Raw genomic sequence first — 52,337 nt, 5'->3', positions numbered from 1 at the left:
CTGCGCGCGGAGGAGCGCACCGCCGGTCCGTGAACGCAGCCGCGCCGCCGGGCCCCACAACCCGGCGACGCGGAGGCCTCAACCCGCCCGCCGGTGGACCGCGCTCGGCGCGGACGGGGCCTGGCGGAGGGTGAGGACGGCGAGCACCCGGCGGTCGAGGTACGGCGACGGGACCAGCCCGAGCGTGTCGAAGATCCGTCGGCAGGTCTCCTCCGTCGCGCGGAGGGACAGCCCGACCTGGCGGCCGATGGCCGCGTCGGACTGCCCGTGCGCGATCAGCCTGGAGCACCCGGCGCTCCTCGGTGCCCGAGCCGGTCCAGCCGGCTGGTGGCGGCGATGTAGGTGAGCTCGAGCATCGTCGTACCTCTCCGTCCGGACGGGCTCAGACGGGGAGGACGGGCCCGCGGTGGAACCGACGGGACCGCGTCGAGGAGGGCAGGGGACGCGGTCCCGTCAGCGTCAGGAGGCTCCACGGCGGAGACGTCCGCACGCTGGAGGATCGCCAGGATCGCCGCCTGGGTACGGCGCAGCCGGCCGTAAGCTGTCGTCGAACTGTTCCTCGCGGCCGTGCACGTCGAGCCTGCGCCTCGCACATGTGGTGCCAGCGCGACCGGAGCGCGGCGACGAGCCCGGCGGGGCCGTTGAAGAAGGCGTTCCACTCCTCCCGCCACGGGAGGGCCCCGGTCAGGTCGGCGGCCGCGGCCGCCTCGACCTCGCGGATGATGCGGATGCGCTCGTGGGTCTCGTTCCAGGTCATGACGTGTTCCTTCCGGGAGCCGGCGGTGGGGAGCTCACTGCCGTGTGACGCAAGGAGGAGTGACCGCGGGGGCGTCGTGATACATCCGGATCGGCAGATTTCGGGGTGTGGGGCGCCGGGGCCGGGGCACGATGACGCCATGACCGACGCCGGCCGCCCGCCCTATCCCGCACCGCTGCCGAACGACCCCGGTCCGCCGGCGGCCCACGGCCCCGGGTTCGCCGCTCCGCCGCGCCGTCGTCCGATGCTGTGGCGCCACCTCCTCGGCCCGCTGGTCGCGCTGACCGCGACCCCGCTGGGGCTCGTCCTCGTCGACTACGGCGCGGGGCAGTACCTCCTCGACGTCTACCGCGCCCTCGAACCCGGGTGGTCGGCCGACCTGCTCTGGCTCGTCGCGGGCGGGCTCGTCCTCACCGTCGCCGCCCTGTCGGCGCGCATCTCGGGCCTGGGCCCGGTCCTCGCCGCCCTCGTGTGGGGCGTCGTGCCGTTCGTCTGGTACGTGTCCGAGCCGGGCGCCTTCTACCGCTTCGCCCGCGACCTGCCCTCGACCCACCCCTGGTTCTCCTCCGCGCCGGTCGAGCTCCCGCTGCTCGGCGCGCTGCTGCTCGGCGCGGGGATCGCGGGGCGCTGGCGCGGGCGGGAGGTGCCGTCCTGAGGAGGGTCCGCGGATCCGGCGTATCAGGAGCACTGGCTCGGTGATCCGAAGTGCGGGACGATGCAAAGGTGCCGGAACCCCTGTCCATGCTCGTCCCCGCGGCGCGGGAAGGGGACCAGCATGCGTGGGACGCCATCGTGGACCGGTTCTTGCCGCTGGTCGGCGCGATCGTCCGCGGCCACCGGCTGTCCGCGGCCGACGGCGACGACGTCAGCCAGACCGTGTGGCTGCGCCTGGTGGAGCACCTCGGCGCGCTGCGTGAGCCCGACGCGCTGCCGGGCTGGATCCGAACGACGACGCGCAACGAGTGCCTGCGCCTGCTGGCCGCGCGCGGGCGGGTGCGGCCGGTGGATCCCCAGGAGGAGGCCGCCGCGGGCGGGTTGGACGCCGTGGCCGACGACGTCGCCGACGACGCCCTGCTGGCGGCCGAGCGGCACCGGCTGCTGCGGGAGGCCCTCGGCGAGCTTCCCGCGGCGCGGCGGGAGCCTGCTCCTGCTGCTGCTCACCGACCCTCCGCTGGCGTACGAGGAGATCAGCCGCCGGCTGGGCATCCCGGTGGGCAGCATCGGACCGACCCGGGCGCGGGCGCTGGACCAGCCTGCGCCGTACCCGTGCGCTGCGGGGACTGGGACCTGACCTCGTGGGAGGCGAGCGATCGTGACTGAGTGGGACGCCCTGGACGACGACGAGTCGATGGCGCTGCTGGGGCAGGCCGTCGCCGACGGCGAGGCGGTGCCCGAGCACCGGCGGGAGGCGGCCCGCGCCGCCTTCACCTGGCGCTCGGTCGCCGAGGAGCCTCGCCGAGTCTGCTGCACGACTCCGCGCTGGACGCGGGTGCCGCGGTGCGTGCCGCGAGCGAGGGCCCGCGCTCGTTGGCGTTCGGCCGCAGCGGGCTGACCCTGGAGGTGGAGGTCGCGGGGGACCGGCTGCTGGCGGAGGTGCTCGCCGAGGGCGCGGTGGCCGGCGGCGAGGCCACCGTCACCCTGCAGCGTCCCGGGGCCGAGGACGTCACCGCCACCGCGGACGCCGCGGGCTTCGTCCGGTTCGGCGGCGTGGGGCCGGGCGCGGTGCGCTTCGTCGTCGCGCGCGGCGGGTGGTCGCTGACCACCCCCTGGGTGACCCTCTGAGGCTCAGGTGAGCGGCCCGACCGTCGGGCTCGACCCCGCCTTGGCGTCGGTCGGCGCGGCGCCCGCGGCGACCACGGCGGTGCAGGCCTGCCGCACGTCCTCGCCCGTTGCGCTCATCCGGGCCGCGACCAGCCCGGTGACGACCGGGGTGGAGAAGGACGTGCCGCTCCACTGGGCGAGGCCGTCGAAGGTCCGCACCTGGCCGACGTTCGGCGGCTCGTAGCAGGTGTAGGTCCCGGTCGGGAACGCGTTGACGAGGTTGCGCCCGCGGGCGTAGACGTCCACCCACGGTCCGTGGTTGGAGTAAGCTCGACACCGATCCGTCCGCGTCCACGGAGCCCACCGCGACCACCCAGGGGAAGGCCGCGGGCCAGAACGGCTCCGTGCTCCCGTCGTTGCCCGCCGCCGCGATGATCAGCGTCTTCTCGCCGTCGTCGAGGCCGTGGGCCGAGGCGAGCATCTCGAAGGCCAGCATGGCGAAGCCGTTGCGGGTGTGGCTGCCCGCCGAGATGCTGATCAGCCTGCGGGTGGTCCTCCTCCCGCAGCGCCTGGTCGAGCCTGCGCGACGATCTCGGACTCGAAGACCGCGCCGCCGTGCGTGAGCACGCCCTCGACCTCCACCCGGGCGCCCGGCGCGAGGCACCGGACCACGCCGGCGACGAACGTGCCGTGGCCGCCGTACGGGTGGATGGCGAGCGGGTCGATGACCTCCACGTCCTCGGGGTCGGCGAGGACGCCCTGCATCCACGGGGTCGTCTTGCTCGTGACGGCCTTGTCCCACAGGCCGGTGTCGACGACCGAGACCCGGACGCCCGCGCCGGCCGAGGCGTCGGGCTGGACGGCGGGGAAGGGCCGGGCGGCCCGGCCCGGTGGGCGCTCCGGCTCGGTGGCCGGGCACATGAAGCCCTTCGTGGCGACGTACACGACGTGGTCGGGCGTGGCGATGCCCTCGCCGAGTTCGCGGTCGATCTCCGCGAGCGTCGCCAGCACGTCCTCCTTGCGGTCGGTGCGGGCCGGGAGGCGGAGCAGCGTGAGGCTCTCGGTCGGGCTCGCGACGCGCTCCGGGCGGCCCCGGAAGCGGTCCCCGCGCTCGGCGAAGAAGGCGTCCGGGCGCTCGACGTCCTGCTCCCGGGCGAGGGCGTGGCGGGCACGGTAGAGGTAGGTGACGTCCGCGTCGTCGCGCGGCGGGCGGGTGCCGCGTGCGCCGGCGCCGACGACGCCGTCCAGGGCCTGCCGGATGACGGCGACCTGGGCCCGCAGCCGGGCGGCGTCGACGGCCGCGAGCTTCGGGTCCTCGGCGGGGCGGCCGGGGCGCCACGGGAACCGCAGCCGCTCCAGGATCGTGCGCAGGAGTCCGGGCTGCACCGGATCGGTCATGACCACACCCCCGTGGCTGAGAGCGGGCGCGTGGACCCGCCGGTGGCGCTAACGTAGACCTCCGCGACGACCGTCGTAAAGCATCGCTTCGTGGGTAGCGAGGGCCGCCGATGCAGGAACTGCTGGACCTCGCGCTCGAGGATCCCGCGACCGGCCGGGACCGGGCGGAGGAGCCTGCTCGCGAGCACCCGCGACCCGCTGACGCTGTCCTACGCGCACCAGTGCCTCGGCATCGTCGCGCGCGATGCCGGCGACGCAGGCTCCGCCGAGGCCCACCTGCGCGCCGCGCTCCGGGCCGCGCGGGCCGCGGGGAGCGAGGGACGCGAGGCCGACGTCCGGGCGACGTACGGCGCCGCGCTGGTCTACGCCGGCGAGACGCGCCGTGGTCTGGACCAGGCTCGACCGTGCCCTGGCGGGCGCGGAGGGCGAGCTCGCCGCGAAGGTCGCGATGCGCAAGGCGGCGGTGCTGGCGATCCTCGGTCGCTTCGCCGAGGCCGCCGCCCTGCTGGAGCAGGTCGTCGCCGCGCTCGACGGCAACCCCGTGTGGCAGGCCCGTGCACGGATCTGGCGCGCCCATGCCTGCCGCAACCTCGGGCACCTCGACGAGGCGGAGCGGGAGGTGCGCGCGGCCGACGAGTCTGTTCGCCGCGACCGGCTCGTCGTGGGAGCGGGTCTCGGTGCTGGAGAACCTGGCCGACCTCGCGGCCGCGCGTGGTGACCTGGCCCGCAGCCTCGCACTGGGCGCGGAGGCGCTGGACGTCTGCGCCGCGTCGGGACTGGCGCCGCGATCCGAGGCGATCGCGCAGAACGCCCGTGCCCAGGCTGGCCGCCGGCCTGGCCGAGGACGCCGCCCGCGCCCTGCGGGTCCGCCTGCGCGAGCTCGCGCTGACCGCTGTCGACGCGGCCGAGCTGTCGCTCCTGGAGGCCACCGCCCTGCACGCGGCGGGCCGGCCGGAGGAGGCCGCCGAGGCAGCGCGGGCCGCGCTCCGCGGCTTCCGGGCGGCGGGGCGGACCTGGTTCACCTGGCGTGCCCGGCTGGTCCTGCTGCGTGCGGTGCGCGGCACCCGCGCCGAGGCCCTCGCCGTCGCCACCGCGCTCGACGAGGAGGGCGCCGACGAGGCTGCCCACGCGCTCACCCTCGCGGGCTCGGTGGCCGGACCGCCCGAGTCCGCGGGGCTGTGGGAGCGCGCGGCGTCGTACCGCCGCCACCCGAACGCGCTGGTCCGCGCCGCCGCCTGGCAGGCCCGCGCGCTGGCCCGCGAGGACGAGGGCGACCGCGGCGGGGTCCTCCGCGCCGCGGCCGCGGGCCTGGACGCGATCGACGAGCACCGGCGGCTGATCGGCTCCTCGGAGCCTGCGGGCGCTCGCGACCACGCACGGCCGGGAGCCTGACGACCATCGCGCTGCGGCACGCGGCGGACGACCCGCGCACCCTGCTGCGGTGGAGCGAGCGGACCCGGGCGACGGCCCTCGCGCAGCCACCGGCGACCTCGGCCGTGACGCGGATCCCGGCCAGCCTGGCGGCCCTGCGCGACAACGGTCGCCGGCTGGCCCAGGCGCGGCAGGCGGGCGAGCCGACCGACGCGCTGGTGCGGGAGCGCCTGCGCCTGGAGCGGACCGTGCGCGCCGAGAGCCACACGCTGTCGGCGACGAGTGTCGCGCGGCAGCGCCCGCCCGCCGTCGAGGAGGTCGTCGCCGCGGTGGACGAGGGCTGCCTGGTCGAGTCTGGTCGAGGTCGACGGCGTGGTCCACGTGCTCGTCGTCTCCCACGGCACGGTACGACGCCGGGTGGCCGCGCCGGCGAGCGAGGTCACCGCGCTGCTCGCACCCGTGGAGATGCTGCTGCGCCGGGCGTCCCGCGGCCGGCCCGCGGACCTGACCGGGCTGGGCGCGCGGCTGCAGGAGGCGGTCCTCGGGGAGGCCGCACGGCTGCTCCCCGACGGGCCGGTCGTGCTCGCCCCGACGGCCCGCCTGCACGGGCTGGCCTGGTCGCTGCTGCCGGTGCTGGGGGAGCGGCCCTTCGCCGTCGTGCCCTCGGCGGGGGCGTGGCTCCGGGCCCGGGCCGCCCCTCGTCCCCGCGACCGGCGCACCCTGCTGGTGGGAGGGCCGGGCCTGGCGACCGGAGGTGCCGAGGTGCCGCTGCTCGCGGCCCGCCATCCCTCCGCCACCCTCCTCACCGGGTCAGGGGCCGGCCTCGACGCCGTGCTGCACGCGCTCGACGGGGCCGACCTGGTGCACCTCGCCGCCCACGGTGCCTTCCGCACCGACAGCCCGCTGTTCTCGGCGCTGGAGGCTGGCGGACGGGCCGTTGACGGTGCACGACCTGGAGCGGGTCCGGCGTGCGCCGTACCGGGTGGTGCTGTCGGCGTGCGAGTCCGGCGTGCTGGCGCCGGTGGGCGCGGAGGAGGCTGCTGGGCCCGGCCGCCGCCCTCTTCTCGCTCGGCACGGCGGGTCTGGTCAGCAGCGTCGCGGAGGTCAACGACGCCGCCACCGCGGAGCTCATGGTGGACCTGCACGCCGCGCTGGCCGCGGGTCGTGACCCCGCCACGGCGCTGCACGGGGTGCGCGAGCACGCGCGCGGCGACGCGGTCGCGGCAGGCACCGCGGCGGCGTTCCTCGCGCTCGGGGTGTGACGGCGACTAGCCTGCCGGTGTGGCAGAGCAGCCTGTCGAGGAGTCCGCCGTCCGGGGTGGTCTGGTCGGCCTCCTCCCGGCCCTCGCGCTGGACGCCCTGCTCGTGGGCGGCGTCGCCGCCGCCGGCGGGGTGCACATGGCCCGCCACCCCGACCGGTACGGCGCACTGGCGACCCTCCCGAACCTCACCGCCGGAGCGATCATGCTGGCGCTCGCGGTGCTGCTGGTGCAGGTGGCCCACGTGCGCTGGTCGCCGGCCGTCGACTGGCGCACGGTGCTGCTGGCCTTCGCCGTCGCGGTGCTGCCGGCCTGGTCGCTCGTGCTGGCGCTGTCGGGGCGGCTGGCGGGCGTCGTCGCCTGAGACCCCCGCGGCGTCGTACCCGCCCCCCGCATAGGCTTCCGCCATGCCAGACGAGGCTCAGCGCCAGCCTCACTGCCCGGGAAGCCATCGCGGCCGTCCAGGGGCACGAGGCCTGGGCGATCATCCGGCGCTCCACCCGCGCGGGCGACCGCGACACGGTCGGCGTCCTCGGCGGCACGCGCTCGGAGGTCGAGTCGATCACCGACATCCCCCTGGAGACGGGGGTTCCCGAGCCCGGGCACATCTGCGACCGTCTCGTCGCCGTCCCCTTCCGGCAGGTGCGCGAGCGCGGTTTCGCGGCGCACGACGACGGCACCCCGCTCGTCGTGGTCGACGTGCAGAGCGAGCACGAGTTCTCCGTCACCGACGTCGTCGCGGCGATCGACGAGGTGCCGGTGGAGTTCACCGACCGCGGCGGCTTCGAGACCGACGACGAGCAGTACGGCAAGGCTCGTCGCGCAGATCATCGGCGAGGAGATCGGGCAGGGCGAGGGCGCCAACCTGGTCATCGGCCGCAACTACCGCGCCGTCGTCGCGGACTTCGGTCCCGAGGTCGCGCTCACGGTCTTCCGCCGCCTGCTGGAGCGCGAGCGCGGCGCCTACTGGACCTTCGTCTTCTTCACCGGCGACCGCTTCCTGATCGGCGCGAGCCCCGAGCGGCACGTGTCGGTGCACGGCGGCGACGTCCGGATGAACCCCATCTCCGGCACCTTCCACCTGCGTCCGCCCGCTGGTGACACCCGCAGCACCGAGGCTCGGATGCGGGAGTTCCTGCGCGACGAGAAGGAGATCTACGAGCTCTTCATGGTCGTCGACGAGGAGCTCAAGATGATGTGCGACATCTGCACGGAGGGCGGCCAGGTGCTCGGGCCGTTCCTCAAGCCGATGACGCACCTGATCCACACCGAGTACCTCCTCGCCGGGCGTACCACGCGCGACGTGCGGGAGGTTCTGCGCGACACCATGTACGCAGCCACGGTCACCGGCTCGCCGGTCGAGAACGCGTGCCGGCTGATCGAGCAGTACGAGCCCGAGGGGCGCGGCTACTACGCCTCCGCGCTGGCGCTCCTCGGTCGCGACGAGGCCGGGGAGGCCGTGCTCGACAGCCCGATCATCCTGCGCACCGCGGACGTCTCGCCCACCGGTGAGCCTGAAGGTGACCGCGGGCGCGACGCTCGTGCGCGACTCGGTGCCGGCGTACGAGGTGGCGGAGACGCACGCCAAGGCCGGCGGCATCCTCTCCGCCTTCGGTCTCGTCCCGCCTGCTCCCGTGCCCACCACCGACATCGCCACCCTGGTCGCCGACGAGGAGGTGCTGATCGCGCTCAACAGCCGCAACCGCCGGCTCTCCGGGTTCTGGCTCGCCGACCAGGCCGGCACCCCCGCCGACCCGCGGCTGGCCGGCAAGAGCGCGGTGATCCTCGACGGCGAGGACGACTTCGTGAACATGCTGCGCCACCTCCTGGCGCGGATGGGGATGAGCAGCGAGGTCGTCCGGCACGAGGAGTACGCCGACGGCGTGCTCGACGGCTACGACCTGGTCATCGTCGGCCCCGGTCCCGGCGACCCGCGCGACGACACCGATCCCAAGATGGGCCACCTGCGCGCCGCGGTCGCCTGGCTGCTCGAGCACGAGAAGCCGTTCCTGGCCGTCTGCCTGGGCCACCAGGCGCTCTGCCACACCCTCGGCATCCCGCTGGCCTACAAGGACATCGTCTTCCAGGGCACCCAGGCGACCGTGCTGCTCGACGGGCGCCCCGAGCGGGTCGGCTTCTACAACACCTTCGTGGGCCGGGTCGCCGAGGGGACGCCGCTGCCGGAGGGCGTCGCCGTCGACGCCGACCCGGAGACGGGCGACGTGAACGCGTTGACCGGGCCGCACTTCCGGGGCGTGCAGTTCCACGCCGAGTCGATCCTGACCGAGCACGGCTTCGACATCGTGCACGAACTGGTGTGCGGCATCCTGCTGTGAGTCTCGCGGTGGTGGGCGGTCATCGAGGTGATCGGCCGCCTCCGACGGAGGTGGTGGTCGTCGACCACCACGACTCCTACACGTGGAACCTGGTGCACCTGGTCGCCGGCGTGACCGGGGCGCTGCCGACGGTGGTGCAGTGGGACGAGCCGGTCGACCTGGCGGCGTACACCCACGTCGTGCTCTCGCCCGGCCCGGGCCACCCGGGCGAGTACCGCTGGAGCCTCCGGCCGGACCAGCCCGTGCTCGGCGTCTGCCTCGGGCTGCAGGGCATGGTGCTCGCGCTCGGTGGTGAGATCGGCCGGGTCGAGCCGGCGCACGGCACGGTGGAGGCGGTGCGCCACGACGGACGCGGGATCTTCGAGGGACTGCCGTCGCCGCTGGACGCGGTGCGCTACCACTCCCTCGCCACCACCCGCCTGCCCGACGGCCTGGAGGCGACGGCGTGGGCGGCGGACGGCACGATCATGGGCGTGCGGCACACGAGGCGGCCGTGGGAGGGCGTGCAGTTCCATCCCGAGTCCATCCTGTCGGCGTACGGCGCCCGGATGGTCGGGCGCTTCCTCGGCCGGTAGCAGCCGTCCGGCGCCCCGCGGCGCACTGACCGCGGATCCCGAGCCGCGGAGGGCGGGGGCGTGGGAGGCTGGGCACCGTGGTGACGTCATGGTGACCCAGGGCGACCCGGTCGAGGCGTTCGCCCGTCTCCAGGCGCGGCACGACCGCTGCGTGTGGCTCGACGGCGGCGGCGCCCGCGACTGGTCGCGCCGGCGCTCCATCCTGGGCTGGCTCGAGGAGGACGACGTCTCGCTCTCCTACGACGCCGCGGCGCGCGAGGTCACCCGCCACGCCGGCGGCCGCTCGGTGGTGGTCGGGGACGACCCGTTCACCGTGCTGGAGGCCGAGACTCGCCGCCGGCCGGACCACCGACCAGTGGTTCGGCTACTTCGGGTACGCCGCCCGCCCGGACCTGCCCGCGGCACCGGACCCGGACCTCCCGGACGCGGTGTGGCTGCGGCCCTCGCACCTGCGCGAGTACGACCACCCGGTGCTCGCCCCCACGGCGACCGGGGATCGCCCGGCCGCGCCCTTCGACGGGATGCCGGCCGAGTACGCCGCGGCCTTCGACACCGTCCAGGAGCACCTGCGTGCCGGGAACTCCTACGAGGTCAACCTGACCTACCGCACCCGCTCGGCGAGCACGCTGAGCCCGGCCGCGGTGTACCTGCGGCTGCGCTCGGGCAACCCCGCTCCGTACGCGGGCTACCTGCAGCACGACGTACCGGGGGCGGAGGCATGGCTGCTCAGGCTCCTCACCCGAGCGCTACGCCCTGGTGACCGCGGACCGGGTGCTGGAGACCAAGCCGATCAAGGGCACCACGCCGCGCGGTGCCACCCCGGCGGAGGACGAGGCCGCCCGGGCGCACCTCGCGGCGGACCCGAAGTTCCGGGCCGAGAACCTGATGATCGTCGACCTGCTCCGCAACGACCTCGCCACGGTCTGCGACGTGGGCACGGTCGAGGTGCCCACGCTGATGGAGGTGGAGTCCTACACCTCCGTGCACCAGCCTGGTCTCCACGGTGCGGGGGCGGCTGCGCTCCGACGTCGGCACCGTGGCCGCGCTGCGTGCGCTCTTCCCGGCGGGCTCGATGACCGGCGCGCCCAAGCCTGCGCACGATGGAGATCATCGAGGAGGTCGAGGGCACCCCGCGCGGGGCCTATGCCGGGGCGTTCGGCTGGATCTCCGGCGACGGCCGGGCCGATCTCGGGGTGGTGATCCGCAGCCTGCTCAGCGCGGGTGGGGACTACCTGCTCGGCACCGGCGGCGGCATCACGATCGCCAGCGACGCCGCCGAGGAGTGGGCCGAGACCGGCTGGAAGGCGGCGCGGCTGCTCGCCGCGGTCAACCCGGCCGATCCCGGCTGAGTGGCCCGAGGACACTCGCGGCGAGCGGTCAGGAGGCGTCGTCGCCGGCGTTCTTCTCCCGAGCGTGTGCCGAGAGGCGCCCGAGCGTGGCGGTCATGCCGCGAACGGCCTGCTGCTCGTCGTACGGCTTCGGGTCGACGAGGTTGACCACCTCGAAGAGCGCGCCGTTCTGCACGAAGCCGGTGAGGTAGAGTCTGGTCCTTCTCGGCCGAGACGACGATCCGCGCCGCGTCCGCGCCGGGAACCTTCGGCTCACGCACGTCGGCGTCGTCGGGCTGGCCCATCCGCTTCCAGAAGTCCTCGAGGGTGCCGCTGAAGAGGCTGGTAGTTCGCGGACAGGGCGGGCTCGCCGGAGTCCTTCGCCGGTGCGAAGCGGCACTCGGGCGAGGACGCGGTGCCGGCGTACTTGGTCGTGGTGGCGCCGAACTGCGCCTTGACGAAGGCCACGTCGAGCGCGTCGCAGGGGTTCCACAGCGCGGGCGTCTCGCTCGGCAGGTCCGGCTTCGCGCCCACGTCGTCGTTGCCGCAGCCGGCGACCAGGACGGCGACGGCGAGCAGCGGGGCGAGGGGGCGGAGGTCAGGCATGGGGGTTCTTCTCCCGTCCGGGCAGGCGGAGCACGAGACGTGCGCCGCCGCTGGCGTTGTCGGTGGCGTGCACGGAGCCGGAGTGCCGTTCGGCGACCTGGCGCACGATGGCCAGGCCCAGGCCCGAGCCGGGCATGGTGCGGGCGTCGGGGGAGCGCCAGAAGCGGTCGAAGATCCGCGCCCGGTCGGCCTCCGCGATGCCCGGTCCCTGGTCGTCGACGGTGAGCACGCCGTCGCTGAGCCGGACCGTGACCAGGCCGCCCTCGGGGCTCCACTTGGCGGCGTTGTCGAGCAGGTTGGTGACCGCCCGCTCGAGCTCGGCGTCCTCGCCGATCACCCACCAGGGGCGGGTGAAGACCTCGAAGGTCAGGCCGGGCGCCCGGCGGCGCACCCGCTGCACCGCGTGGTCGACGACGTCGCCGAGGTCCACCGGCTCGACCTGCACCCGGATCGGCTCGTCGCGGGCCAGCGCGGTGAGGTCGCCGATCAGCGTGGTGAGCTCCTGGATCTGCGCCTGGACGTCGTCGAGCAGACTCGTCGCGCGCATCGGCCGGCAGGTTCGCGAAGCCGTCCCCGCGGGCGCTCATCGTCAGCAGACTCGACGTTGGTGCGCAGGGCCGTGAGCGGCGTGCGCAGGCTCGTGGCTGGCGTCCGCGACGAGTTCGCCGCTGACGGACCCGGCTCGCGTCCAGCGCGAGCAGCATGTGGTTGAACGCCGTGGCCAGCCGGGCGATCTCGTCGTCGCCCTCGACCGGCATGGGGGTGAAGTCCTCGGTGCGGGCGATGTCCTCGACCGACGAGGTCAGGCGTCGTACCGGGCGCAGGCCGTTGCTCGCGACCGCCCAGCCCGCCAGGCCGGCGGCGAGGACGCCGAAGACACCGAAGGCCACGGTCACCCAGCCCAGCCGGGCCAGGGTACGGTCCTGGTCCTCCAGCGGCTGGGCGATGACCAGCGCGAGCCCGTCGCGCTTGGTGGGGACGGCGACCACGCGGTAGCGCTCGCCCGCGATCTCGATCGTGCGCAGGCTCTGCCGCTCCTCGCCCTGGGCGACCTCCAGGCTCCGGCTCGCCGAACTCGATCGTCGGCCCGCGGTCGAGGACGCCCGTGATGCCCTGGAAGTTGAGGAAGGCGATCCGCGCCTCGCCCGCGCCGAGCGCCCAGGACGGCACGCCCGCTTGGCCGGCCGTCAGCAACGTGTCGGAGCGGGCGGCTTTCTCGGCCCGGTCGACCAGCGTGTTGTCGAGGGCGTCCTGCATCTGCACGCGCGCGGTGATGTAGGCACCGACCGCGACCAGGGCGACGGAGGCCGCGACCGCGACCGTCGTCAGCCAGATGACACGGCTCGCCAGCGAGCGCCGGTAGTGCCAGCGCCCGTCGAGGCCCGTCACGTGTCGGTCGCGCGCAGCACGTAGCCGATGCCGCGCACGGTGTGGATCAGGCGGGGCTCGTCGTCGGCCTCGGTCTTGCGGCGCAGGTAGCCGACGTAGACCTCCAGGGAGTTGGCGGTCGTGGGGAAGTCGTAGCCCCAGACCTCCTCGAGGATGAAGGCTGCGGTCCAGCACCCGCCGCGGCCGGCGCAGGAACATCTCCAGCAGGGTGAACTCGGTCCGGGTCAGGCTCGATGGACCGGGTCCCGCGCACCACCTCGCGGGTAGTGACGTTCATGGTGAGGTCGGCGAAGGAGAGCACCTCCTCCTCGCCGTCGTCCTCGGCCGGGATCACCCGGCGCAGCAGTGCGCGCAGCCGGGCCAGCAGGCTCCTCGAGCGCGAACGGCTTGGTCAGGTAGTCGTCGGCCCCGGCGTCCGGGCCCTCGACCCGGTCGCCGACGGCGTCGCGCGCGGTGAGCACGATGACCGGTACGTCGTTGCCCGCGGCCCGCAGCGCCCGGGTCGTCTCCAGCCCGTCGAGCCTTGGGCATCATCACGTCCATCACGACCACGTCGGGCGCGATGGCGCCGATCCCCGCCAGGGCCTCGGCCCCGTCGGCGGCCAGGTGGACGTCGTAGCCGTTGAAGGCGAGGGAGCGCCGCAGCGACTCCCGCACCGCGCGGTCGTCGTCGACGACGAGGACGCGAGCGGGCGCAGCGGTACCGGACACGCCCCCATCATGGCCGATCGGCCTGAGCGGTCGCTGAGAGAGCGAGATGTGGTCGGCCGTGCTTGGAGAGGGCGTGAGCCGGGGCAGCAGATCCCGTGCCCGGTGGAAGGCTCGACTACAGACGCCTACCCGCAGGACCCCATCAACAGGCTCTGATGTCTCTGGGGCCTTCCTACCGCGATCTGCCTGGGAGGGCCCTCCGGTTCGAACTGTGACCGGATGTACGACGCATGCCGTCGTTACGGTGGATACTTCGCCTGCAACGGGCTCTTCATCCGATGGGACAGGCTCGTGGACTACGCCCGGGATCAGCCGAACGGTCGAGACAATCCTGAGAACGCCGCTCGTCACTTCGCCATGGTTGTGCTGACGGCGAATTTCCTCGGACAGCGTGGAGCCAAGGCCGTGGCAGATGCCCACGAGTACGGTGGGGAGAATCTCAAGAGCGTGAAGCCGCGGAAAGACTCACTTCGTGATCGAGCGAACAACACCTACGCGCTCGGTTGGCTTTCTCGCTACGCGCGCTCGTACGGCAAGGACTCTCACGCAATGTTCCAGCACGGATGGCGGCTATGGCAGGACGGCTACATGTGGTCGGTGTGCAAGGGATCGAGGGGCCTCTGTGCGTCCCCGGGCACGTGCGGTAATGCCTTGCCGGGAGGGTGGTGATGGCGACGAAAGGCGTGACACGGCCTCGTCATCGAGAGAACGCGCTAGGCGTAAGCTTGTTGTGCTGGGCGACCTCTGCTGGTTCGTCTTGATGTTGGTCCCACCGTCGATTCTGCCGAGCCCTGGCGGCGCCGTCGAGTCCTATGGTCCACCAGCGCTTTCGGTTGCGGCGCTTGTCGGGATCTGGTTCGCCTCTGCGCGAGGACATATCGTCAAGGACGCGAACGGGACGCGGCTAGCGGTGGGATTGCTGCTCTTTAACTTGCTGATCGTCGTGCTGTTCATCGTGGCTGTCTTGATGTTCGTCTCGTACGACGAGCCGATGTAGACGGTTCGAACACGCGTTTCGCCCCGGGACTCGTCCTCGCCAACGGGGGCCCAAACCCGCCCCGCTAGGTCGTTCGAGTGCGGATGGGGCGAGATGCGCGAATAGTGCGAAGAGCCGAGCCGCCGCCGAGCGGTCCACCTCCGGCCTCGTGCTGCGGGCGACGGCGAGCCCGGCCGGCCCCCCGCCGGCCGGGCTCGCCGCGGCTCAGGAGCCGTAGAGCGCGCGGACTCCGGTGGCGTCGGAGGCCTGGAACTCCAGGTCGGAGGAGCCTTCCGTTGCACTGCGGGTAGTGCATGATCGACGCCGAGTCGTACGGCGTCAGCGGGCGCCAGTTGTTGTCCTCGAAGCAGGTGCCCGCCTCCGGGCGGGTGTGCTCGTGACGGAAGCCGAGCACGTGGCCCAGACTCGTGGCCGAGGATGTCACCGGGCTCCCAGGCTGCCGGAGGACCAGATCGAGTCGTCCACGAGGACGTTGCGCTGGCTCTTCGGGGAGCCTGGGGAAGAACGCCCGGGCGATGTACTGGGTGGTGTTGACCGGCTCGACCGAGAACACCACGTTGGTGTTCGAGGTGGTGCAGTTGGAGTTCTGCGAGGAGACGTAGACGAAGTTCACCTTCGACGAGGCGGCCTCCCACAGACCCGTACCGGCAGCCATCGCGTTCACGATGTCGGCCTGGCGGGTGCCGAACTTGGTGCTCACGCAGTAGGTCAGGTTGGCGACCTTCGTGGCGCTCCACTTGTCGTCCACGCCGCCGACGGTGTTGACGATCAGCCCGTCGTTGCGGGTCTCCGGAGCCACGACCTTGTCGTAGAACTCCTTGGTTCGCTTGTTGCCGGAGACGATCTCGTCGCCGTTGACGACGTAGGCGCCGTCGACGTCCTGGTACGTCGAGGCCTTGAACTCCTTGTACGACGGCACGTCGGTGTCGCTGCCCGTGGCCGAGGCGGCGGTGCCGGCGGCGGCGAAGGCGGCCACCAGACAGGCCGTGCCGATGGAGATCCTGCTGATTCGCGATGAAGACATCCAAGAACCTTTCTTCCGAGATTGGATCTCGAACGACTCAACCGCCGGATCGCTCCTCCGGCAAGAGAATCTGCGGTTCAGAAAGGCGCGGTGCAGGAACCTGAGAGGAGGTCTCAGACGTAGCGGGAGGCGACCCGGGCCGCGCGGGCGCCGTACTGGCCGCCGAAGAGACAGGCGTGCACGAGCAGCGGGAACAGGCTGGTGGAAGCCGAGCCGGTCCTCCCAACCCTCGGCGAGCGGGGAGACCTCGTCGTAGGCGCTCATCACCTGCGGCAGCCTGCGGCAGCCCGAAGAGGGCGAGCATGGCCAGGTCGATCTCCCGGTGGCCGCCGTACGCCGCCGGGTCGATCACCACCGCGCGGTCCTCCCCGGCCCAGATCACGTTGCCGTTCCACAGGTCGCCGTGCAGCCGGGCGGGCGGCTCCTCCGGCACGATCTCGGCGCCGCGCGCGACTGCCGCCTCGACGACGGCGGCGTCCTCGGCGCTCACGATGGCCTTGTCGCGCAGCACCTTGAGGTAGGGCGCGATCCTGCGCTCGGCGTAGAACTCCGCCCAGGTCGGCAGGCTCCGGTTGAGCAGCGGGAGCCGGCCGATGTAGCCGTCCTCCTCGGCCCCGAACGCAGCGGCGCCGGCCCGGTGGGTCGCGGCGAGCGCGCGGCCGAAGACGTTCGCGGCCTCGGTGCTGGGCCGGCCTGACTCGACCCAGGCCAGGATCAGCACGTCGGTGTCGACGGCGAGCACCTCGGGCGTCGCCACGCCGCCGTCGGCGGTGGCCTCGCCGAGCCAGCGCAGCCCGGCGGCCTCCCGCTCGAAGAAGTGCGGGGGCGCCCCGGTCAGCGTCTTGAGGAACGCCGTGCGTCCGCTGGACAGGCGCAGACTGACCGCGGTCGCGATGTCGCCGCCGGCCACCGGTGCGGTCGCGACCACCGCAGCGCCGAGCAGACTTGCTCGGCCCGCTGGGCGACGACCGGTTGCCTCGGCATCGGCGTGCTCCCCGGTCGTCCCCGGCGCGGCTCAGGCCTTGGCCTGGCCCTTGAGGGCGCGCGGGATCTCCTTGCCCTGCTCGATGGCGCGTTCGGGTGCCTTGACCTTCTTGAAGCCTGCGGATCGCGAGGAACACCAGCAGCCCGGCCAGCAGGACGTAGAAGCCGAACACGATGAGGAAGGCCCAGTGCAGGGCGAGGCCGGAGCCGTTCCAGTGGATGAAGTACGCGATCGCGACCGACAGCATGATCACCGCGAGCACCAGCAGGAACAAGGCGGCGCCGATCAGGCCGGCACCCACCCCTCCTGCGGTCACGCTGACCTTCAGGCTCGGACTTCGCGAGCCTGGATCTCCTTGCGCATGATGGTGGAGAAGTCGGTCTGCGCGTCCTTGATGAGGCGCCCGATGGTCGGCTCTTCGCGGAGCGGTTCGATGGCCATGCGACCGACCTTACCGACATCGGTACGATGGCTGCAGGTGCGCCGGGAAGTCTGGTCGGCAGGTGATGTCCCCTGCCCACGAAACGATGGAGCGAATCCATGACCCAGACGCCCCCCTCTCCGCACCAGGCGCCCGACGACCTGTGGCGTGGCAAGCCGGTCTGGGTGGCCAGCGACCGTCCCCTGGCCCGCTACGTCGGCCGTCCGGTGCGCGAGTTCCTCCGCGTCGAGTCCGCGGGCTCGGTCCTGCTGCTCGGCGCGACCGTGCTCGCCCTGCTCTGGGTGAACCTGCCGGTGGAGGGATGGGCGTCGGGCTACGACCACTTCTGGCACACCCCGCTCGCGGTCGAGTCTCGGCGGCTGGCGGATCGAGGAGTCCCTGCAGCACTGGGTCAACGACGGCCTGATGACGCTGTTCTTCTTCGTGGTCGGCCTGGAGATCAAGCACGAGTTCGGTGCACGGCGACCTCCGGGACCCGCGCACCGCCGCGCTGCCGATCGTCGCCGCGATCGGCGGGATGGTCGTCCCGGCGCTGATCTACGTCGCCCTGGCGGGCGGCGGCGCGACCGGGGCGGGCTGGGGCATCCCGATGGCGACGGACATCGCCTTCGCCGTCGGTGTGCTCGGCGTGCTCGGCCGTCGCGTGCCCTCGGCGGCCCGGCTGTTCCTGCTGACGCTCGCGATCGTCGACGACATCGGCGCCATCCTGGTCATCGCGGTGTTCTACACCGACGAGCTCTCCCTGGGCTGGCTCGGCATCGCCCTCGGCCTGCTCGCGGTGATGGCGGTGCTGCGCGCAGCGCGGGTGTGGGCGGTCCCGGTCTACGTCGTGCTCGGCGTGGGTGTGTGGTTCGCCCTGCTCGAGTCCGGCGTGCACGCGACCCTCGCCGGCGTCGCCATCGGCCTGCTCACGCCGGCCGTCGCGCTGCTGCGGCCCGAGGTCGCGACGGACTACGCCGCCGAGGCGCTGCGCGACAACGACCTCGACGCCGACGAGCCTGCACCGGCTGCGCTTCCTGGTCGGTGAGTCCGTCCCGGTCGTCGAGCGCCTCCAGGCGCGCCTGCACCCCCTGTCGGCGTACGTCGTGCTGCCGGTGTTCGCCCTCGCCAACGCGGGCGTCGCGCTCGACGGCATCGGCGAGGCGATCACCTCGACGGTCGGCCTGGGCGTGGGCCTGGGGCTCGTCCTCGGCAAGCCGCTCGGCATCGTGCTGGCCAGGCTTCCTCGCGATCAAGGCTCGGGGTGGGCCGGATGCCCCCGGAGACCTCGTGGCGCCAGGTCGCCGGCGTCGGCGCCGTGGCCGGCATCGGGTTCACGGTCTCGCTGTTCATCGCCGGGCTGTCGTTCAGCGACCCGGTCCTCACCGACGACGCCAAGATCGGGATCCTGCTCGCCTCCGTGCTCTCCGCCGTGGTCGGCGTGGCGATCCTGCTGACCTCGCCACGGCGGGAATGAAGACGGCTGCCCGCGGCGCTCCACCTCCATGACGACTGTGGGAATCATCGGAGCAGGACACATCGGCAGTGCGGTCGCGGAGGGTCTCCTCGCGCAAGGGCACGAGGTGGTGATCGCCAACTCGCGCGGTCCCGAGACGCTGACGGACCTCGTGAGCCGCCCGGGCGAGCGAGCCCGTGCGGCGAGCGTCACCGAGGCCGCTGAGGCGGGTGAGTGGGTCGTGGTGACCGTGCCGCTGAAGGCGCTGGAGGACATCCCGGCCGCGCCGCTCGCCGGCAAGATCGTGCTGGACACGAACAACTACTACTTCGAGCGCGACGGCCACATCGCCGAGTCTCGACGAGAAGCGCACGACGACGACCGAGCCTGGCCCAGCGCCACTTCGCCGAGTCGAAGGTGGCCAAGGCCTTCAACCACATCGGCGCCGCCGAGATCACCACCGACGGCACGCCCGCCGGGACCCCGGACCGCCGGGCACTGGCCACCGCGAGCGACCACCCCGAGGCCGTCGAGCCTGGTCACGGCGGTCTACGACGCCTTCGGCTTCGACACCGTCGACATCGGCTCGCTCGCCGAGACCTGGCGGGTCGAGCGGGACCAGCCCGCCTACGGCCCGCGCCAGACCGCGGAGGAGCCTGCGGGAGAACCTGGCGCGCGCCGAGCGCTGAGCCCCAGCGAGGCGCCGAGGTCCTCGTGCCGCCCGCCGGGCTCTGGCATCCTCGGGACATGGAAGGACGGGCCCGTGACCGCGCCGCACGCCAGGGGTGGGCGTGGTGGGTTCTCCCGCTCGCCGGGACGCTGCTCGCACAGGTGGTCGAGGGCCTGACGGATGCGCACCGGGCGCCGTACCTCGTCGGGGGCCTGGCCGCCGGATCCGCCTGGCAGGTGCTCTACCGCCGCGACCTCGCCGACCGGCTGGTCTTCCCGGTCGTCCTGGCGCTGGTCACTCTCGGGTGGGCCCTGGTGCGCGGTGCGCCGATCGAGGTGAGCGAGGACACGGTCGGCCCTGAGGCGACACTGCTCTACCTGGGTGGCCTCCTCGCCGCGCTGGTCCTCACCGAGCAGCACCTGCGGCGCCGAGACCACCGGGACGACCGGGGGGCTCAGCGGGGCAGCACCTGCGAGGAGCCGAGGAAGCGCTCGACGCTGATCCGCAACGCCACCCGGGTGGGGTTCTCGCGCGGCACGCGGTAGCGCTCGGCGTACCGCGCGCAGGCGTGGGCGACCGATGCCGCGTCGTCGAGCACCGTGGCGCTGCCGATGATGGTCGACCAGCGGGCGCCCTCGACCTGGCTGACGGCGAGCCGTGCGTCCCGGCGCAGGTTGGCGGCCTTCTGCGAGCCGCCGTCGGTGATGATCCACGCGCACTGCTGCGCGAGGTCGAGCACCGCCCCGACCGGTACGGCGTGCGGGGCGCCGTCCTTGTCGAGGCTGCTCAGCGTGCACAGGTGCCGCTCGGTCCAGAACTCCGTCAGCGTGGGCGGGAGCGCGGACCAGTCGACGGGATGAAGGACGGGCACGGTGGGTTCCTCCCGGGTGGGTCGAAGGGTGCGATGAACCCCGAACCTAGTGGTTCGGACACCTCGGGAGGCTCCCCGTGGACGACGACGCCCTCGGCCGGCTCTTCGGCGACGGGCCCGAGGTCGCGGCCGCCCGGATCCCGGTCGGCGACCAGGGTCTGCACATCGTGCTGCGGCGCCGGGGCGTGCGGGTACAGCACGCCGCGGACCCCTACGCCGCCGCGCTTGCGGTCCTCCGCGGGTCCGGCCGGGGGCTGAGCCCGGCCGGACCAGGAGCGGTCAGTCCTCGGTCGAGGTGGCCTGGCCGGCCGAGATGAGGTCCATGATCGAGGCGTCGGCGAGCGTCTGGGTGTCCCCGACGGCACGGCCCTCGGCGACGTCGCGCAGCAGCCGGCGCATGATCTTGCCCGAGCGGGTCTTCGGCAGGCTCCGGGACGATCATGATCTGGCGCGGCTTGGCGATCGGGCCGATCTCCTTGCGGACGTGGTCGCTGAGCTCCTTCACGATGTCGGCGCCACCGTCCCCGGCCTCGTTGCGCAGGATCACGTAGGCGACGACCGCCTGGCCGGTGTCGGGGTCGCTGGCGCCGACGACCGCGGACTCGGCGACCTTCGGGTGCGAGACCAGGGCGGACTCGATCTCGGTGGTGGAGAGCCGGTGGCCGGAGACGTTCATGACGTCGTCGACCCGGCCCAGCACCCAGATGTCGCCGTCGGTGTCCTTCTTGGCGCCGTCGCCGGCGAAGTAGTAGCCCTGCGCCTTGAAGCGCGACCAGTAGGTGTCGACGTACCGGTCGTCGTCGCCCCAGATCGTGCGCAGCATCGAGGGCCACGGCGAGGTGACGACCAGGTAGCCGCCGGAGCCGTTGGGCACCGAGCGGCCCTCGTCGTCGACGACGTCGGCCTCGATGCCGGGGATCGCCTTCATCGCCGAGCCCGGCTTGCCGGCGGTGACACCGGGCAGCGGGGAGATCATCACCGAGCCGGTCTCGGTCTGCCACCAGGTGTCGACGACCGGGGTGCGGTCGCCACCGATGACGTGGCGGTACCAGACATAGGCCTCGGGGTTGATCGGCTCGCCGACCGAGCCGAGGATCCGCAGCGAGGACAGGTCGAAGGAGTCCGGCACCTCGTGGCCCTGCTTCATGAACGAGCGGATCGCCGTGGGCGCGGTGTAGAAGAGCGTGACCTTGTAGTCCTGGATGATCTTCCACCAGCGGCCCGGCTCCGGGGAGTCCGGCGTGCCCTCGTAGAGCACCTGGGTGACGCCGTTGGCGAGCGGCCCGTAGACGATGTAGGAGTGCCCGGTGACCCAGCCGATGTCGGCGGTGCACCAGTAGATGTCGGTGTCCGGCTTGAGGTCGAAGACCGCGTGGTGGGTGTACGACGCGCCGGTGAGGTAGCCGCCCGTGGTGTGCAGGATGCCCTTCGGCTTGCCCGTCGTGCCGGAGGTGTACATGACGTAGAGCGGGTGCTCGGCGTCGAACGCCTCGGGCGTGTGCTCGGTCGAGGCCGAGCCGACCGCGTCGTGCCACCACACGTCGACGGCGTCGTCCCACGCCACGTCCTGGCCGGTACGACGCACGACGAGCACCTTCTGGACCTTGTCGGTCTTGGTGCGCGCCTCGTCCACCGCCGGCTTGAGCGCGGACGGCGTACCGCGGCGGTACCCGCCGTCGGAGGTGACGACGACCTTCGCCTCGCAGTCGTCGATCCGCGAGGCGAGCGCGTCGGCGGAGAAGCCGCCGAAGACCACCGTGTGCGGGGCGCCGATCCGCGCGCAGGCGAGCATCGTGACGATCGCCTCGGGGATCATCGGCAGGTAGATCGCCACCCGATCTCCCTTGCCGACCCCGAGCTCGGTCAGCGCGTTGGCGGCCTGGGACACCTCGTCCTTGAGCCTGGGCGTAGGTCAGGTCCCGGGTGTCGCCCTCCGGCTCGCCCACCCAGTGGATCGCGACCTTGTCACCCCGGCCGGCCTCGACGTGGCGGTCCACGCAGTTGTAGGCCGCGTTGAGCGTGCCGCCCACGAACCACTTCGCGAAGGGCGCCTCGCTCCAGTCGAGCACCTGGTCCCATTGCCGGTCCCAGGAGAGGCGGGCGGCCTGCTCGGCCCAGAAGCCCTCGCGATCGGCGGCGGCCGCGTCGTAGGCGTCGGCCTTGACGTTGGCGTGCGCCGCGAGGTCCGCGGGAGGCTCGAAGCGGCGCTCCTCCTTCAGCAGGTTCGCGAGGGTCTGCTCGGTGTCGCTCACGGTGATTCTCCTGATCATGAATTGGGTGGCACAGCCCACACTAGGCGCCGTACCCACTGTGCTCGCAAGGGGTTGCATCCGAGTTGCCGGAGGCCGGGACGGGTGCGCCGTCCCGGCCTCCGGTCGCCGGGGTGGGGAGGGGTCGGCTCAGTGCTGCACGGCCTGCTCGGCACCCGCGCCGGTGAGGGCACGGACCTCGAGCTCGGTGAACCTCTCCTCGGCCGCCGGCTCCTTCGAGGTGACCGTCCCGAGCCAGCCGAAGAAGAAGCCGAGCGGGATCGAGATCAGGCCGGGGTTCTCCAGCGGGAACCAGGCGATGTCGATGCTGGTGGGCAGCAGGGACAGGTTCTTGCCCGCCGGGTCCAGGCCCTTGCCGGAGACGACGGGGGAGAAGATCACCAGCGTGATGCAGGAGATCAGCCCGCCGTAGATGCTCCAGGTCGCGCCGCGGGTGTTGAAGCGCCGCCAGAACATGTTGTAGACGATCGCCGGCAGGTTCGCCGATGCCGCGACCGCGAAGGCCAGGGCGACGAGGAAGGCGATGTTCAGGTTGCGGGCCGGGATCGCCAGGAGGATCGAGACGACGCCGAGCCCGGCGGCGGCGTACCGGGTCACCCGGATCTCCTCCGCCTCGGTGGCCCTGCCCTTGCGGATCACCGAGTTGTAGATGTCGTGGGCGACCGAGGTCGACGAGGTGAGGGTGAGCCCGGCGACCACCGCGAGGATGGTCGCGAAGGCCACCGCGGAGATCACCGCGAGCAGGATCGCGCCACCGGTCGACCCGGCTCCTCCACCGACCGCCTCGGCGAGCAGCGGTGAGGCCAGGTTGCCGCCGCTGTTGGCGACGTCGCTGCCGGCGCCGGTCTTGAGCAGCGCCGCGGCGCCGAAGCCCAGGACCAGGGTGAACAGGTAGAAGACGCCGATCAGGCCGATCGCCCAGAGCACCGACTTCCGGGCGTCCCGCGAGGTCGGCACGGTGTAGAAGCGGACCAGGATGTGCGGGAGCCCGGCGGTGCCGAGCACCAGCGCGATGCCGAGGCTGAGGAAGTCCAGGCTTTGTGGGTGGTGTCGATGCCGTACTTCAGGCCCGGCTCGAGGAAGCCCGGCTTGCCGGACTCCGAGGCGGCCGTGCCGAGCAGGCTCGGAGAGGTTGAAGTCGAACTTCGCCAGCACCAGGACGACGATGAGCGCCGAGCCCGCCATCAGCAGGACCGCCTTGACGATCTGCACCCAGGTGGTGCCCTTCATGCCGCCGACCGTGACGTAGACGATCATCAGCGCGCCGACGCCGGCGATCACGCCGCTGACGGCGAGGGTGTTCTCCTTGTCGATGCCGAGCAGCAGCACGACCAGGCTGCCCGCGCCGACCATCTGGGCGAGCAGGTAGAAGATCGAGACCACGACCGTCGAGGTCGCCGCCGCGGTGCGGACCGGGCGCTGCCGCATCCGGTAGGCCAGGCTGGTCGGCCATCGTGAACTTGCCGGAGTTGCGCAGCATCTCCGCGACCAGGAGCAGGGCCACCAGCCACGCGACCAGGAAGCCGATCGAGTAGAGGAAGCCGTCGTACCCGGCGAGGGCGATGGCGCCGGAGATGCCCAGGAAGGACGCGGCAGACATGTAGTCGCCGCCGATGGCCAAGCCGTTCTGGAAGCCGGAGAACGACCGGCCGCCGGCGTAGAAGTCCGCGGTGCCGCTGGTCTGGCGGCTGGCCCGGATCGTGATGAAGAGGGTCAGCGCGACGACGCTGAGGAAGAGGACGGCGGTGAGCACCTGGTGGTCCATCAGCGCTCACCCCCTGCGTGCCCCGCGACGGCGTGCCCTGCGTGAGGGCGACGAAGCGCTCGTCGAGTCTCGCGGGCCAGCGGGTCGAGCTTGGCGTTGGAGTAGCGGCTGTAGAGCCAGGCGATCACGAAGGTCGTCACGAACTGCAGCAGCCCGAACACGAGGGCCACGTTGACGTTGCCGACCACCTGCCTGCCCATGAGGTCGCCGGCCCAATTGGAGAGCACGACGTAGAGCAGGTACCAGGCCAGGAAGGCGATGGTGGCGGGGAACACGAAGCCCCGGTAGCGGCGGCGCAGACTCGGCGAACTCCGCCGAGGCGTGCAGGCTGGTCGTAGACGGGATCGTGGCGGGCCGCCACGTCGTTCGACTCGGGCGACTCGTGGGGCGAGTCGTGGGGGGAGAGGTCGGATGACACGGGCTGCCTCCTCGGGATCGGTGTGACCGCGGTCACGGACGTCCCCGACGCTAGGAGTGACGACGCTCACGCGGGCAGGGGTGCGGTCCGGCCGTGCGCCGAGTGGGGACGGCTTGTCGATGAGCGGTCGGTACGACGCGATGAACGGCTGCCGCGGGGCCGCCTGCCGTTCACCTGCTGGTCGGCTCTCCTCCACGGCCTGCGGCTTGGCTGGGCCGGTTGGACGCACGACCCGACGACCCGAAGAGGAACCTCCCGAGATGACCACTCGACGCACCATGCTCGCCGGCGGCGCCGCCGGTGTCGGCCTCGCCGTGACCGGCTCGATGCCCACCCTCGCGCAGTCCACGCCCGGCAACGGCAACGGCCGCCCCGGCCCGGGCCGCCCCGTGCACGGCAAGGGCATCACCCCCTTCCCGCCCCTCCAGGACGACCCGGCCGGCCTGCTCGCGCTGCCCGCCGGCTTCCGGTACACCGTGGTGACCCGCGCCGGCGTCACCAAGCTCGAGGGCGGTGGCCTCACGCCCGAGGCGCACGACGGCACCGCGGTGTTCTCGACCGGCCGCGGCAAGTACCGCCTCATCCAGAACCACGAGGCTCAAGGCGGGCTCCGCGCTCGGCGTGCCCCACCGCCCGGGGACGGTCTACGACGAGGGCGCGATCGACGCCGGCGGCTGCACGGTGATCGCCACCGACAGCCGCGGCACCAACCTCGGCGAGCACGTCGCGATCTCCGGCACCTCCACCAACTGCGCCGGCGGCCCGACCCCGTGGGGCACCTGGCTGACCTGCGAGGAGACCGAGGACCGGGCCGGCAAGGCGTGGAGCGGCAACGGCAAGAGCGGCACCTACGCCAAGGACCACGGCTACGTCTTCGAGGTCTTCCACGACGGGCGCACCAACCCCAAGCCGATCAAGGCGTTCGGCCGCTACGCGCACGAGGCGCTGGCGATCGACAAGTCCCGCAAGCACGTCTTCCTCTCCGAGGACGCCTCCGGCCCGAACGGGCTGTTCTACCGCTGGACCGCGCCGCGCGGTGTCGAGTCTCGGCCCGAACCTGGCGGACAGGCTGGCCGACGACGCCGGCGTCCTCGCCGCGATGCAGATCCTGCTGCCCGACGGCTCGGTGCTGCCCGACGTCGCCTACCTGACCTCCGCGCAGGCTCGGCCTGCCCTTCGCGGTCACCTGGAAGCCGGTTCCGGACCGGGACGCCCGCACGACCTCGACCCGCAAGCAGTTCGCGGCCGCCGGAGAGGTCACCCGCGGCAAGAAGTTCGAGGGTGTCTACGGCACTGACGAGGGCGTGTACGTCGTCAACTCGTTCGCCTTCGCCGAGGCGGACCTGCCCGCCGACGCCGTCCCGCACGACGGCATGGTCTGGTTCTACGACTACAAGCAGGAGACGATCCAGGCTCGTCGCCTACTTCCCGCACCAGAAGACCGCCTCCACCGGTGCCGCCGCCAAGTACGACGACCTCGTCTTCGACGGCCCCGACAACGTCACCGTCACGCCGTGGGGCTCGTTGGTGCTCGCCGAGGACGGCGTGGGCGCCTCGCACGTGCTGTCCGCCACGCCGTACGGGCCGGCCCAGGCGATCGCCCGCAACCAGACTCAACGACTCCGAGTTCACCGGCCCGACCTTCTCCGAGGACGGCAAGGTGCTCTTCGTCAACATGCAGACGCCGGGGCTGACCTTCGCGATCACCGGCCCCTGGGAGAAGTACCTGGGCTGAGCCTCAGCCGCGCAGAGTGGCCGCCGGCGACGCGCCGAAGCGTCGCCGGTAGGCCTGCGCGAAGCGGCCGTAGTTGGTGAACCCCCAGGTGCTGGCAATCGTGCTGGCGGTGACGTCGTCGGGGTCGGAGACCTGGAGTCGGTGGTGGGCCCGGTCCAGACGCACCTGGGTCAGGTAGCGCATCGGCGACGCGCCGACGTAGCGCGCGAAACCCTCCTGGAGGGAGCGCGGGCTGACTCCGGCTCGGTCGGCGAGGGTGGTGAGCGTCCACAGGCTCGCCCGGCTGGTCGTGGAGAAGGTCGATGACGCGCTGGATGCTCGCCGGCCGGGCAGCAGGGGCGGGGCGGTGGAGGAGGTCGCGGTACTGGTGGTCCGCGGCGAGCAGCAGGCCGGTCATCACCGCGTCGGACAACCGGACCGCCATCTCGGGGTGCAGCATGGGGGTGCCATGCGTCCCGCGCTCCAGCGCGGCCGCGACGGCCTGGGCCATCAGCATCCACTGCGCCCCGAGCCCGGAGCGCAGGTCGAGGGCCGGCTCGAGCCGATGTGACCTCGGACCTCGCGGCCGGTCAGCAGCCGAAGGTGCTGCTCGAGCGTCGCCCGCTCGATCTTCAGGGTCAGCATCCGCTCGGTTCCGCGCTCCCACCCGCGGATCGCCGAGTCGCCGACGGGCCGGAAGATCGCGGCGGTCGCAGGGTCGGCGGTCATCGTGCTGGTGCCGCACCGTGACTCGATCGCTCCGTCGAGACCGACGTTCACGTGGTAGGCGACACCGAGACCCTCGACGGAGAGCCTGGGTGCGGCTGTCGAAGGTCACGATCCCGGCCGTGATGGAGGCCAGGCTGGGCGACCGTCACCTTCATCCCGAAGTCGGTGCCCCACGTCCGCAGGCTCGTTCGGGTAGAAGATCCGCTCTGCCTCCGCCGTGGCCTCGTCGAGGTCGCTCGACCGCACCACGTGGAGTCGGCTCAGGACCGCCATGCTCCCTCTTCCCCCCGAGCGCTGCTCCGGTGACCTGCGTCACACCTCTTGCTGATGCTACTCCGAGGCGTGTCGCGTGAAGTGGCCGCGGCGTCCTCGCTTTCGGGCTGCCCCCGACCCTGTGACCGCGCCTAGCGTCGATGTCAGCGACGTGCGTCCTTCGTGCGCCGTCGTCGTGGGAGCGGTCCCGGTGTGCGTCAGGTCACACGCCACAGGGGACCCGGCTCGTAATGACGACGTGCGCGCCCACGTCATGTCGCCGGGCGCGGGGTCTCGGCCGTGACCCGACCCGAACCCCGGCCACGCGCCGGACGTCCGCCGTCGAGGTATGGAGTAGCGCACATGAAGCATCGGTCTGCCGATGACCACACGCCCGCAGTGAAGGCGCCGAGGGCGCGCCCCCGCCGTCGCCGTCCGATGGGACGCACGCGGTATGCCCGCAGCCTGTCGGCCTTCTTGCTGGTCGCCGTCACCGCGCTCTTCTCCCTGCCGTCGGTCACGAGCGGCAGCACCGGGAGTGCTGCACCCAGCACGGAGGACCGGCTCTCCCTGGCCGCCGCCGGTGTGCCCGAGGCCGGGGTCCCGCTGTTCAGCGAGGACTTCTCGAACCAGAACGCCTCGCCGACCGGGGTCAGCCTCCTCAACTACACGGGCGCGGCCGGGATGACCTACACCGCCGACCCGCAGTACACGCCGGCCGGGGGGCAGTGCAACGGCTGGGTGATGAGACCGACCACGCTGCTGCCGACCACCGACGCGGGCTGCGCCAACAACCAGCCGGCCGGATGGGGCCGACCCAGGCGATGGCCGTCAACCTCGGCCTCGCCCAGGGCCAGAGCGCCGCGCAGGCCGCGAGCAACCAGGTGCTCACTGAGTACACCAACGCCCCCTCGGGCACGATCGCCGCGGGCTACGAGCTCAAGACGAACAGCGGCATCCAGGCGGTCGCCGGTCACTACTACGCCGTCTCGGCCTACTTCGCCGAGGTCAACTGCTTCTCCAACCACGCCAGCATGACGTTCTCGCTGGTCATCAACGGCACCCCGACCACGCTGAGCTCCGGTCTCGACCCCTGCACCGCGCCGGGTGGCACGACGTACGCCGACGGGACTCGCGTGGTGAAGCCTGCAGTCTGCCGCGATCCAGATGCCCCCGACCGGCACGCCGAGCCTGGGTCTGCAGGCTGTTCAACGCCCGCGCCAACGGCAACGGCAACGACGTGTCCTTCGACCTGCCGCAGATCGTGGACGTCACGCCGAGCCTGGACAAGGCCTTCAGCCCGACCACGGTCACCTCCTGCCCGGCCGGCGCGGCGACCTGCCCGCCGAGCAGCGTCTCGACGTTGACCTTCACCGTCACCAACACCACCGACCTCCAGGCCAAGCCGGACTGGACCTTCACCGACAACCTGCCCGCGGGAGTGCGGGTCGCCCCGACGCCCAATGTCGGCGGGACCTGCACCTCGACGACCGGCGCCGCCCTGGTGCGCACCGCCGCCCCCGGGAGCACGTCGATCTCGGTCACGGGCGGTGACCTGGCGCTGGGTCAGGCGTCCTGCACGGTCACGGTGGACGTCGTCTCGGCGACCCCGGGCACTTACACCAACGACGCCACCAACGTCACGACCAACCTCGTCCCGCCGGACCCAGCCTGTGCTGACGGTCGTCGACCCGAGCACGATCCGGGTCCAGAAGGACCTCCCGGACGGCCGCCGCGTCGCGAGCGACCAGTTCACCGTGAGCGTCACCGGCGGCGGGATCGCCACCGGCAACACGGGAACGACGGCCGGTACCGACACCGGAGTCCAGGCCACCGCCGCGGAGACGGCCGGCCCGGCCCGTGGCGAGCACGGCACGACGTACACGGTGAGCGAGACGGGTGCCGCGGGCGCCCAGGCTGAGCGACTACACCAGCACCTGGCGCTGCGTCGACACCGCCAACGGCAGCGCCGTCGTCGCCTCCGGGAACGGCGCCACCGGCACCTTCACCATGCCGACCGCACCAGTGCGCTCCGACATCCTGTGCACCTTCACCAACGTCCCGAAGCCTCCCGGACATCAACATCAAGAAGACCGCCGGCGCCGCGCCCGTCATCTCCGGGCCGGACGCGGCGGGCAACTACACCGTCAAGTACCAGGTCACGGTGACCAACTCCGGTGACGGCAACGGCAGCTACGGCGCGCTGGTCGACACCCCGGCGTTCTCGGCGAACCTCGTCCCGCTGGGTGCGACCTGGACGACCTCGGGCGCGGGCGCGCCGGCCGGCGGTTCGGACGCCTCGGCGCCGTACGCCCTGACGAGCGGCACGACGAGCATCGGCGCGGGTGTCACGCACACCTACGACATGGTGCTGACGTTCCGGTTCACCGACGGCAAGCCGGCCACGACCTGCGCCGGTTCCGGCACGGGCCTGTTCAACGCGGTGGCCGCGGCCTCGGGCGAGACCGGTACGACCACTGACAACTCCGCGTGCGTGAACCCGCCGCAGCCGCCGACGACCAGGCTGGTGCTCGACAAGCGGGTCGCCTCGGTGGCCGACGTCAACGGCAACGGGCTCACCGACGCCGGTGACACCATCCAGTGGGAGTTCGACCTGACCAACCAGTCCCAGGTCACCCTGACCGACGTGAAGGTCGTCGACCCCCTGGCCGGCTCCGCGACCTGTGCGACGACCACCTTGGCTCCCGGCGCGACCACGACCTGCACCGCGGACGCGGCGTACGTCATCACCGCCGCGGACGTCCAGGCCGGCTCGGTGGAGAACATCGCCACCTCGACCGGCGAGGCGCCCTGGGGCGATCCCGCGGTGCCAGGAGACGACGTGAGGTCGAACGACGACACCACGATCACGCCGCTGGACCAGACGACCAGACTCGTCCTGGACAAGCGGGTGGCGTCGGTGACCGACGTCAACGGCAACGGGATCACCGACGAGGGCGACACCATCCAGTGGGAGTTCGAGCTCACCAACGAGTCGAACGTGACCCTGACCGACCTGAAGGTCTCCGACCCGCTCGCCGGTGCGGTGACCTGTGCGGCGACCACGCTGGCGCCGGGTGCCTCGACGTTGTGCACCGCGGATGCGTCGTACGCCATCACGGCGGCGGACGTCACTACCGGTGAGGTCCTGAACGTCGCGACCGCCAAGGGCGAAGGGCCGGGTGGAGACCCGAACGACCCCAGCGACGACGTGCCGTCCAACCCGGACAGCACGCGTACGCCGGTCGAGGCGGTCGACACCGAGCTCGTCCTCGACAAGCGAGTGTCCTCCGTGACGGACGTGAACGGCAACGGGCTGACCGACCTGGGTGACGAGATCCAGTGGGAGTTCGAGTCGACCAACAACTCGAACGTCACGCTCACCGACCTCGCGGTCGTCGACCCGTTGGCCGGTCCGGTCACCTGCGCGGCGACGACGCTCGCGCCGGGCGCGTCGACCACGTGCACGGCGGACGCCGTGCACGTCATCACGCAGGCCGACGTCGACGCCGGCAAGGTCGTCAACACCGCCACGTCGAAGGGTGAGGCGCCGGGCGGCGACCCGAACGACCCGAGTGACGACGTGAAGTCCAACCCGGACACCACCACGACCCCGGTGCAGCAGGTCGCCAGACTTTCCCTGGACAAGCGGGTCGCCTCGGTGACCGACGTCAACGGCAACGGACTGACCGACCTCGGTGACGAGATCCAGTGGGAGTTCGAGCCTGACGAACACGGGAACGGTCACCCTCACCGACCTGAAGGTCAGCGACCCGCTGGCCGGTGCGGTGACCTGTGCGGCGACCACGCTGGCGCCGGGTGCCTCGACCACGTGCACCGCGGACGACGTCCACGTCATCACGCAGGCCGACATGGAGGCCGGCTCGGTGGACAACCGGGCGACCTCGTCCGGAGAGCCGCCGGGCGGCGACCCGAACGACCCGAAGGACGACGTCCCGTCGAACCCGGACACGACCACCACTCCCGTGGACCAGAAGACCGCTCTGCTGCTGGACAAGCGGGTCGCCTCGGTGACCGACGTCAACGGCAACGGGCTGACCGACCTGGGTGACACCATCCAGTGGGAGTTCGAGCCTGACCAACAACTCGAACGTCACGCTGACCCACCTCGCGGTGAGCGACCCGCTGGCCGGTCCGGTGACCTGTGCGGCCACCACCCTGGCGCCGGGTGCCTCGACGCTGTGCACGGCGGACGCGGCCTACGCGATCACGCAGGCCGACATGGAGGCCGGCTCGGTGGACAACGTCGCGACCTCGAAGGGTGAGGGCCCCCAGGGCGACCCCAACGACCCGAAGGACGACGTCGTCTCCCCGCCGGACGACACGACGACGCCGGTGGACCAGAAGACCGCGCTGCTGCTGGACAAGCGGGTGTCGTCGGTGACGGACGTCAACGGCAACGGGATCACCGACCTGGGTGACACCATCCAGTGGGAGTTCGAGCTGACGAACAGGCTCGAACGTCACGCTGACCCACCTGGCGGTGAGCGACCCGCTGGCTGGGCCGGTGACCTGTGCGGCCACCACCCTGGCGCCGGGTGCATCGACGCTGTGCACGGCCGACGACGTCTACGTCATCACGCAGGCCGACGTCGACGCCGGCACGGTGGTCAACACGGCGACGGCAAAGGGTGAGGGCCCGAAGGGAGACCCGGACGACCCGAGCGACGACGTCCCGTCCAACCCGGACACGACCACCACGCCCGTGGAGCAGGTTGCGAAGGCTGAGCCTCGACAAGCGGGTCGCCTCGGTGACCGATGTCAACGGCAACGGTCGTACCGACCTGGGTGATGAGATTCGGTGGGAGTTCGAGGCTGACCAACGAGGGCACGGTCACCCTGACCGGCCTCGCGGTCTCCGATCCTCTGGCCGGTGCGGTGACCTGCTCGCCGAGCACGGTGGCCCCCGGAGACTCCGTGGTGTGCTCGGCCGACAACGCGTACGTGATCACCCAGGCCGACGTGGAAGCCGGCTCGGTCGACAACATCGCGACGGCCAAGGGCGAGGGCCCGAAGGGAGACCCGGACGACCCGAGCGACGACGTCCCGTCCAACCCGGACACGACCACCACGCCCGTGGAGCAGGTTGCGAAGGCTGAGCCTCGACAAGAGGGTCGCCTCGGTGACCGATGTCAACGGCAACGGTCGCACCGACCTGGGTGATGAGATCCGGTGGGAGTTCGAGCCTGACCAACCAGGGCACGGTCACCCTGACCGGCCTCGCGGTCTCCGATCCTCTGGCCGGTGCGGTGACCTGCTCGCCGGGCACGGTGGCGCCGGGTGCGTCGGTGGTCTGCACTGCGGACAACCCCTACGTGATCACCCAGGCCGACGTGGAAGCCGGCTCGGTCGACAACATCGCGACGGCCAAGGGCGAGGGCCCGAAGGGTGACCCTGACGACCCGAAGGACGATGTCACGACGCCGCCCGACACGACCACCACCCCGGTCGTCCAGAAGCCGGCGCTGCTGCTCGACAAGCGGGTCGCCTCGGTGACCGATCTCAACGGCAACCACCGCACGGACCTGGGTGACGAGATCCGGTGGGAGTTCGAGTCGACCAACACGGGCAACGTGACCCTGACGCACTTGGCCGTCTCCGACCCGCTCGCGGGACCGGTGAGCTTGTGCAACGACGACCCTCGCGCCTGGCGACTCGACCACCTGCACGGCCGACGAGGCCTACGTGATCACGCAGGCCGATGTCGATGGCGGCTCGGTCGACAACGTCGCGACCGCCAAGGGTGAGGGCCCGAAGGGTGACCCGGACGACCCGAAGGACGACGTCGTCTCGCCGCCCGACACGACCACCACCCCGGTCGTCGTCGCACCGGGGCTGGTCCTCGACAAGCGGGTGACGGGTGTCGAGGACGTCAACGGCAACGGGCAGACCGATGCCGGTGACGAGATCGGCTACGCGTTCGAGCCTGACCAACACCGGCAACGTGACCCTGCGCGACCTGACCGTCGAGGACTCCATGCTCGCGGGTGCCGGGATCACGGTGACGTGCTCACCCGACGTCCTCGCACCGGGTGCCTCGGTGGTCTGCACGGCCGACGCGCCGTACGTCATCACCGCGGCGGACGTGTCCTCGGGGGCGGTCGTCAACACCGCGGGAGCCGTCGGAACCGATCCCCATGGCCACCCCAGCCCGTCCAACGACGACACGGTGAAGGTCCCGACCTCGACCGTGGGCGGTACGGCGGCCGGCCTGCCCAACACGGGCGGCCCGAGCCTTGCGCTCCTGGCGCTCGGTGGAGGGCTGGTCGCCGGGGGCGGTCTGCTCCTGGTGGGCGGTCGTCGCCGAGGGCGTGCCGACGGCCGCCACCTGAGGGCGGCCTGACATGACGAGCATCCGACGGGTGGCAGTGGCCCTCGCGGCCGCGGCCACACTGACTGGTGGCTTGTCGGGCTGCTCCGGCGAGGACTCGCCGGAGCAGCCCGCCCGGGCGGCAAGCTCGGCCCACGACACGGCGACGGTCAGCGGCGACACCGCCGACCTGGTGGACCCGGTGGGCGCGATCGACGCCCTCGGGAAGGTCACGTGTGCCGCCGACGCCGGCGGTGTGTGGTCCGGTCGAGGCACGCTCACCAACGAGGAGGGCGTCACCCGGAAGTACCTCGTCAAGTTCGCGATCGTCCGGAAGATGACCTCCGAGGTTCTGGGCAGCAAGCAGAAGGGAGCTCACGCTCCCGGCCGGAGCATCGACGGTGGTGAGGTTCCCGGAGCTCTACCGCGGTCGCGCCGGCAAGCAGGCTGGTGTGTGTGCCGCGCGTGGTCAGCGGCGGCGCGTCGTGAGGGTTCACGAGGCGGCGTAAAGCGGACACGCTCCGCCGCGTCCTCCTCGTGGGAGGGGTTTCCGAACGCCGTTGATCTCTCGATGGTTGTCCCCCTACCGCCGGAGAAGAGCGTTCGGAGACCGGCCTGCCCGGGTCCGCCCACCCCACAGGGACGGGCCTGGGCGGGCCGCGGGATCGACCAGAAAGCCTGAGGAACGACCATGCATCTCTCTCGCCGCATCGACGAGGACTGGTACGACGACCCCGACGTCCTGGCCCGGCTGTTCGCCGCGATGATGTCCGCGGAGACCGAGGCCTTGGACTCGCCCTACGTCGTGGTGCGCCGCGACCGGTCCACGGGGAGGACGCTCTTCAACGGGCCCTACGAGTCGGCGATCGCCGCACTGGCCGCCGCGGACCGCGACGAGCGGATCGAGTCCGGCCGGGACGGAGCCGACCTGGGGTTCGGTGTCGTGCGGCTTTGCCCGCCGCTGTGAGGGAGCCTGACCGACGTCGAGTCTGCTGAGCATCGCGCGCGACGGCGACGACCGTGCGTTCGACGAGCCTGTTCCGGCGGTACTACCCGTCGGCCTGCGACTATGCCGCAGGTCTGGCCGGCGCCGACCACGCCCAGGACCGGGCGGCGGAGGCGTTCGCGCGGATCTACCGGCTGGTGCGGGCCGGGCGTGGTCCGGACAAGAACTTCCGTGCCTACCTGCTGACCACCGTCCGGCACACCCACGTCGACTCGATCCGTCGTACCGGTGGCGAGATCCCGGTTGCCGACATGGCGACGGTCGGCGAGTCTCGCGGTCGAGGTGGACCTCGCGGACCAGGTCCTCGACCGGGTCGACGCCTCGCCGATGAAACGCGTCTTCACCCGGCTCCGCCCGTCCTGGCAGCAGGTGCTGTGGCGCACCGTCGTCCTCGGTGAGCCCAACGAGACGGCGGCCAGGGCGCTCGGTCTGACGCCGAATGCGCTCGGCGTGCTGGCCTTCCGTGCCCGTGAGGGGCTGCGCCAGGCCTACCTTGCCGACCATCTCGAGCACGTGGTCGACCGAGATTGCGGCACCATGAGTGCCAAGTCGCCCCGTTACGTCCGTGGTCAGGCTCACGCCCGGCGATCAGGACGCGGTGGACGCACATCTCGACGGGTGCGCCCGCTGCAGCGGGGCGGTGGCCGACCTGAGCCGGATCAACGAGAATCTCGCTGCGGTCTTGACGCCCGCCGTCGTGCTCTCGGTCGTGAGCGGTGCGCCGAGCGCCCGAGGCTCGATCGCGGCAGCCGGGCCGGTCAAGGTCGCCACCGTGGCGATGGTCGCCGGTGCCGTGGTTGCGGGCCTCGTGCTGGGCGCCGGCTACCTGCTCGGTGCCGACGGCGAGCCGCGGCGCGTGGTCCGCGAGAGCAGCCCGAGCGTCGCCGTACCGGCTTCGGCGGACAGGCCGGTGGCGGATCCCCGGCCCCGCCGCCGGGCCTCGACCCCGGTGCCTCCGTCTGTCCCTCCGGTCGTGCGGCCGAGCGAGCAGGTGAGGCAGCAGAGCCCGCCGGCCCGTCAGCCGGAGACCCGTGCGGACGCACCGGTCCCGACGATCGGCGAACCGCGTGTCTCGGTCTCCGGCAACGACCAGGTCCGGGTCGCCGACGTGACCACCGTGGTCGAGCCCGGTGGCACCCGGCTGCTGACGGTCGCGGCGAGTGGCGTCTCCGCGATGGCGGTCACGGCTGGTGGGGCCTCCTGCGAGCCGGCGACCTATGCCGCCTCGGCCGCGCGGCTGCGGTGCACGCTCCCCGCGGGTGGTGGCCGGACGGTTGTCGTCGTGCACCTGCGCTTCGCCGATCCGGTCGGGGCCGTGCGCGGCTCGCTCACCCTCACCGGCGCGGGTACGACGGCCCGCGCCATCTTCGCCACCGCGTGATCGCTCCCCTGCCCGGTCTGCCCTCACCGCCGGTCGTCGGCGAGCAGAGGAGCGACCTCGAAGACCAGGTCGCCGTCCCCGGCGGGCCAATCCAGGCTCGGCGGACCGCTCGGCGCCGGCGGCACGCCACGCCGTAGCGGCATCGGGGTAGGGCCCGGAGACGGTCAGCAGGTCGTCCGGTCGGTCACGTCGTCGGCACAGCACGACGTACCGTTCTGACCGCGGATCTTTCGCCTCCTGCTGCATGACTCCCACAGCAGGGAGACGCGCCGTGCACCGCCATCCTTACGCCGTGCGTCCCGTGGGGGTGTGACGCGGGACACCGGGTGCTGCTGGTGACACGCGTGACGGCTTCTGATTAGGTAAGGCTTACCTGATCTCGGAGGAGAGCCTTCCCGTGCCCCAGGCTCCCGCTGCACCACGTCTTCCACCCCGCCCACGCGGACCACTACGCGGCCACCATCGGCACCGGTCTCGACCACCTGCTGAGCCACCTCAAGGGTGTCGGCGGGCCGGCGACCGGCCGCCAGCCCGAGGAGGCCGAGGCGCGGGTCGCCGCGGTCGACCTGGAACGCCCGCTCGACGGCCTGGACGAGGTGCTGGCCGAGGTCTCCGCGCTCTGGCTGGACGACGCGGTGTGGTTCCACGAGCCGCGCTACGCCGCGCACCTGAACTGCCCGGTCGTCGTACCCGCGCTGCTGGCGGAGGCTCTTCGTCGCCTCGGTCAACAGGCTCGCTGGACACCTTCGACCAGAGCGTCGGCGGCACGTTCATCGAGCGCCGGCTGATCGAGTGGACCGCCGCGCGGATCGGCTTCGGCCCCGAGGCCGACGGCGTCTTCACCAGCGGCGGCAGCCAGTCCAACCTCCAGGGCCTGCTGCTCGCCCGTGGCCGCCACGAGCGCGTCGACGCCGGCCGGCTGCGGATCCTCGCCTCGGCCGAGAGCCACTTCTCGGTGCAGAAGTCCGCGCGGCTGCTGGGCCTCGGCGACGAGGCCGTCATCAGCGTGCCGACCGACGAGCGGCACCGGCTCGACCCGGTCGCGCTGGAGCGCTCGCTCGCCGCCTGCGTCGACCTGCACCTGGTGCCGATGGCCATCGTCGCCACCGCCGGCACGACGGACTTCGGCGCGATCGACCCGCTGCCCGCGATCGCCGACCTGGCCCGGGCCTACGACGCGTGGCTGCACGTCGACGCGGCGTACGGCGGCGGGCTGCTCGTCTCGCCCACCCGACGCTCCCGGCTCGACGGCATCGACCGCGCCGACTCGGTCACCATCGACTTCCACAAGACCTTCTTCCAGCCGGTCTCCTCCAGCGCGATCGTGGTCCGCGACCGGGCCACCCTGCGCCCCGCGACCTGGTACGCCGACTACCTCAACCCCCGCGAGTCGACGAGCCCCAACCAGGTCGACAAGTCCCTGCAGACCACGCGCCGCTTCGACGCGCTCAAGGCTCTGGATGACCCTGCGCACGATGGGTCCCGACCTCCTCGGCGGGTACGTCGACGCGGTGATCGACCTCGCGGCCGAGGTGCACGCGCTGGTCGCCGACGAGCCGGACCTGCAGGTCGCCGCGGCGCCCGAGCTGAGCACCCTGGTGTTCCGCTACGTCCCGCGCGAGACCGACCTCGACGACAACGCGCTCGCGCTGCTCAACACCGCGATCCGTGCCGAGGCTCTACGCCAGCGGCACCGCGATGGTCGCCGCCACCAAGGTCGACGGCGTGCAGCACCTCAAAGCTCACCCTGCTCAACCCGATGGCCACGGCCGCCGACATCGTCGGTGTGCTCGACGCGGTCCGCACCGTCGGCGCCCGGCTCGCCTCCGTCCCGGCGGGGGTGGCCCGGTGATCACCCACGACTTCGTCGGCATCGGCCTCGGTCCGTTCAACCTCGGCCTGGCCTGTCTCACCGACCCGCTGCGTGGGTCCGGCGACCTCGACGGCGTCTTCCTGGAGGCGCGCGACCGCTTCGACTGGCACCCGGGGATGCTCCTCGACGACGCGACCCTGCAGGTGCCCTTCCTCGCCGACCTCGTCACGATGGCGGACCCGACCTCGCGCTGGTCCTTCCTCAGCCTACCTCAAGCAGAGCGGCCACCTCTACCCGTTCTACATCCGGGAGAGCCTTCTACCCGCTGCGCCGGGAGTACGACGACTACTGCCGCTGGGCGGCCGAGAGCCTGCCGGGGATCCGCTTCGGCCAGGCCGTCACCGACGTCGAGCACGACGGCTCGGCGTACCTGGTCCGGACCGCGGCGGGCGCGGCCTTCCGCGCCCGCCGGCTGGTGCTCGGCGTCGGCACCTCGCCACGGGTGCCGGCGCCGTTGTGCCCCCTTCTCGGGGAGCGCGCGGTGACGCACTCCGCCGACTACCTCGCGCACCGCGAGGAGCCTGCAGCAGGAGGAGCGGATCACCGTCGTCGGCAGCGGGCAGAGCGCCGCGGAGATCTACCTCGACCTGCTCTCGGCCGCACCGGAGCACGGCTACGAGCCTGGTCTGGCTCACCCGCAGCCCGCGCTTCTTCCCGATGGAGTACACGAAGGCTCACCCTGGAGATGACCTCGCCGGAGTACGGCGCCTACCACCGCGCGCTCCCGATGGAGACCCGCGACCGGCTGGCCCGCGACCAGCGCCACCTCTTCAAGGGGATCAGCGCGGACCTCGTGGACGCGATCTACGACCTGCACTACCAGCAGCGGGTCACCGGCGACGGCCCGCGCACGACGCTGCTCACCCACACCGAGGTCCGCGACGCCCGCCCCCTCGGGCGGGCCGGCGCCCACCTCGACCTGTTGCACACCGAGACCGGCGAGGCCTTCTCCCTGCGTACCGGCGGACTGGTGCTCGCGACGGGCTACGGCCCCACCGAGCCTGCCTTCCTGCGCGGCGTGGAGGACCGGATCCGCCGCGACGCCAAGGGTCGGTACGACGTCGCGGAGGACTACTCCGTCGACGTCGCCGGCGGTGAGATCTTCGTGCAGAACGCCGAGGAGCACACCCACTCCCTGCTCGCGCCGGACCTCGGCATGGGCCCGTACCGCAACTCCGTGATCATCGCCGCGATGCTCGGCCGCGAGGTGTACCCGATCGAGAAGCGGATCGCGGTGCAGACCTTCGGAGTGCCCGACCAGGCTGCGACAGGAGGCTCGCCCGATGACCGCCTCCCTGATCGGCCAGATCACGATCGAGCCCCTCGACCTCGCTCGCGACCTCGACCTCCTGCACGCCTGGGTCACCCACCCGCGCTCGGCGTACTGGATGATGCAGGGCGCCTCGCGGGAGGACGTCCGCCGCGAGTACGCCGCCATCGCCGCGAACCCGCACCACGACGCCTTCCTCGGCCGGGTCGCCGGCCGCCCGGCGTTCCTCGTGGAGACCTACGACCCCGCCCACGCGCCGGGGATGAGCGACCTGCCGGAGCCTGCGACCGGGCGACAGCGGCATGCACGTGCTGGTCGCGCCGCCCGAGGGGCAGCCGGTCCCCGGGCTCACCACGGCGGTCTTCGACGCGGTGATGGCCTTCTGCTTCGCCGACCCGGCCGTGCGCCGGGTGGTCGTCGAGCCCGACGTCCGCAACGCCCCGATCCGCGCCAAGAACCTCGCCGCCGGCTTCACCGAGCCTGCGCGAGATCCCACTGCCCGGCAAGACCGCGATGCTCTCGGTCTGCTCCCGCGAGGACTGGCACGCCCCGGACCTCGTGGTCGTCGACCGGGCGGCGCCCGCACCGGCAGCCGCTGACGAGGACCACCTCGTGCCCGGGCCGATGACGCGTGCCCAGCGGCACCTGGTGGCCAAGGCGCTGGGGGAGTTCAGCCACGAGCGGCTCATCGCGCCGGTGCCCGTGCCCGGCGAGGAGCGCTGGCGCGTCGACACCGACCTGTCGTCGTACACCTTCGCGGCCCGGGTGCACGCCCTCGAGCACTGGGTGGTCGACGCGGCGTCCATCGAGCGGACCCGCGACGGCGTGCCGGCTGCGCCGGACGCCCAGGAGGCTGATCGCCGAGTCTGGCGCCGGTGCTGGGGATCCCGGACACGCTGCTGCCGACGTACCTGGAGGAGATCGCCTCCACGCTCGCCTCCCACGCCTGGAAGTCTGCGCCACCGCGCGGTCCCGGTGCACGAGTCTGGTCGACGCGTCGTACCAGGAGCCTGGAGTCGGCGATGACCGAGGGACATCCCGCGTTCGTCGCCAACAACGGCCGGATCGGGTTCGGCTACGACGACTACGTCGCCTTCGCGCCGGAGACCGGCACCCCCGTGCACCTGGAGTGGGTCGCCGCCCGGCGCTCGCTGTCACACCTGTCGCTGGGGGCGGACCAGACCGAGCAGGACCTGTACGACGGCGAGCCTGCCCCCCGTCGGTCCGTGCCCGCTTCGAGGCGCGGCTCGGCGAGCTGGGCCTGGCGGCCGCGGACTACCTCTTCCTGCCGGTGCACCCCTGGCAGTGGCGCAACAAAGTCGGCGATCACCTTCGCCCCCGATGTCGCCCGCCGCGACCTCGTGCACCTCGGCGTGGGCGAGGACGAGCACCACCCGCAGCAGTCCATCCGCACCTTCTTCAACGCCAGCCGTCCCGAGCGGCACTACGTGAAGACGGCGCTGGCGATCCAGAACATGGGCTTCGTGCGGGGTCTCTCGCCGAAGTACATGGAGGCCACGCCGGCCATCAACGACTGGGTCGCCTCGGTCGTGCACGCCGACGACGAGCTCGCCGGCTGCGGGTTCGAGGTGCTGCGCGAGGTGGCGGCGATCGGCTACACCGGCGATGCGTTCCACCGCCTGGCCGGCACCTCGCCGTACCGAAAGATGATCGCCGCGCTGTGGCGCGAGAGCCCCGTCCCGCGGACCGCGGAGGGCGAGCAAGCTGAGCACGATGGCCGCGCTGCTGCACCGCGACGCCGACGGCGACGCGCTCGTGACCGCGTGGATCAAGGCCTCGCCGGTGGACGCGGCGACCTGGGTCCGGGCCTACCTCGACGCCTACCTGCGCCCGCTCGTGCACTGCCTCCACGCCTACGACCTGGCGTTCATGCCGCACGGGGAGAACCTGCTGCTGCGGCTGCGCGACCACGTCCCGGTGGGCGCGTACATGAAGGACATCGGTGAGGAGGTCGCCGTGATGGGCGACCTGGCGCTGCCGCCGGAGGTGGAGCGGATCCGCGCCGCCGTACCGGACGACACGAAGCCGCTGGCCATCCACACCGACGTCTTCGACGGGGTGCTGCGCTACGTCGCCGCGATCCTCGATGACGACGGGATGCTGGCGGAGACGGAGTTCTGGGCGATCGCGCGGGAGGTGATCGAGGCGCACGCCGCCGCGCACCCCGAGCTCGCGGAGGCCGCGGCGCGCTACGACCTGCTCAAGGAGCGCTTCCGGCACTCCTGCCTCAACCGCCTCCAGCCTGCGCAACACGCTGCAGATGGTCGACATCGCCGACCAGGCCGAGTCGCTGATCTTCGCCGGCACGCTGGCGAACCCGGTTGCCCGGGAGCCACGGTGACGGTCCGGTGATCACCAGGGATGCGTGGGGCATCCCGCAGGTCAGCGCAGGCTCGGTCCTCGAGGTGGCCCGCGAGCAGGGCCGGGTGACGGCCCGGGACCGCGGGTGGCAGGCTCGAGGTCGAGCGGCGCCGGGCCGAGGGCACCTGCGCCGAGGTCTTCGGCGAGTCCGGCCGTGAGTGGGACCTGCTCGTCCGCCGTTCACTGCTGCCCGGCATCGCCCGCCGCGCGTACGCCGCGCTCGCCCCGCAGAGCCGCGCCTTCGTCGACGCCTACGTCGAGGGCGTCAACGAGGTCGTCGGGCGACCCTGGGAGCGCTGGACGCCGCTCGGCGTCTTCGCCGTGCAGCACCTGTTGTTCTCGCGCTTCCCGAGCAAGGCTCTGGCAGGACCACCTCGCCCGGGTGCTCGGCGCGGACGCCGTCGGCGCGCTGGCCCTGCTGCGCACCGAGGGGCTGCCCGGCGGCAGCAACGCCGTCGCGGTCTGCGGCGCGCGCACCGCCAGCGGTCTCCCGCTCGTCGCCGGCGACCCGCACCGGGTGATCGAGGCGGCCGGCTGCTACCAGCAGGTGCGCCTGGTCTGCACCGATCCCGCGGATGCCTTCGACGTCGCCGGGCTGACCTTCGTCGGCGTCCCCGGCATCCAGCACTTCGGCCACGCCGGCTCCGTCGCCTGGGGTGTCACCAACGCCGTCGCCGACGACGAGGACGTGTACGTCGAGGACCTGGTCCGCCACGAGGGCGCCGTCGTCGCCCGCGGCGCCTCCGGCTGGGAGCCGGTCGCCCGGCGGGTCGAGACGATGCGCGTGCGCACCGGGCCCGACACCTACGACGCCGAGCAGGTCGAGGTGCTCGTCACCGAGCGCGGCCCGGTCGTCGTCGGCGGCCCCGGCACCGCGGAGACCTTCAGCCTGCGCACGCCCGCCTTCGTGCTCGGCGACCTCGGCTTCGACGCGCTGCTGCCGCTGCTCCGCGCCCGCACGACCGCCGACGTGGTCGGCGCCTTCGCGCACTGGGTCGGCCCGGTCGACAACCTGCTGGTCGCCGACACCGCCGATGCCGTGGAGCACCGCGTGGTCGGGCGGGTCCCGACCCGGGATGCCGTCACCGGGGCCTGGACAGGCTGGGTCGCCGACCTGCCGCGGGGCACCGGCGCGGCGACCGGCGGGGTCCTGGTCAGCGCCAACGACCGCGCCACCGAGGAGTTCGCCCGGATCGGGGACGACTTCGCGCCGCCGTACCGGGCCGCCCGGATCGCGGCCCTCCTCGCCGACGGTGTCGTCACCCCGGAGCGGATCGCGGCGGTGCTCGCCGACGACCTGCAGACCGCCGGCGCCGCCTTGCTCGACCTCGCCGGGCGGCTCGTCGACCTGAGCATCCCGGCCGCCGCCCTGCGCGACCGGCTCCTCGCCTGGGACCGCCGGATGACGGCCGACAGTGTCGATGCTGCGCTGTTCGCCGCCGTCCGGGCCGCGGTGGTCGAGGCGTTCGTCGCCTCGCCCGTGCTGGCCGGCGCCGACGTGTCGCCGTACGGCGAGCCTGTACGCCCCCTGGTTCGACCTCCGCGGCCGGATCCGCCTCGCGCTCCCGGCCCTGCTCGCCGCGGAGAAGCCGTTCGCCGTCGACCCGCTCGCCGCCATTGCCGCCGCCCTGGAGGAGGTGGCCGCCGCACCCGAGCCGCCCGCGTGGGGGCCACCCACCTGGCGTACCCGCTCACCCCCCACCAGCAGTTCGGGCAGCCCGCTCCCGACGGGCATGCGCCGCCCCTGCTCCCGCTGTCCGGCGACGACGACTGCGTGCTCGCCACCCGCGCGGTCGCCGGCACCGGTGTCTGCGTCCACGGTCCCGTCGCCCGCTTCGTCTGGGACCTCGCCGGCGCCAGCCGCTGGGTGGTGCCTCTCGGCGCCGCCGGCGACCCGGACTCACCGCACCACCACGACCAGCAGGCCGTCTGGGCCGCGGGCCGCACCATCCCCCTGGAGGACCGATGAACCACGTCCCGCGGAGCACCACGCTGCGCCCGGTCGACCCCACTGCCGACGCCGCGCTGATCACCGGCTGGGTCACCGAGGAGCGGGCCGCCTTCTGGGGGATGGGGGAGGCTGAGCGAGGAGGACGTGCGCGCGATCTACGCCTACATCGACGAGCAGGAGCACCTCGCGGCGTACCTCCCGGTGCTCGACGGTGAGCCGATCGGCCTGCTCCAGACCTACGACCCGGCGGTCGACGAGATCGGGGAGTGGTACGACCGCGCGCCCGGCGACGTCGGTGTCCACCTCCTGCTCGCCGCCGACGAGCGCCGTGCCGGACGCACGCCCGAGGTGCTCGCGGCGGGCTTCGACTTCGTCGCGCACCTGCCCGGCTGCCGACGCCTGGTCCTCGAGCCGGACCTGCGCAACGCCGCCTCCGTCGCCCTGCTCGAGCGCCTCGGCGCCGAGCGCGGCCCACTCGTCCAGCCTGCGCACCAGCATCGCGGAGAAGCCCGCGCAGTTCTTCTTCCTCAGCCGCGAGCAGGCGCTGGCGATCGCGAGCGCCGCGTCAGTCCAGCAGGGCTGAGAGGTCCAGGCTCCACCTCCCCGAGATCGGCGACCGCGATCGAGCCCGTCGGCCTCTTCTCGGTCAGGGCCAGTGCGATGTCCCAGTGCTCGCCGGCGTTGACGAGGGCGGTCAGCGTCCGGGCGACGCGGTCGACCACCCAGTACTGCGCGATGCCAGCGCGCCGGTAGTCGCTCGCCTTGCGGAACAGGTCCTCCTCGCGCGTGGACGCCGACAGGATCTCGACGACCAGGACCGGGACCTCGGGCGACCAGTGCTCGTCGTCGCGGACCCGCTGGACGGCGAGGTCGGGGATGCGGAGCGTCCCGGTGGGGAGGGTGACGCCGCGCTCGTAGGTGATGAACGCTCCGGGCAGCGCGGCGCGCAGCGTGACCGCGAGCTCGAGCCCGACGGCGTTGTGGCCCCCGCGGGCGGGCGGGCTCACGATCGCCACCCCGTCGACGTACTCGCCGCGGAGGCCCTCGGGCAGGGCGTCGAAGTCGGCGCGCGACATCGGCGTCCGCTCGAGCCGTTCGAGGGTCGGCTGGTCCATGGCGGCTTCCTGACGGATCGACACGTCGTGCTCCTCCAGTGTGCATGCCTCCCCCGAGATGGAGAAGCAGGACGATGGTGCGCCAGGGGTCCGACACAAAGCCCGGAGGTGAGTCCGTGAGGCGCGTGAGCCCGTGAGACGGAGTTGACCCAACGAAATCCGGCGAGCAGATGGACCGAAACCGAAGCGCCCCAGGATCGTCCGCATGACCCTCACCAGTCCGAGCGACGACGTCGCCGCGAGCCCTGCACCGACGATCAGCCGCCGGCGTGGCCGGTGGATCGACGACTGGCGACCCGAGGACCCGCAGTTCTGGGACTCCGTCGGCGCCCCGGTCGCCCAGCGCAACCTCCTGTGGTCCATCTTCGCCGAGCACCTCGGCTTCTCGGTCTGGCTGATCTGGAGCGTCTCGTCCGCCTTCCTGGTGGCCCAGGGCTTCAGGCTTCTCGCCGCAGCAAACTGTTCTTCCTCGTCGCCATCCCCAACCTGGTCGGGGCGCTGATCCGGGTGCCCTACACCCTCGCGGTCGGCACCTTCGGCGGCCGGAACTGGACCATGGTCAGCGCCGGGCTGCTGCTGGTGCCGACGCTGTCCTTCGCCTACTTCGTGACGCGGGCCGACACGCCGTACTGGGCCTTCTGCGTGATCGCGGCGACCGCCGGCTTCGGCGGCGGCAACTTCGCCGACTCGATGGCTAACATCAACTTCTTCTACCCGGCGCGGCTCAAGGGCGCGGCACTCGGCCTCAACGCTGCGGGCGGCAACCTGGGTGTGGCGATCATCCAGTTCTTCCTCCCGGTGATCGTCGGCGGGGCCGGCATCTTCGGGATGGTGAAGGCGAGCGAGGGTGGCATCCACCTCGAGCGCGCCGCCTGGGTGTACGCCGGACTGGCCGTCGCCGCGGTGCTGGCCGCCTTCCTCTTCATGGACAACCTGTCCACCGCCAAGACGGACACCAAGCAGCAAACCAGCGTCCTCAAGCACCGGCACACGTGGGTGATGTCGCTGCTCTACATCGGCACCTTCGGCTCCTTCATCGGCTACTCCGCGGCGATGCCGCTGCTGATCAAGGCTCAACTTCTGGCGCCAGCCGGTCCCGGCCGTCCAGGGCATCGGCATCAACTTCGCGTTCTACGCCTTCCTCGGCGCCCTGGTCGGCTCGGTCGCGCGACCGCTCGGCGGCTACCTCGCCGATCGCTTCGGCGGCGGCCGGATCACCCTGCTGGCGTTCAGCGGGATGGTGCTGGGCACGCTCGGCATCCTCGCCACGCTGAGCATGCTGGAGCCGCTCCCGCCGGCGCCGGACAAGGCGAGGCTCGCGGAGATCGCCGCGAACCCCGGCGCCTTCCAGTTCCCCGACGCCGTGCGCGCCGCGGTCGACTCCAACGCCGGCGTCTTCCCGCTGTTCCTGGGGATCTTCCTCTTCGTCTTCGCCTGCACCGGCATCGGCAACGGCTCGACGTACAAGATGATCCCGGCGATCTTCCGCACCGACGCGGTCCGCTCGACCGGCGACGGTACGCCGGAGCGCGAGACTCGCCCTCCTCGACGGCACCAAGCGGTCCTCGGCCGCGGTGGGCATCATCGGCGCCGTGGGCGCGATCGGCGGCTTCCTCATCCCGATCACGTTCGGCTCGCCGTGGGTCACCGACCCGCTCGCGGCGACGAAGACCGCGTTCATCGTCTTCACCGCGTTCTACGTCCTGTGCGCCGCCGTCACCTGGGCTGTCTTCCTGCGCCGGCCGGCGCAGGCGGGCAAGGGCTACGCGGGGATCGGCATCTGATGGCACCGACCGCCCCGGCGCGCACCCACTGCCCCTACTGCTCCCTGCAGTGCGGGATGACGGTCGCGCGCCAGGGGCGCTCGGGCATCGAGATCGGTGCCTGGGAGGAGTTCCCGGTCAACGAGGGCGCGCTGTGCCGCAAGGGCTGGACGTCCGGCGCACTGCGGGGCAGCCGGGAGCGGCTGACCCGGCCGCTGGTGCGCGACCGGGCGACCGGCGAGCCTGCGAGCGGCGGATTGGGACGAAGCCCTCGACCTCGTCGCGTCGCGGATCCGCGGCCTCCAGGCCGCGCACGGCAAGGACGCGGTGGCGGTCTTCGGTGGCGGCGGGCTGACGAACGAGAAGGCCTACCAGGCTGGGGAAGTTCGCGCGGGTCGCGCTCGGCACCAGCCAGATCGACTACAACGGCCGCTGGTGCATGAGACCCGGCGGCGAGCGCCGCCAACCAGGCCTTCGGGATCGACCGCGGGCTGCCGTTCCCGCTCGTCGACGTCGAGTCGACGGACGTGCTCGTGCTGGTCGGCTCGAACCTGGCCGAGACCATGCCACCCGCCGCGCGCCACCTCGACCGCCTGCGGGAGCGGGGCGGAAAGGTCGTCGTGATCGACCCACGGCGCACGCCGACGGCCGAGCGTGCCGACCTGTTCGTCCAGCCCGTCCCGGGCACGGACCTGGCCCTGGCACTGGGAGGCTCTCCACCTGCTGGACGCCCGCGGCGCCGTCGACGAGGAGTACGTCGCGACGCGAACCACCGGCTTCGAGGAGGTCCGCCGCTCGGTGGCCGCCTGGTGGCCCGAGCGGGTGGAGCGGGTGTCCGGCGTGGCCACCGAGGAGCCTGCGCGCGCTGGCCGACCTGCTCGCCGACGCGCGCCGGGTGACCGTGCTGACCGCCCGCGGGGCGGAGCAGCACGCGCAGGGCACCGCCACGGTGCTGGGCTGGATCAACGTCGCCCCGGCCCTCGGCATGCCCGGCAAGCCGTACGCCGGCTACGGCTGCCTGACCGGCCAGGGCAACGGCCAGGGCGGTCGTGAGCACGGCCAGAAGGCCGACCAGGCTGCCGGGCTACCGGATGATCGACGACCCCGCCGCCCGCGCCCACGTGGCCGGTGTGTGGGGGATCGACCCGGACGACCTGCCCGGCAAGGGCCGCTCGGCGTACGAGCCTGCTGGACGCGCTCGGCCAGGAGGACGGCCCGAGGGCGCTGCTGGTGCACGGCTCCAACATCGTGGTCTCCGCGCCCAACGCCACCCACGTGACCCGGCGGCTGGAGGCCCTGGACCTGCTGGTGGTCTGCGACATCGTGATGTCCGAGACCGCCGCACTGGCCGACGTCGTGCTGCCGGTCACCCAGTGGGCCGAGGAGAGCGGCACGATGACCAACCTCGAGGGCCGGGTCATCCTGCGCGAGCGCGCGATCTCCCCGCCGGCCGGCGTGCGCAGCGACCTGGACGTGATCGCCGGCCTGGCCGCGCGGCTCGACGCGCCGGTCGCGTTCTCGACCGAGCCGGAGGAGATCTTCGCCGAGCCTGGGCCGCGCGTCCGCCGGTGGCAAGGCGGACTACGCGGGCATCACCTACGCGCGGATCACCCGTGAGAAGGGGGTGTTCTGGCCGTGCCCCACGCCGGAGCACCCAGGCACGCCGCGGATGTTCGCCGACGCGTTCGCGACCGCCGACGGCCGCGCGCGCTTCCTCGCGCAGGAGTTCGGCGGTGCGGCCGAGCAGCCCGACGCGTCGTACCCGCTCCACCTGACGACGGGCCGCGTGCTCGCGCAGTACCAGTCCGGTGCGCAGACCCGCCGGATCAGGGCGCTCAACGACGAGGGTGCCTTCGTCGAGCCTGCACCCGATGCTGGCCGACCGGATCGGTGCCCACGACGGCGAGCCGGTGGTGGTGCGCACGCGGCGCGGCGAGATGAAGGCGCCGGCCCGGGTCGTCACCACGATCAGGCCGGACACCGTCTTCGTGCCCTTCCACTGGGTCGGCGCCAACCGGCTCACCAACGACGCGCTCGACCCGTCCAGCCGGATGCCGGAGTTCAAGGTCTGCGCGGCCGAGGTCACTCGTTGACGAGGTTCGTCACGCCGTACGACGCGGAGGCCGCCTTGGCACGCAGGGCGGCGGGCACCTTGACGACGAAGGACACCGACTCCTCGGGGTGACCCTCCTCGTGGTGGCCCTCCTCGGGGGGCACGAAGTTCCAGCGGGCCTCACCGAGGTAGGCGCCCTTCGCGTCGTAGAAGCCGCCCAGCACCTGCAGGGCGAGGATCTCGCTCACGTCGCTGGTGATCGTCAGCCGGCCGCGCAACGCGGTGCCGTCGAAGCGCACGCCCTGGGCGGTGAACCGGTCGTCGAAGGGACCGGTGAGCCGGCCGACCGTGCGCGGGGCGGGCGTGAGGTCCTGGATGCCGGCGAGACTCGGGATCGCCGGTCGGGGTCGGCAGGCCGAGGGAGGTCTGCACCACCGGGCCGGTGGGCGTCTGCTCCGCGGCGGGGCTGTCGTCGGAGCGGCCCGCGGCGAGCCAGAGGCCGGCGACGAGGGCGAGGGAGGCGGCACCGGCGGTGCCGGCGGCGACGAGGGGCTTCACGGTGTCTCCTGGAAGGGGGTGGGGGACCCGCGCCGCGGCGCGGGTCCCCCGGGGTGGTTCGGGTGGAGCGTGCGGTCAGCGGCGGGCGATGACCGTCAGGGTGGGCGTGCTCGACGGGAGCGTCTTCGACGACCCGGCGTACGACGCCACGAGGCGGTGCGTGCCCCGCGCGAGACGCAACGTCACGGTGGCGCGGCCGTTGCGGACGACGACCGTCTTGACGACGCGGCCCTTGTCCTTGACGACGACCTTGCTGCCGCTCGGCACGCGGCTCGCGACGAGGCGGTAGGTGACGGTGCGGTTGGGCTTGACCAGCGTGGGGCCGGTGAGGCCCAGCGCGGTCGCGACCTTGCCCGGCGCCGGCGTGGCGGTGACCGTCACGGTCGGCTCGGCCGGGAGCGGGATGCGCGGGGTGACGCCCAGCGCGGAGCCGACGATGCCGAACAGGTCGGTGTTGTCGATCTCGCCCTCGAGGAGCCTTCGAGCCCGCGCCGAAGGAGAAGATCGGGACGTCCGCGCCGGTGTGGTTGCCGGAGAGGTAGGTCAGCCAGAGCGCGCCGTTCGCCGTGCCGTCCAGGGAGGTGTAGTTCGCACCCTGGTCGGCGGTGCCGAAGGTGGCCGGGGCGAAGTTCTTCACGTCCGCCTGACCGGCGCCGCCGTCGTTGATGAAGTCGTGCGAGCGGGTCGCGTCCTTGGCACCGGAGGAGCCTGCGGGTCGGCGTCGAGGTGTTCTTGCCGTCGGTGTTGACCGGCGGCGCGGCGGCCTCGGCGTTGGTGAACGTGCCCTTCTCGATGATGTTGAAGCCGGCGCACTCGTGGTCGGCGGTGACGATGACCAGCGTGTGGCCGTCCGCCTTGGCGAAGTCGTAGGCGACCTTGACGGCGTCGTCGAACGCCTTGGTCTCCTCCAGCGTCTGCGCGGCGTCGTTGGCGTGCGAGCGCTTGTCGATGAGCGCGCCCTCGACCTGCAGGTAGAAGCCCTTGCCGGACTTCGCCGACTTGTTCTTGAGCAGACTCGATCGCCTTGGTCGTCATGTCGGCGACGGTCGGCTCCTGCGCGGCCGGGTCGGCGGGGTTCTCGCGCTTGAACTTCTCGATGGTCATGTTGCCCTTCGAGAACAGGGCGAAGACCTTGCCGGCACCGGCGTCGACGCCTGCCAGGTCGGTCTTGGTGGCGACCGTCTGGGTGGTGGGCGAGCCGACGACGGTGTAGCCGTTGGACTTCAGCCTTGTCCTCGTTGGCCTGGTCGAAGCGGCTCAGGCCGCCGCCCAGGATGACGTCGGCGGTCTGGTTCGTCGCGATCTGGTCGGCGATCGGGGTGACCCGCAGGTCGTCGGTCGGGAGCGGGTTGCCACCGGTGACCTCGGGCAGCCTGGCAGGAGGCCTCGACGTAGTTCGGGCCCTGGCAGGCGCGCTGCAGGGTGTGGCTCATCTGGCCGGCGGGCGTCGCGTCGGTGATCTCGGCGGTCGAGACGTTGCCGGTCGACAGACCGGCCTGGTGCGCGAGCTCCATCAGGGTCGGGGTGATGTTCGCCTTGGCGTCGATGCCGTTGGCGTTGTTGTAGGTCTTCACGCCCGAGGACCACGCGGTGGCCGCGGAGGAGGAGTCGGTGACGTAGTTCGGCGAGAAGTCGGCCGCACCGGGCTGGCCCGAGTTCTTCTGCACGGCGTACGTCGCGACCTGACCGGTCGTGCCCAGGCTTCTCCATGTTGAGTCTCGCCGTCGGCGCCGTAGTAGCGCTGCCGGGCCGCGCTCACCTGGGTGCGGCCCATGCCGTCACCGAGCAGGTAGATCACGTTCTTGATGCCGTCCTCGGCGTTGGCCGAGGCGGACGGGGTGGCCACCAGGGTGCTGCTCGCGGCGCCGACGAGCGCCAGTGCGGCGAGGGCCGCAGTCTTCATCCGGGGGTGCACGTGCACTCCTTCGTTGTCCCGTGCGCGATCGCGGGCCGACCACGCTCGAGGCGCAGGCTAGGGACGCCCAGGAGCCGCCGGTGGGGCGGCGGGAAGACAGCGGGTGGACCGCAGGTGAAGGGCTGGGGGCGCTCAGCCGCAGACCTGGAACTCGTCGCCGTGCTCGACGACGGTGACCGTGACGACCCGGGACGGGGAGGTGCCGATGGTGACGGCGTAGTGGTCGTCGTCGGTCGGCTGGCTGCCGTAGGACGCGATCTGCTCGCCGTCGCGCACGCTGCTCAGCAGGGTGCCCAACGACTGCTTGTTGCCGGCGCAGGAATGGTCGGCGACGGCGTCGCTGTCGTGGTCGACCTGGGCCCGGGCCCAGGCGACGGCGGCTTTCTGCTCGGGTGCCAAGGCGTCGTCGCCGAGCACGGTCCGGAGCACGAAGCCCCCGCCGAGGGCGAGCAGGAGGAAGGCCGCCCCCATTGCGACCGTGCGGCGGTCGCGCGTGGTCATGGAGACCCCCTTCCCTCTCTCCGGCACGTTCACACCTGGGGGGCCGGTGGATCTGCCGTGCATCCGTGAGGACGGTGAGGACGTGAGGAGGAGTTGACCTCGCGGTGCATGCTGCGCACCCGGCCGCGAAATCTCGCCCGCCGAGCATGGAGCCATGACCGAGAGCCCCGGAGCGCCGCGACCGCGGCTCGTCGTCGTCGGCTCCGGCATGGCGGCGACCCGGCTGGTCGAGGAGCCCGTGGCCCGCGGGGCGACCGAGCGGATGCAGGTGACGGTGCTCGGCGACGAGCCGGTCGCGCCGTACAACCGGATCCTGCTGTCCGCCGTCCTGGAGGGCACCCACCGGCCCGAGGCGCTGACCCTGCGCACCCCGGGCTGGTACGCCGAGCACGGCGTCGACCTGCGCCTGGGCGCACGGGTGCTGGGGCTCGACCGCGAGCACCGCGACGTGATGCTGGTCGACGGCACCCTGGTGGAGTACGACGTCCTGGTGCTCGCCACCGGCAGCATCCCCACCCTGCCGCCGATCCGCGGCCTCGTCCGGATGGACGGCTCCCTGCACGACGCCGTGCACGCCTTCCGCAGCCTGGCCGACTGCGAGCGGCTGATGGGGGCTCTCGACCGGCCCGGGAACCGCCGCGCGGTCGTCGTCGGCGGCGGCCTGCTCGGGCTCCGGGTGGCCCGCGCGCTGGGCACCCGCGGCCTGCAGACCGAGATCGTCGAGGGCGCCGAGCACCTGCTGCACCGCCAGATCGACACCGCCGCGGGCCGGATCCTGGCCCGGGACCTGAAGCGCCTCGGCGTCGCGGTCTACACCGGCGCCCGCGCGATCCGGCTGGTCGACGGGCCCGCGCTGCGCCCGGACAACGGCTTCACCCTCGACACCGACCTGCTCGTGCTCACGGCCGGCGGACGGCCCTCCACCGCGCTCGCGCGCGGCGCCGGGCTGGAGGTGCGCCGCGGGATCGTCGTGGACGAGCGGCTGGCCAGCGTGAGCGACCCGAGCATCCACGCGATCGGCGACTGCGCCGAGACGGTGTCCGCCGACGGGCAGGGTCGCACCACCGGCTTCGTGCCGCCCGCCTGGGAGCAGGCCGGCGTCCTCGCCGGGATCCTGTGCGAGGAGCCGGTCACCTACGACGGAGCCCGGATCGTGGCCCGGCTGCGTGCGACCG

69 protein-coding genes and 16 pseudogenes (2 of these 85 running past the window's edge) are annotated in these 52,337 nt (G+C 72.5%); 58 read left to right on the top strand and 27 right to left on the bottom strand.

All coding sequences use genetic code 11. The features are described 5' to 3' along the window. Both G5V59_RS20675 and G5V59_RS20670 read left to right on the top strand, forming a co-directional pair. A protein-coding gene (locus G5V59_RS20675; protein ID WP_278257710.1) for a MarR family transcriptional regulator crosses the window boundary here: on the top strand, positions 1-33 show its 3' end. Its footprint begins 216 nt before the window's first position; the window shows 33 of its 249 coding nt (coding positions 217-249); the start codon falls outside the window, past its left edge; the stop codon is at positions 31-33. Positions 34-93: 60 nt separating this feature from the next. Further along, positions 94-342, top strand: a complete 249-nt coding sequence (locus G5V59_RS20670; protein ID WP_278257709.1) for a hypothetical protein — start codon at positions 94-96, stop codon at positions 340-342. 40 nt (positions 343-382) lie between these two features. Here the strand turns inward: G5V59_RS20670 and G5V59_RS20665 are convergent, their stop codons facing one another. Next, positions 383-757 (bottom strand): hypothetical protein, encoded by a 375-nt coding sequence (locus G5V59_RS20665; protein WP_278257708.1) that lies wholly within the window; start codon positions 755-757, stop codon positions 383-385. A gap of 139 nt (positions 758-896) precedes the next feature. Here G5V59_RS20665 and G5V59_RS20660 point away from each other — a divergent pair, with 139 nt between their 5' ends. The 4 genes from G5V59_RS20660 to G5V59_RS20645 all read left to right on the top strand — a co-directional run bounded on the left by G5V59_RS20660 (position 897) and on the right by G5V59_RS20645 (position 2,539). Beyond that, complete coding sequence (locus G5V59_RS20660; protein ID WP_278257707.1) at positions 897-1,412, top strand: hypothetical protein; 516 nt, start codon at positions 897-899, stop codon at positions 1,410-1,412. 68 nt (positions 1,413-1,480) lie between these two features. Continuing rightward, complete coding sequence (locus G5V59_RS20655) at positions 1,481-2,077, top strand: sigma-70 family RNA polymerase sigma factor (protein WP_278257706.1); 597 nt, start codon at positions 1,481-1,483, stop codon at positions 2,075-2,077. Beyond that, on the top strand, positions 2,070-2,309 hold the full coding sequence (locus G5V59_RS20650) for a hypothetical protein (RefSeq protein WP_278257705.1): 240 nt from the start codon (positions 2,070-2,072) through the stop codon (positions 2,307-2,309). Before G5V59_RS20655 ends, G5V59_RS20650 begins: the two co-directional genes overlap by 8 nt. Next, positions 2,255-2,539 carry a hypothetical protein gene (locus G5V59_RS20645; protein WP_278257704.1) on the top strand — a complete coding sequence of 95 codons (285 nt, stop codon included), beginning with the start codon at positions 2,255-2,257 and terminating at the stop codon, positions 2,537-2,539. The genes G5V59_RS20650 and G5V59_RS20645 overlap by 55 nt, the downstream gene beginning before the upstream one ends. A gap of 3 nt (positions 2,540-2,542) precedes the next feature. Here G5V59_RS20645 and G5V59_RS20640 read toward each other — a convergent pair. Further along, positions 2,543-2,836, bottom strand: a pseudogene (locus tag G5V59_RS20640) (S8 family serine peptidase); the annotation flags it as partial. A gap of 219 nt (positions 2,837-3,055) precedes the next feature. Next, complete coding sequence (locus G5V59_RS20635) at positions 3,056-3,916, bottom strand: hypothetical protein (RefSeq protein WP_278257703.1); 861 nt, start codon at positions 3,914-3,916, stop codon at positions 3,056-3,058. A gap of 90 nt (positions 3,917-4,006) precedes the next feature. Here G5V59_RS20635 and G5V59_RS20630 point away from each other — a divergent pair, with 90 nt between their 5' ends. The 10 genes and pseudogenes from G5V59_RS20630 to G5V59_RS20580 all read left to right on the top strand — a co-directional run bounded on the left by G5V59_RS20630 (position 4,007) and on the right by G5V59_RS20580 (position 10,806). Next, a complete protein-coding gene (locus tag G5V59_RS20630; RefSeq protein ID WP_278257702.1) occupies positions 4,007-5,308 on the top strand; it encodes a hypothetical protein in 1,302 nt (433 codons plus the stop codon). Positions 5,309-5,412: 104 nt separating this feature from the next. Beyond that, the gene (locus tag G5V59_RS20625) at positions 5,413-6,228 is read left to right on the top strand and encodes a hypothetical protein (protein WP_278257701.1); all 816 of its coding nucleotides are present in this window, start codon (positions 5,413-5,415) and stop codon (positions 6,226-6,228) included. Between the two features lie 27 nt (positions 6,229-6,255). Next, complete coding sequence (locus G5V59_RS20620; protein WP_278257700.1) at positions 6,256-6,549, top strand: CHAT domain-containing protein; 294 nt, start codon at positions 6,256-6,258, stop codon at positions 6,547-6,549. Between the two features lie 19 nt (positions 6,550-6,568). Further along, complete coding sequence (locus G5V59_RS20615; RefSeq protein WP_278257699.1) at positions 6,569-6,910, top strand: hypothetical protein; 342 nt, start codon at positions 6,569-6,571, stop codon at positions 6,908-6,910. A 30-nt stretch (positions 6,911-6,940) separates the two neighbouring features. Beyond that, positions 6,941-8,050: pseudogene (locus G5V59_RS37295) on the top strand (chorismate-binding protein); the annotation flags it as partial. Between the two features lie 4 nt (positions 8,051-8,054). After that, entirely contained in the window at positions 8,055-8,882 is an 828-nt protein-coding gene (locus tag G5V59_RS20605; protein WP_278257698.1) for a hypothetical protein, read from the top strand. Beyond that, complete coding sequence (locus G5V59_RS20600) at positions 8,879-9,457, top strand: aminodeoxychorismate/anthranilate synthase component II (RefSeq protein ID WP_278257697.1); 579 nt, start codon at positions 8,879-8,881, stop codon at positions 9,455-9,457. The genes G5V59_RS20605 and G5V59_RS20600 overlap by 4 nt, the downstream gene beginning before the upstream one ends. A 521-nt stretch (positions 9,458-9,978) precedes the next feature. Next, positions 9,979-10,098: pseudogene (locus G5V59_RS20595) on the top strand (hypothetical protein); the annotation flags it as partial. 112 nt (positions 10,099-10,210) lie between these two features. Beyond that, entirely contained in the window at positions 10,211-10,657 is a 447-nt protein-coding gene (locus G5V59_RS37290; RefSeq protein ID WP_341351271.1) for a chorismate-binding protein, read from the top strand. Next, positions 10,558-10,806 (top strand): chorismate-binding protein, encoded by a 249-nt coding sequence (locus G5V59_RS20580; protein ID WP_278257695.1) that lies wholly within the window; start codon positions 10,558-10,560, stop codon positions 10,804-10,806. The genes G5V59_RS37290 and G5V59_RS20580 overlap by 100 nt, the downstream gene beginning before the upstream one ends. Before the next feature lie 28 nt (positions 10,807-10,834). Here G5V59_RS20580 and G5V59_RS20575 read toward each other — a convergent pair whose 3' ends face one another. From G5V59_RS20575 to G5V59_RS20555, 5 genes and pseudogenes are all read right to left on the bottom strand, one after another. Next, positions 10,835-11,062: a hypothetical protein gene (locus G5V59_RS20575; protein WP_278257694.1), complete on the bottom strand. Its 228-nt coding sequence runs from the start codon at positions 11,060-11,062 to the stop codon at positions 10,835-10,837. Beyond that, the gene (locus G5V59_RS20570; protein ID WP_278257693.1) at positions 11,059-11,391 is read right to left on the bottom strand and encodes a hypothetical protein; all 333 of its coding nucleotides are present in this window, start codon (positions 11,389-11,391) and stop codon (positions 11,059-11,061) included. Before G5V59_RS20570 ends, G5V59_RS20575 begins: the two co-directional genes overlap by 4 nt. Next, positions 11,384-11,938: a HAMP domain-containing sensor histidine kinase gene (locus G5V59_RS20565; protein WP_278257692.1), complete on the bottom strand. Its 555-nt coding sequence runs from the start codon at positions 11,936-11,938 to the stop codon at positions 11,384-11,386. The genes G5V59_RS20570 and G5V59_RS20565 overlap by 8 nt, the downstream gene beginning before the upstream one ends. Beyond that, a complete protein-coding gene (locus tag G5V59_RS20560) occupies positions 11,878-12,780 on the bottom strand; it encodes a hypothetical protein (protein ID WP_278257691.1) in 903 nt (300 codons plus the stop codon). The genes G5V59_RS20565 and G5V59_RS20560 overlap by 61 nt, the downstream gene beginning before the upstream one ends. After that, positions 12,777-13,491: pseudogene (locus G5V59_RS20555) on the bottom strand (response regulator transcription factor). Before G5V59_RS20555 ends, G5V59_RS20560 begins: the two are co-directional and overlap by 4 nt. Positions 13,492-14,221: 730 nt before the next feature. Here G5V59_RS20555 and G5V59_RS20550 point away from each other — a divergent pair. Beyond that, on the top strand, positions 14,222-14,488 hold the full coding sequence (locus tag G5V59_RS20550; RefSeq protein ID WP_278257690.1) for a hypothetical protein: 267 nt from the start codon (positions 14,222-14,224) through the stop codon (positions 14,486-14,488). A 64-nt stretch (positions 14,489-14,552) separates the two neighbouring features. Here the strand turns inward: G5V59_RS20550 and G5V59_RS20545 are convergent, their stop codons facing one another. The 3 genes and pseudogenes from G5V59_RS20545 to G5V59_RS20535 form a co-directional block, all read right to left on the bottom strand. After that, positions 14,553-15,464 (bottom strand): hypothetical protein, encoded by a 912-nt coding sequence (locus G5V59_RS20545; protein WP_278257689.1) that lies wholly within the window; start codon positions 15,462-15,464, stop codon positions 14,553-14,555. 85 nt (positions 15,465-15,549) lie between these two features. Then, complete coding sequence (locus G5V59_RS20540) at positions 15,550-16,422, bottom strand: fructosamine kinase family protein (RefSeq protein WP_278259963.1); 873 nt, start codon at positions 16,420-16,422, stop codon at positions 15,550-15,552. A gap of 226 nt (positions 16,423-16,648) precedes the next feature. Beyond that, positions 16,649-16,798, bottom strand: a pseudogene (locus G5V59_RS20535) (phage holin family protein); the annotation flags it as partial. Positions 16,799-17,037: 239 nt separating this feature from the next. Between G5V59_RS20535 and G5V59_RS20530 the strand changes: the two are divergent. The 5 genes from G5V59_RS20530 to G5V59_RS20510 all read left to right on the top strand — a co-directional run bounded on the left by G5V59_RS20530 (position 17,038) and on the right by G5V59_RS20510 (position 19,589). Then, positions 17,038-17,475, top strand: a complete 438-nt coding sequence (locus tag G5V59_RS20530; RefSeq protein ID WP_278257688.1) for a Na+/H+ antiporter NhaA — start codon at positions 17,038-17,040, stop codon at positions 17,473-17,475. Beyond that, positions 17,394-17,966 (top strand): Na+/H+ antiporter NhaA, encoded by a 573-nt coding sequence (locus G5V59_RS20525; protein ID WP_278257687.1) that lies wholly within the window; start codon positions 17,394-17,396, stop codon positions 17,964-17,966. The genes G5V59_RS20530 and G5V59_RS20525 overlap by 82 nt, the downstream gene beginning before the upstream one ends. A 216-nt stretch (positions 17,967-18,182) precedes the next feature. Then, entirely contained in the window at positions 18,183-18,395 is a 213-nt protein-coding gene (locus G5V59_RS20520; RefSeq protein ID WP_278257686.1) for a Na+/H+ antiporter NhaA, read from the top strand. A gap of 28 nt (positions 18,396-18,423) precedes the next feature. Then, positions 18,424-19,221 (top strand): NAD(P)-binding domain-containing protein, encoded by a 798-nt coding sequence (locus tag G5V59_RS20515; protein WP_278257685.1) that lies wholly within the window; start codon positions 18,424-18,426, stop codon positions 19,219-19,221. Beyond that, complete coding sequence (locus tag G5V59_RS20510; protein WP_278257684.1) at positions 19,206-19,589, top strand: hypothetical protein; 384 nt, start codon at positions 19,206-19,208, stop codon at positions 19,587-19,589. Before G5V59_RS20515 ends, G5V59_RS20510 begins: the two co-directional genes overlap by 16 nt. Here the strand turns inward: G5V59_RS20510 and G5V59_RS20505 are convergent. Continuing rightward, positions 19,499-19,915 (bottom strand): PPOX class F420-dependent oxidoreductase, encoded by a 417-nt coding sequence (locus tag G5V59_RS20505; RefSeq protein ID WP_278257683.1) that lies wholly within the window; start codon positions 19,913-19,915, stop codon positions 19,499-19,501. The genes G5V59_RS20510 and G5V59_RS20505 overlap by 91 nt on opposite strands. 77 nt (positions 19,916-19,992) lie before the next feature. Here G5V59_RS20505 and G5V59_RS20500 point away from each other — a divergent pair, with 77 nt between their 5' ends. Then, entirely contained in the window at positions 19,993-20,232 is a 240-nt protein-coding gene (locus G5V59_RS20500; protein ID WP_278257682.1) for a hypothetical protein, read from the top strand. Here G5V59_RS20500 and acs read toward each other — a convergent pair. The 4 genes and pseudogenes from acs to G5V59_RS20480 all read right to left on the bottom strand — a co-directional run bounded on the left by acs (position 20,195) and on the right by G5V59_RS20480 (position 24,438). Beyond that, a pseudogene (gene acs / locus G5V59_RS20495) lies at positions 20,195-22,185 on the bottom strand (acetate--CoA ligase). The gene G5V59_RS20500 and the pseudogene acs sit on opposite strands and share 38 nt — an antisense overlap. Before the next feature lie 129 nt (positions 22,186-22,314). Next, on the bottom strand, positions 22,315-23,613 hold the full coding sequence (locus G5V59_RS20490) for a cation acetate symporter (protein WP_278257681.1): 1,299 nt from the start codon (positions 23,611-23,613) through the stop codon (positions 22,315-22,317). A 76-nt stretch (positions 23,614-23,689) separates the two neighbouring features. Further along, positions 23,690-23,950: pseudogene (locus G5V59_RS20485) on the bottom strand (cation acetate symporter); the annotation flags it as partial. Continuing rightward, a complete protein-coding gene (locus tag G5V59_RS20480) occupies positions 23,950-24,438 on the bottom strand; it encodes a DUF485 domain-containing protein (RefSeq protein ID WP_278257680.1) in 489 nt (162 codons plus the stop codon). The gene G5V59_RS20480 and the pseudogene G5V59_RS20485, both read right to left, overlap by 1 nt. A gap of 49 nt (positions 24,439-24,487) precedes the next feature. On the opposite strand from G5V59_RS20480, the pseudogene G5V59_RS37285 reads away from it, so the two are divergent. The 4 genes and pseudogenes from G5V59_RS37285 to G5V59_RS20460 form a co-directional block, all read left to right on the top strand. Further along, a pseudogene (locus G5V59_RS37285) lies at positions 24,488-24,910 on the top strand (hypothetical protein); the annotation flags it as partial. Then, positions 24,882-25,349, top strand: a pseudogene (locus G5V59_RS37280) (alkaline phosphatase PhoX); the annotation flags it as partial. The pseudogenes G5V59_RS37285 and G5V59_RS37280, both read left to right, overlap by 29 nt. Before the next feature lie 118 nt (positions 25,350-25,467). Continuing rightward, a complete protein-coding gene (locus tag G5V59_RS20465; RefSeq protein WP_278260324.1) occupies positions 25,468-25,665 on the top strand; it encodes a hypothetical protein in 198 nt (65 codons plus the stop codon). Continuing rightward, positions 25,650-26,103, top strand: a pseudogene (locus tag G5V59_RS20460) (alkaline phosphatase PhoX). Before G5V59_RS20465 ends, G5V59_RS20460 begins: the two are co-directional and overlap by 16 nt. Here G5V59_RS20460 and G5V59_RS20455 read toward each other — a convergent pair. Then, positions 26,072-26,920 carry a hypothetical protein gene (locus G5V59_RS20455; protein ID WP_278257679.1) on the bottom strand — a complete coding sequence of 283 codons (849 nt, stop codon included), beginning with the start codon at positions 26,918-26,920 and terminating at the stop codon, positions 26,072-26,074. The pseudogene G5V59_RS20460 and the gene G5V59_RS20455 overlap by 32 nt on opposite strands. Continuing rightward, positions 26,917-27,084, bottom strand: a complete 168-nt coding sequence (locus G5V59_RS20450; RefSeq protein ID WP_278257678.1) for a hypothetical protein — start codon at positions 27,082-27,084, stop codon at positions 26,917-26,919. Before G5V59_RS20450 ends, G5V59_RS20455 begins: the two co-directional genes overlap by 4 nt. Positions 27,085-28,303: 1,219 nt before the next feature. Here G5V59_RS20450 and G5V59_RS20445 point away from each other — a divergent pair. The 19 genes and pseudogenes from G5V59_RS20445 (at position 28,304) to G5V59_RS20355 (ending at position 41,464) form a co-directional block, all read left to right on the top strand. Next, entirely contained in the window at positions 28,304-28,984 is a 681-nt protein-coding gene (locus G5V59_RS20445; RefSeq protein ID WP_278257677.1) for a hypothetical protein, read from the top strand. Further along, positions 28,963-29,244 carry a hypothetical protein gene (locus G5V59_RS20440; RefSeq protein WP_278257676.1) on the top strand — a complete coding sequence of 94 codons (282 nt, stop codon included), beginning with the start codon at positions 28,963-28,965 and terminating at the stop codon, positions 29,242-29,244. Before G5V59_RS20445 ends, G5V59_RS20440 begins: the two co-directional genes overlap by 22 nt. Next, positions 29,228-31,135, top strand: a complete 1,908-nt coding sequence (locus G5V59_RS20435) for a hypothetical protein (RefSeq protein ID WP_278257675.1) — start codon at positions 29,228-29,230, stop codon at positions 31,133-31,135. Before G5V59_RS20440 ends, G5V59_RS20435 begins: the two co-directional genes overlap by 17 nt. After that, the gene (locus tag G5V59_RS20430; RefSeq protein WP_278257674.1) at positions 31,132-31,719 is read left to right on the top strand and encodes a hypothetical protein; all 588 of its coding nucleotides are present in this window, start codon (positions 31,132-31,134) and stop codon (positions 31,717-31,719) included. Before G5V59_RS20435 ends, G5V59_RS20430 begins: the two co-directional genes overlap by 4 nt. Before the next feature lie 156 nt (positions 31,720-31,875). Then, a complete protein-coding gene (locus G5V59_RS20425; protein ID WP_278257673.1) occupies positions 31,876-32,247 on the top strand; it encodes a hypothetical protein in 372 nt (123 codons plus the stop codon). Then, the gene (locus G5V59_RS20420) at positions 32,244-32,831 is read left to right on the top strand and encodes a hypothetical protein (RefSeq protein ID WP_278257672.1); all 588 of its coding nucleotides are present in this window, start codon (positions 32,244-32,246) and stop codon (positions 32,829-32,831) included. The genes G5V59_RS20425 and G5V59_RS20420 overlap by 4 nt, the downstream gene beginning before the upstream one ends. Further along, positions 32,770-33,432: a hypothetical protein gene (locus tag G5V59_RS20415; RefSeq protein ID WP_278257671.1), complete on the top strand. Its 663-nt coding sequence runs from the start codon at positions 32,770-32,772 to the stop codon at positions 33,430-33,432. The genes G5V59_RS20420 and G5V59_RS20415 overlap by 62 nt, the downstream gene beginning before the upstream one ends. A 155-nt stretch (positions 33,433-33,587) precedes the next feature. Beyond that, the gene (locus tag G5V59_RS20410; protein WP_278257670.1) at positions 33,588-34,076 is read left to right on the top strand and encodes a hypothetical protein; all 489 of its coding nucleotides are present in this window, start codon (positions 33,588-33,590) and stop codon (positions 34,074-34,076) included. Between the two features lie 9 nt (positions 34,077-34,085). After that, on the top strand, positions 34,086-34,361 hold the full coding sequence (locus tag G5V59_RS20405) for a hypothetical protein (RefSeq protein ID WP_278257669.1): 276 nt from the start codon (positions 34,086-34,088) through the stop codon (positions 34,359-34,361). Positions 34,362-34,414: 53 nt separating this feature from the next. Continuing rightward, positions 34,415-34,798 (top strand): sigma factor, encoded by a 384-nt coding sequence (locus G5V59_RS20400; protein WP_278257668.1) that lies wholly within the window; start codon positions 34,415-34,417, stop codon positions 34,796-34,798. Positions 34,799-34,998: 200 nt separating this feature from the next. Beyond that, positions 34,999-35,781 carry a hypothetical protein gene (locus G5V59_RS20395; RefSeq protein WP_278257667.1) on the top strand — a complete coding sequence of 261 codons (783 nt, stop codon included), beginning with the start codon at positions 34,999-35,001 and terminating at the stop codon, positions 35,779-35,781. A gap of 397 nt (positions 35,782-36,178) precedes the next feature. Next, a complete protein-coding gene (locus tag G5V59_RS20390; RefSeq protein WP_278257666.1) occupies positions 36,179-37,633 on the top strand; it encodes an aminotransferase class V-fold PLP-dependent enzyme in 1,455 nt (484 codons plus the stop codon). After that, positions 37,566-38,582 (top strand): annotated as a pseudogene (locus G5V59_RS20385) (SidA/IucD/PvdA family monooxygenase); the annotation flags it as partial. The gene G5V59_RS20390 and the pseudogene G5V59_RS20385, both read left to right, overlap by 68 nt. 355 nt (positions 38,583-38,937) lie before the next feature. Next, a pseudogene (locus G5V59_RS20380) lies at positions 38,938-39,123 on the top strand (GNAT family N-acetyltransferase); the annotation flags it as partial. Between the two features lie 103 nt (positions 39,124-39,226). Next, the gene (locus G5V59_RS20375) at positions 39,227-39,523 is read left to right on the top strand and encodes a GNAT family N-acetyltransferase (protein ID WP_278257665.1); all 297 of its coding nucleotides are present in this window, start codon (positions 39,227-39,229) and stop codon (positions 39,521-39,523) included. Next, positions 39,438-39,950 (top strand): hypothetical protein, encoded by a 513-nt coding sequence (locus tag G5V59_RS20370; protein WP_278257664.1) that lies wholly within the window; start codon positions 39,438-39,440, stop codon positions 39,948-39,950. The genes G5V59_RS20375 and G5V59_RS20370 overlap by 86 nt, the downstream gene beginning before the upstream one ends. Beyond that, a complete protein-coding gene (locus G5V59_RS20365; RefSeq protein ID WP_278259962.1) occupies positions 39,947-40,891 on the top strand; it encodes an IucA/IucC family protein in 945 nt (314 codons plus the stop codon). Before G5V59_RS20370 ends, G5V59_RS20365 begins: the two co-directional genes overlap by 4 nt. Then, the gene (locus G5V59_RS20360) at positions 40,782-41,297 is read left to right on the top strand and encodes an IucA/IucC family C-terminal-domain containing protein (RefSeq protein WP_278257663.1); all 516 of its coding nucleotides are present in this window, start codon (positions 40,782-40,784) and stop codon (positions 41,295-41,297) included. Before G5V59_RS20365 ends, G5V59_RS20360 begins: the two co-directional genes overlap by 110 nt. Continuing rightward, the gene (locus G5V59_RS20355) at positions 41,294-41,464 is read left to right on the top strand and encodes a penicillin acylase family protein (RefSeq protein WP_278257662.1); all 171 of its coding nucleotides are present in this window, start codon (positions 41,294-41,296) and stop codon (positions 41,462-41,464) included. Before G5V59_RS20360 ends, G5V59_RS20355 begins: the two co-directional genes overlap by 4 nt. Positions 41,465-41,486: 22 nt before the next feature. Here G5V59_RS20355 and G5V59_RS20350 read toward each other — a convergent pair whose 3' ends face one another. Continuing rightward, positions 41,487-41,636: a hypothetical protein gene (locus tag G5V59_RS20350; protein ID WP_278260323.1), complete on the bottom strand. Its 150-nt coding sequence runs from the start codon at positions 41,634-41,636 to the stop codon at positions 41,487-41,489. Between the two features lie 37 nt (positions 41,637-41,673). On the opposite strand from G5V59_RS20350, the pseudogene G5V59_RS20345 reads away from it, so the two are divergent. The 3 genes and pseudogenes from G5V59_RS20345 to G5V59_RS20335 form a co-directional block, all read left to right on the top strand. After that, positions 41,674-43,275, top strand: a pseudogene (locus G5V59_RS20345) (penicillin acylase family protein); the annotation flags it as partial. Then, the gene (locus tag G5V59_RS20340) at positions 43,272-43,472 is read left to right on the top strand and encodes an acetyltransferase (protein WP_278257661.1); all 201 of its coding nucleotides are present in this window, start codon (positions 43,272-43,274) and stop codon (positions 43,470-43,472) included. The pseudogene G5V59_RS20345 and the gene G5V59_RS20340, both read left to right, overlap by 4 nt. 80 nt (positions 43,473-43,552) lie before the next feature. Beyond that, positions 43,553-43,840 (top strand): hypothetical protein, encoded by a 288-nt coding sequence (locus G5V59_RS20335; RefSeq protein ID WP_278257660.1) that lies wholly within the window; start codon positions 43,553-43,555, stop codon positions 43,838-43,840. Here the strand turns inward: G5V59_RS20335 and G5V59_RS20330 are convergent. Further along, entirely contained in the window at positions 43,785-44,396 is a 612-nt protein-coding gene (locus G5V59_RS20330) for a Uma2 family endonuclease (protein WP_278257659.1), read from the bottom strand. The two genes, G5V59_RS20335 and G5V59_RS20330, sit on opposite strands and share 56 nt — an antisense overlap. A gap of 181 nt (positions 44,397-44,577) precedes the next feature. On the opposite strand from G5V59_RS20330, the gene G5V59_RS20325 reads away from it, so the two are divergent. The 8 genes and pseudogenes from G5V59_RS20325 (at position 44,578) to G5V59_RS20300 (ending at position 48,228) form a co-directional block, all read left to right on the top strand. Continuing rightward, complete coding sequence (locus G5V59_RS20325; RefSeq protein WP_278257658.1) at positions 44,578-44,874, top strand: hypothetical protein; 297 nt, start codon at positions 44,578-44,580, stop codon at positions 44,872-44,874. Between the two features lie 490 nt (positions 44,875-45,364). Beyond that, complete coding sequence (locus tag G5V59_RS20320; protein WP_278257657.1) at positions 45,365-45,646, top strand: hypothetical protein; 282 nt, start codon at positions 45,365-45,367, stop codon at positions 45,644-45,646. After that, positions 45,610-46,245: pseudogene (locus G5V59_RS37275) on the top strand (hypothetical protein); the annotation flags it as partial. The gene G5V59_RS20320 and the pseudogene G5V59_RS37275, both read left to right, overlap by 37 nt. 133 nt (positions 46,246-46,378) lie before the next feature. Beyond that, positions 46,379-46,450: pseudogene (locus G5V59_RS37270) on the top strand (hypothetical protein); the annotation flags it as partial. A 164-nt stretch (positions 46,451-46,614) separates the two neighbouring features. Further along, complete coding sequence (locus tag G5V59_RS20315) at positions 46,615-47,034, top strand: molybdopterin-dependent oxidoreductase (protein WP_341351270.1); 420 nt, start codon at positions 46,615-46,617, stop codon at positions 47,032-47,034. Continuing rightward, positions 47,031-47,414, top strand: coding sequence for a hypothetical protein (locus G5V59_RS20310; RefSeq protein ID WP_278257656.1), 384 nt, complete (start codon positions 47,031-47,033; stop codon positions 47,412-47,414). Before G5V59_RS20315 ends, G5V59_RS20310 begins: the two co-directional genes overlap by 4 nt. Further along, positions 47,366-47,752, top strand: a complete 387-nt coding sequence (locus tag G5V59_RS20305; protein ID WP_278257655.1) for a molybdopterin-dependent oxidoreductase — start codon at positions 47,366-47,368, stop codon at positions 47,750-47,752. Before G5V59_RS20310 ends, G5V59_RS20305 begins: the two co-directional genes overlap by 49 nt. A 254-nt stretch (positions 47,753-48,006) precedes the next feature. Next, positions 48,007-48,228, top strand: coding sequence for a molybdopterin dinucleotide binding domain-containing protein (locus tag G5V59_RS20300; RefSeq protein ID WP_278257654.1), 222 nt, complete (start codon positions 48,007-48,009; stop codon positions 48,226-48,228). Here G5V59_RS20300 and G5V59_RS20295 read toward each other — a convergent pair. The 7 genes from G5V59_RS20295 to G5V59_RS20265 all read right to left on the bottom strand — a co-directional run bounded on the left by G5V59_RS20295 (position 48,218) and on the right by G5V59_RS20265 (position 51,162). Then, positions 48,218-48,436: a hypothetical protein gene (locus G5V59_RS20295; RefSeq protein WP_278257653.1), complete on the bottom strand. Its 219-nt coding sequence runs from the start codon at positions 48,434-48,436 to the stop codon at positions 48,218-48,220. The genes G5V59_RS20300 and G5V59_RS20295 overlap by 11 nt on opposite strands. Then, positions 48,369-48,746 (bottom strand): hypothetical protein, encoded by a 378-nt coding sequence (locus G5V59_RS20290; protein WP_278257652.1) that lies wholly within the window; start codon positions 48,744-48,746, stop codon positions 48,369-48,371. Before G5V59_RS20290 ends, G5V59_RS20295 begins: the two co-directional genes overlap by 68 nt. 75 nt (positions 48,747-48,821) lie before the next feature. After that, complete coding sequence (locus G5V59_RS20285; RefSeq protein WP_278257651.1) at positions 48,822-49,127, bottom strand: Ig-like domain repeat protein; 306 nt, start codon at positions 49,125-49,127, stop codon at positions 48,822-48,824. 252 nt (positions 49,128-49,379) lie between these two features. Next, complete coding sequence (locus G5V59_RS20280) at positions 49,380-49,850, bottom strand: hypothetical protein (RefSeq protein WP_278257650.1); 471 nt, start codon at positions 49,848-49,850, stop codon at positions 49,380-49,382. 119 nt (positions 49,851-49,969) lie between these two features. Beyond that, positions 49,970-50,413 carry an alkaline phosphatase gene (locus tag G5V59_RS20275; RefSeq protein ID WP_278257649.1) on the bottom strand — a complete coding sequence of 148 codons (444 nt, stop codon included), beginning with the start codon at positions 50,411-50,413 and terminating at the stop codon, positions 49,970-49,972. Then, on the bottom strand, positions 50,317-50,649 hold the full coding sequence (locus G5V59_RS20270) for a hypothetical protein (RefSeq protein ID WP_278257648.1): 333 nt from the start codon (positions 50,647-50,649) through the stop codon (positions 50,317-50,319). Before G5V59_RS20270 ends, G5V59_RS20275 begins: the two co-directional genes overlap by 97 nt. Positions 50,650-50,793: 144 nt before the next feature. Next, positions 50,794-51,162: a hypothetical protein gene (locus G5V59_RS20265; protein ID WP_278257647.1), complete on the bottom strand. Its 369-nt coding sequence runs from the start codon at positions 51,160-51,162 to the stop codon at positions 50,794-50,796. 154 nt (positions 51,163-51,316) lie between these two features. Between G5V59_RS20265 and G5V59_RS20260 the strand changes: the two are divergent. Continuing rightward, a pseudogene (locus G5V59_RS20260) lies at positions 51,317-52,337 on the top strand (FAD-dependent oxidoreductase); its annotated part runs 773 nt beyond the window's last position; the annotation flags it as partial.

Source organism: Nocardioides convexus, assembly GCF_011090295.1.
This window is presented reverse-complemented; position numbering and strand designations above follow the sequence as displayed.

Coding starts and splice junctions, on each gene's coding strand:
- G5V59_RS20565 (WP_278257692.1), bottom strand. CDS start 11,938: ATGCGCGCGACGAGTCTGCTCGACGACGTCCAGGCGCAGATCCAGGAG.
- G5V59_RS20490 (WP_278257681.1), bottom strand. CDS start 23,613: ATGCGGCAGCGCCCGGTCCGCACCGCGGCGGCGACCTCGACGGTCGTG.
- G5V59_RS20340 (WP_278257661.1), top strand. CDS start 43,272: ATGAACCACGTCCCGCGGAGCACCACGCTGCGCCCGGTCGACCCCACT.
- G5V59_RS20405 (WP_278257669.1), top strand. CDS start 34,086: ATGCATCTCTCTCGCCGCATCGACGAGGACTGGTACGACGACCCCGAC.
- G5V59_RS20570 (WP_278257693.1), bottom strand. CDS start 11,391: ATGCCTGACCTCCGCCCCCTCGCCCCGCTGCTCGCCGTCGCCGTCCTG.
- G5V59_RS20425 (WP_278257673.1), top strand. CDS start 31,876: ATGAGATTCGGTGGGAGTTCGAGGCTGACCAACGAGGGCACGGTCACC.
- G5V59_RS20515 (WP_278257685.1), top strand. CDS start 18,424: ATGACGACTGTGGGAATCATCGGAGCAGGACACATCGGCAGTGCGGTC.
- G5V59_RS20665 (WP_278257708.1), bottom strand. CDS start 757: ATGACCTGGAACGAGACCCACGAGCGCATCCGCATCATCCGCGAGGTC.
- G5V59_RS20530 (WP_278257688.1), top strand. CDS start 17,038: ATGACCCAGACGCCCCCCTCTCCGCACCAGGCGCCCGACGACCTGTGG.
- G5V59_RS20280 (WP_278257650.1), bottom strand. CDS start 49,850: ATGACCATCGAGAAGTTCAAGCGCGAGAACCCCGCCGACCCGGCCGCG.
- G5V59_RS20370 (WP_278257664.1), top strand. CDS start 39,438: ATGCTCTCGGTCTGCTCCCGCGAGGACTGGCACGCCCCGGACCTCGTG.
- G5V59_RS20325 (WP_278257658.1), top strand. CDS start 44,578: ATGACCCTCACCAGTCCGAGCGACGACGTCGCCGCGAGCCCTGCACCG.
- G5V59_RS20375 (WP_278257665.1), top strand. CDS start 39,227: ATGCACGTGCTGGTCGCGCCGCCCGAGGGGCAGCCGGTCCCCGGGCTC.
- G5V59_RS20450 (WP_278257678.1), bottom strand. CDS start 27,084: ATGGCGGTCCTGAGCCGACTCCACGTGGTGCGGTCGAGCGACCTCGAC.
- G5V59_RS20270 (WP_278257648.1), bottom strand. CDS start 50,649: ATGAAGACTGCGGCCCTCGCCGCACTGGCGCTCGTCGGCGCCGCGAGC.
- G5V59_RS20660 (WP_278257707.1), top strand. CDS start 897: ATGACCGACGCCGGCCGCCCGCCCTATCCCGCACCGCTGCCGAACGAC.
- G5V59_RS20580 (WP_278257695.1), top strand. CDS start 10,558: ATGGAGATCATCGAGGAGGTCGAGGGCACCCCGCGCGGGGCCTATGCC.
- G5V59_RS20365 (WP_278259962.1), top strand. CDS start 39,947: ATGACCGAGGGACATCCCGCGTTCGTCGCCAACAACGGCCGGATCGGG.
- G5V59_RS20265 (WP_278257647.1), bottom strand. CDS start 51,162: ATGACCACGCGCGACCGCCGCACGGTCGCAATGGGGGCGGCCTTCCTC.
- G5V59_RS20300 (WP_278257654.1), top strand. CDS start 48,007: ATGCTGGCCGACCGGATCGGTGCCCACGACGGCGAGCCGGTGGTGGTG.
- G5V59_RS20635 (WP_278257703.1), bottom strand. CDS start 3,916: ATGACCGATCCGGTGCAGCCCGGACTCCTGCGCACGATCCTGGAGCGG.
- G5V59_RS20465 (WP_278260324.1), top strand. CDS start 25,468: ATGCAGATCCTGCTGCCCGACGGCTCGGTGCTGCCCGACGTCGCCTAC.